Raw genomic sequence first — 53,424 nt, forward strand, 5'->3', positions numbered from 1 at the left:
GGAGCGGCCGGGCACGTTCGAGGTGTCGGCGGTGCTCGCATGATCAAGGTGGTGCTGGCCGACGACGAGCGCCTGACCAGACAGGCCGTGGCCGCCCTGTTGGGACTGGAGCCCGACCTGACCGTGGTCGCGGACGTCGCCGACGGCGTGGAGGCACTCCGCGCTGTGGTCGAGCACCGGCCGGACGTCGTGGTCCTGGATGTGGAGATGCCGGGCATGGACGGCCTCGCGGTGCTGGCGAAACTCGCGGCCGACGGCCATCCGGCCCGCTCGGTGATGCTGACCAGGCACGCCCGCCCCGGTGTCCTGCGCCGCGCGTTGTCACTCGGCGCGAAGGGCTTCCTGGCGAAGACGGCCCCGGCGGCACTGCTGGCCGAGGTGGTGCGACGAGTGCACGCTGGCCTGCGCTACGTGGACCCGGACTTCGCGGCGGCCGCGCTCGCCGAGCCGGACTGCCCGCTCACCGATCGGGAGCTGGAGATCCTCCGCCACGTGGACGACACCACCACGGCCGCGGACATCGCGCGCACGCTGAACCTGTCCGCCGGCACGGTCCGCAACTACGTCTCGTCGGCCATGGCCAAGCTCGCGGCCCGCAGCCGCACCGAAGCGGTCCGCATAGCCCGTGACCAGGGCTGGATCTAGCGGCACCACCTGATCGTGTAACGCCCGATCGGGACGGTGCCGCGTTGGTGGAGCTGAACTGTGGAGCGGCTGACCTCGGCCTCAACGAAGATCGGTCCTGTGCTCGTCGCGCGGGAACATCGCGGCCCTGGGCTGCGTTGGAGCATTGGTCGACCCCGGTTTTGCCCCGCTTCGGGGTGCCAGGTATCTTTGGTACTCGCGCCCGGCCTATGTCGGGTCGATCCGCGTGCCTGTGCGCGGAGTTCGCGCAAGCGGACACCTCGCAGTAACCGCGGAGTTCCTTCCGAGCCTCGTAGGGATGATTCAATCCTGCCCGGGCGTTATGGGGAAGGGCGACACGCCCGACCTCGTGATACGGCGGGGGCGCAAAACAAAACTAGAGCAACACGCAGTACACCAGGAGAAAGCCGGTCCATGCCCACGATCCAGCAGCTGGTCCGTAAGGGCCGCCAGGACAAGGTCGCCAAGCAGAAGACTGCGGCCCTCAAGGGGAGTCCGCAGCGGCGTGGCGTGTGCACCCGCGTGTACACCACCACCCCCAAGAAGCCGAACTCCGCGCTGCGCAAGGTCGCGCGCGTCAAGTTGACCAGTGGCATCGAGGTCACGGCCTACATCCCGGGTGAGGGCCACAACCTGCAGGAGCACTCGATGGTGCTCGTGCGTGGCGGCCGTGTGAAGGACCTGCCAGGTGTGCGCTACAAGATCATCCGCGGCTCGCTGGACACCCAGGGCGTGAAGAACCGCAAGCAGGCCCGCAGCCGCTACGGTGCGAAGAAGGAGAAGGCCTGATGCCTCGCAAGGGACCCGCAGCCAAGCGGCCACTGATCACCGACCCGGTCTACAGCTCCCCGCTGGTCACGCAGCTGATCAACAAGGTGCTCCGGGACGGCAAGCGCTCGGTCGCGGAGAAGATCGTGTACCAGGCCCTCGAAGGCGCCCGTGAGAAGACCGGCACCGACCCGGTGGTCACGCTCAAGCGTGCGCTGGACAACGTGAAGCCGACCATCGAGGTGAAGAGCCGCCGTGTCGGTGGCGCCACCTACCAGGTGCCGATCGAGGTCAAGCCGGGCCGCTCCACGACGTTGGCGCTGCGCTGGCTGGTCACCTTCTCTCGCGCGCGGCGCGAGAAGACCATGACCGAGCGGCTGATGAACGAGCTGCTCGACGCGAGCAACGGCCTCGGGGCGAGCGTGAAGCGCCGCGAGGACACGCACAAGATGGCGGAGTCCAACAAGGCCTTCGCCCACTACCGCTGGTGACGACCGGCAGCCGAACAGACCGCTCAAGGTCGTACCACCGCATTTGAGATAGACAGGGGAAGAGACCCGTGGCACAGGACGTGCTTACCGACTTGGCCAAGGTGCGCAACATCGGCATCATGGCCCACATCGACGCGGGCAAGACCACCACGACCGAGCGGATCCTGTTCTACACCGGGATCAACTACAAGATCGGCGAGGTGCACGACGGCGCCGCGACGATGGACTGGATGGAGCAGGAGCAGGAGCGCGGCATCACGATCACGTCGGCCGCGACGACCTGCTTCTGGAAGGACCACCAGATCAACCTGATCGACACCCCCGGGCACGTCGACTTCACCGTCGAGGTGGAGCGCAACCTGCGGGTGCTCGACGGCGCGGTCGCGGTGTTCGACGGCAAGGAAGGTGTCGAGCCGCAGTCCGAGCAGGTCTGGCGGCAGGCGACCAAGTACGACGTCCCGCGAATCTGCTTCGTCAACAAGATGGACAAGCTGGGTGCGGACTTCTACTTCACCATCCGGACCATCTCCGAGCGTCTCGGCGCCAAGCCTCTGCCCCTCCAGTTGCCGATCGGCGCGGAGAGCGACTTCATCGGTGTCATCGACCTGGTGAACATGCGTGCGCTCACGTGGCGTGGTGAGGTCCAGAAGGGCGAGGACTACGCGGTCGAGGAGATCCCGGCCGACCTCGTCGAGCGGGCGAACGAGTACCGCGAGCAGCTGCTCGAGGCGGTCGCGGAGACCGACGACGAGCTCACGGAGATCTTCCTGGAGACCGGTGAGCTGTCCGTCGACCAGATCAAGCACGGCCTCCGCAAGATCGTGCGTGAGGGCACGGCCTACCCGGTGCTGTGTGGCTCGGCGTTCAAGAACAAGGGCGTCCAGCCCATGCTCGACGCGGTGATCGACTACCTGCCCGCGCCGACGGACCTCCCGCCGGTCGAGGGCACGCTGCAGGACGGCGAGACGCCGGCCTTCCGCAAGCCGAGCACCGACGAGCCGTTCGCGGCGCTGGCCTTCAAGATCGCCGTGCACCCGTTCTTCGGCAAGCTGACCTACATCCGGGTCTACTCCGGCAAGGTGGCCAGCGGCGCCCAGGTCATCAACTCGACCAAGGACCGCAAGGAGCGCATCGGGAAGATCTTCCAGATGCACGCCAACAAGGAGAACCCGGTCGGCGAGGCCATGGCGGGTCACATCTACGCGGTGATCGGTCTGAAGGACACCACCACCGGTGAGACCTTGTCCGACCCGGCGAACCCGGTCGTCCTCGAGTCGATGACGTTCCCGGAGCCGGTCATCCAGGTGGCGATCGAGCCGAAGACCAAGGCCGACCAGGAGAAGCTGTCGACCGCGATCCAGAAGCTCGCCGAGGAGGACCCGACCTTCCGGGTCAACCAGGACGAGGAGACGGGTCAGACGATCATCGCCGGCATGGGCGAGCTCCACCTGGACATCCTGGTGGACCGCATGCGCCGCGAGTTCAAGGTCGAGGCCAACATCGGCAAGCCGCAGGTGGCCTACCGCGAGACGATCCGCAAGACCGTCGAGAAGTACGACTACACCCACAAGAAGCAGACGGGTGGGTCCGGCCAGTTCGCGAAGGTCATCATCAAGATCGAGCCGATGTCGACCGCGGACGGCGCGATGTACGAGTTCGACAACAAGGTCACCGGTGGCCGCGTGCCGAGGGAGTACATCCCGTCGGTCGACGCGGGCGCGCAGGACGCCATGCAGGACGGCGTGCTGGCGGGCTACCCGCTGGTGGGCATCAAGATGACCCTGCTCGACGGCGCGTACCACGAGGTCGACTCCTCGGAGATGGCCTTCAAGATCGCGGGCCGGATGGCGCTCAAGGAGGCCGCTCGCCAGGCGAGCCCGGCGCTCCTCGAGCCGATGATGGCTGTCGAGGTGACCACGCCGGAGACGTACATGGGTGACGTCATCGGCGACCTGAACTCCCGCCGTGGCCAGATCCAGGCCATGGAGGAGCGGGCGGGCTCCCGCGTCGTCAAGGCGCTGGTGCCGCTGTCGGAGATGTTCGGCTATGTCGGTGACCTCCGGTCGAAGACCCAGGGCCGGGCGAACTACTCCATGCAGTTCGACTCCTACGCCGAGGTTCCGACGAACGTCGCGAAGGAGATCATCGCCAAGGCAACCGGCGAGTAACTGAATCCGGTGCGGGCTGCTCGGGTAGGTCCCTCTATGGTTCCGCACAACTGACCCCAAGAACTGCCGTCGCTGAAAGTCAGACGGCGGAGAGAACAAGTCCAGGAGGACGAGAGAAGTGGCGAAGGCGAAGTTCGAGCGGACCAAGCCGCACGTCAACATCGGGACCATCGGTCACATCGACCATGGGAAGACCACGCTGACCGCGGCCATCTCCAAGGTTCTGCACGACAAGTACCCCGAGCTGAACCCCTTCACGCCGTTCGACGAGATCGACAAGGCGCCGGAGGAGAAGCAGCGCGGCATTACGATCTCGATCGCGCACATCGAGTACCAGACCGAGAAGCGGCACTACGCGCACGTGGACTGCCCCGGTCACGCGGACTACATCAAGAACATGATCACCGGTGCCGCCCAGATGGACGGCGCGATCCTGGTGGTCGCCGCGACCGACGGCCCCATGCCGCAGACCAAGGAGCACGTGCTCCTGGCCCGCCAGGTCGGTGTGCCCTACATCGTGGTCGCCCTGAACAAGGCCGACATGGTCGACGACGAGGAGATCCTGGAGCTCGTCGAGCTCGAGGTTCGCGAGCTGCTGACCGAGTACGAGTTCCCGGGCGACGACCTGCCGGTGGTCCGCGTCTCCGCGCTGAAGGCGCTGGAGGGTGACGCCGAGTGGGGCAGCAAGCTGCTCGAGCTGCTCGACGCGGTCGACGAGAGCATCCCGGAGCCGGAGCGCGAGATCGCGAAGCCGTTCCTGATGCCGGTCGAGGACGTGTTCACGATCTCCGGTCGTGGCACCGTGGTCACCGGTCGTGTCGAGCGTGGCCTCCTCAAGCCGATGGAGGAGGTCGAGATCGTCGGTATCCGCGAGAAGGCCCAGAAGACCACCGTCACCGCGATCGAGATGTTCCGCAAGACGCTCGAGGACGCGCGCGCCGGTGAGAACGTGGGTCTGCTGCTCCGCGGTATCAAGCGCGAGGACGTCGAGCGCGGCCAGGTCGTCGTGAAGCCCGGCACCACCACGCCGCACACCGAGTTCGAGGCCCAGGTCGTCATCCTGAGCAAGGACGAGGGCGGCCGGCACACGCCGTTCTTCAACAACTACCGTCCGCAGTTCTACTTCCGCACCACCGACGTGACCGGTGTGGTGACCCTCCCCGAGGGCACCGAGATGGTCATGCCGGGCGACAACACGGGCATGCTGGTCAAGCTGATCCAGCCGATCGCCATGGACGAGGGTCTGCGGTTCGCCATCCGTGAGGGTGGCCGGACGGTCGGCGCGGGTCGCGTCACCAAGATCATCAAGTAGCTAGGCCGACGGGGCCCCAGGTCATCTACCTGGGGCCCCCCGGTTTGGGTGCCGCAAAACGCGTGTGGCATCCTTGACAGGTTGCTCGTCGTGGACGGTCATGCGATCGGCCATGCACGGGCTGGCTCGCGGATCCTGTGTTTGAGACAAGCGCAGGCCGCTGGGCCACTTATGACCACTCCCGAAGGACAAATGTCCAAGGGGCCGGTCTGTGCATAGGGCGCGACACACCCGACCGCGTGGACCGGAGCGGCACGAGTCTTAAAGACAAGGACGGCAAGCCACCATGGCGGGACAGAAGATCCGCATCCGGCTCAAGGCCTACGACCACGAGGCGATCGACGCTTCGGCGCGCAAGATCGTGGAGACGGTTACCCGCACGGGCGCTCGGGTCGTCGGGCCGGTGCCGCTGCCCACCGAGAAGAACGTGTACTGCGTCATCCGCTCGCCGCACAAGTACAAGGACTCGCGCGAGCACTTCGAGATGCGCACGCACAAGCGTCTGATCGACATCCTCGACCCGACGCCGAAGACCGTCGACGCCCTCATGCGCATCGACCTTCCGGCCAGCGTCGACGTCAACATTCAGTGAGGCCTGAGCACTAATGTCTTCCCGGCAGATGAAAGGGATCCTGGGCACGAAGCTCGGGATGACCCAGGTCTTCGACGAGAACAACCGGATCGTCCCGGTGACCGTCGTCAAGGCCGGACCGAACGTGGTCACCCAGATCCGTACCCAGGACAACGACGGGTACGTCGCGGTGCAGCTGGCGTTCGGCGAGATCAAGCCCCGCAAGGTGAACAAGCCCGAGAAGGGCCACTTCGCCAAGGCCGGCGTCACGCCGCGCCGGTACCTCGCCGAGCTGCGCACCACCGACGCCGACAGCTACGAGCTGGGCCAGGAGATCACCGCAGAGGTGTTCGAGGCCGGCGCCGTGATCGACGTGACCGGCACCAGCAAGGGCAAGGGCACCGCGGGTGTCATGAAGCGCCACGGCTTCAAGGGCCTCGGCGCCTCCCACGGCACCCAGCGCAAGCACCGCTCGCCCGGCTCCATCGGTGGCTGCGCCACCCCGGGCCGCGTGTTCAAGGGGCTGCGCATGGCGGGCCGTATGGGCCACGTGAAGGTCACCACCCAGAACCTCACCGTCCACCGCGTGGACGCCGAGGACGGGCTGATCCTCCTCAAGGGCGCGGTCCCCGGTCCCAAGGGCGGCGTGGTGTTCCTCAAGACCGCCGCGAAGGGTGATGCGTAGTGACCACCTTGGAGATCAAGACCCCCGAGGGCAAGACCGACGGCTCGGTCGAGCTGCCCGCGGAGATCTTCGACGTGCAGGCCAACATCGCGCTGATGCACCAGGTGGTCGTCGCGCAGCAGGCCGCCGCCCGCCAGGGCACGCACTCGACGAAGACCCGCGGCGAGGTCAGCGGTGGCGGCAAGAAGCCGTACCGCCAGAAGGGCACCGGTCGCGCCCGCCAGGGTTCGACCCGTGCGCCGCAGTTCGCCGGCGGTGGCGTCGTGCACGGCCCCCAGCCGCGTGACTACACGCAGCGGGTGCCGAAGAAGATGAAGGCCGCCGCTCTGCGTGGCGCCCTCTCCGACCGCGCCCGCTCCGGCCAGGTGCACGTGGTGAGCACCCTGGTGGACGGCGAGAAGCCGTCGACCAAGGCCGCCCGCAAGGTGCTCGAGTCGGTCAGCGAGGCCAGGAACCTGCTGGTCGTGCTGACGCGCGACGAGGAGATCAACTGGCTGTCGGTGCGCAACCTGGAGAACGTCCACGTGATCGCGCCGGACCAGCTGAACACCTACGACGTGCTCGTCAACGACGACGTGGTGTTCACCAAGACCGCGCTGCAGGCGTTCCTCGAGGGCCCGATCCAGGGCCGCTCGGCCAAGGCCACCGCGCGCTCCAGCGAGGTCGCCGAGGAGGAGGCCAAGTGATCCCCGACCCCCGAGACGTGCTGCTCGCGCCGGTGATCTCCGAGAAGTCCTACGGGCTGCTCGAGGAGAACAAGTACACGTTCGTCGTGGCACCGCACGCGAACAAGACCGAGATCAAGATCGCGGTCGAGAAGGTGTTCGGCGTGCAGGTCGTGAGCGTGAACACGCTCAACCGGCAGGGCAAGCGCAAGCGCACCCGCACCGGGTACGGCAAGCGCAAGGACACCAAGCGAGCGATCGTGACCCTCTCCGCGGAGAGCAAGCCGATCGAGATCTTCGGCGGACCGGCCTGATCCGGCGAGTAGAGACCCAAGGGACTGCGTAAGAGATGGGCATTCGCAAGTACAAGCCGACGACGCCAGGGCGTCGTGGCGCGAGCGTCTCCGACTTCGCCGAGATCACCCGATCGACACCGGAGAAGTCGCTGATCCGTCCCCTGCACGGCAGGGGCGGGCGCAACGTGCACGGCAAGATCACGACCCGGCACAAGGGCGGCGGACACAAGCGGGCATACCGCCTGATCGACTTCCGTCGGCACGACAAGGACGGTGTGCCGGCCAAGGTCGCGCACATCGAGTACGACCCCAACCGGACCGCACGCATCGCGCTGCTGCACTACGCCGACGGCGAGAAGCGGTACATCATCGCGCCGGACAAGCTGCGTCAGGGCGACCGGATCGAGAACGGACCGAGCGCGGACATCAAGCCGGGCAACGCCCTGCCGCTGCGCAACATCCCGGTCGGCACGGTGATCCACGCGATCGAGCTGCGGCCAGGTGGCGGCGCCAAGATCGCCCGTTCCGCGGGCGCCCGGGTACAGCTCGTCGCCAAGGAAGGTGCGTACGCCCAGCTGCGTATGCCCTCGGGCGAGATCCGCAACGTGGACGTGCGCTGCCGCGCCACGGTCGGCGAGGTCGGCAACTCCGAGCACGCGAACATCAACTGGGGCAAGGCCGGCCGTATGCGGTGGAAGGGTAAGCGCCCGACCGTCCGCGGTGTCGCCATGAACCCGGTGGACCACCCGCACGGTGGTGGTGAGGGCAAGACGTCCGGTGGTCGCCACCCGGTGAACCCGGCCGGTAAGCCAGAGGGTCGTACCCGCCGCAAGGGCAAGCCGAGCGACCGGATGATCGTCCGTCGTCGCCGGACCGGCAAGAAGCGCTAAGAGCAGGAGGGAGTGACAGATGCCTAGGAGTTTGAAGAAGGGCCCGTTCGTCGACGACCACCTGCTCAAGAAGGTGGACGCGCTCAACGAGTCCGGCAAGAAGACAGTGATCAAGACCTGGTCGCGTCGATCAACGATCATCCCCGACATGCTGGGGCACACGATCGCGGTGCACGACGGTCGCAAGCACGTGCCGGTGTTCGTCTCGGAGTCCATGGTGGGGCACAAGTTGGGCGAGTTCGCCCCGACGCGCACCTTCAAGGGCCACGTGAAGGACGACCGCAAGGCGCGCAGGCGCTAGAAGGACATAGGGAGTAAGCGATGAGTGACGAGACCGCGGTGGAAGAGCTTCCGCGCGCGATTGCTCGGGCTCGCTACGTCCGCGCCACGCCGATGAAGGTGCGCCGCGTTGTCGAGCTCATCAAGGGCCGAAGTGCCGAGGAGGCGCTGGCCGTGCTCAGGTTCGCGCCGCAGTCCGCGAGCGAGCCGGTGGCCAAGGTGCTCGCGAGCGCTGTGGCCAACGCCGAGAACAACCTGGACCTGGACCCGGAGACCCTCTGGATCAGCCAGATCTACGTGGACGAGGGCCCGACCCTGAAGCGGTTCCGGCCGCGTGCCCAGGGCCGTGCGTACCGGATCCGCAAGCGGACCAGCCACATCACCGTCGAGGTGGAGTCGCGGCCGAAGGCGGAGCCGAAGAAGGCGGCCGCGAAGGGCCGTAAGTCCAGTGCGAAGAGGAGTGCCAGCTAGTGGGTCAGAAGATCAACCCGCACGGCTTCCGGCTCGGGATCACCACTGACTGGAAGTCCCGCTGGTATGCCGACAAGCAGTACGCGGAGTACGTCGCGGAGGATGTGAAGATCCGCAAGCTCCTGTCCAAGGGCATGGAGCGCGCGGGGATCTCCAAAGTGGAGATCGAGCGCACCCGCGACCGGGTCCGTGTGGACATCCACACCGCCCGCCCGGGCATCGTCATCGGCCGCCGTGGCGCCGAGGCGGACCGCATCCGCGGCGAGCTCGAGAAGCTGTCCGGCAAGCAGGTGCAGCTGAACATCCTCGAGGTCAAGAACCCCGAGGCCGACGCCCAGCTGGTCGCGCAGGTGACCGCGGAGCAGCTGTCCAACCGTGTGTCCTTCCGGCGCGCGATGCGCAAGGCCATCCAGTCGGCCATGCGCAGCCCGCAGGTCAAGGGCATCCGCGTGCAGTGCGGTGGCCGCCTCGGCGGCGCCGAGATGTCCCGCTCCGAGCACTACCGCGAGGGTCGGGTGCCGCTGCACACGCTGCGTGCCGACATCGACTACGGCTTCTTCGAGGCCCGCACGACCTTCGGCCGTATCGGCGTGAAGGTGTGGATCTACAAGGGTGACGTCGTCGGCGGCCGCCGCGAGGTCGAGTCGCGCAGCCAGGCCCCGTCCGAGCGTGCGCCCCGGCGTGAGCGGCCCACCAGGGCTCGCCGCTCCGGCGCCGCCGGCACGACGGCGACGAGCACCGAGGTCGGCCGCGCGGCCGCGGAGTCGCCAGCAGAACCGGTCGAGCCGCAGACCCCGTCGGTGAACGGGACCGGCGAGACCCCGACGACCAACGGGGAGGGCTGAGCAGTGCTCATCCCACGCAAGGTCAGGCACCGCAAGCAGCACCACCCCAAGCGGGGCGGCGCTGCCAAGGGCGGCACCCGGGTCACCTTCGGTGAGTTCGGGATCCAGGCCCTGACGTCGGCCTACGTGACCAACCGGCAGATCGAGTCCGCTCGTATCGCCATCAACCGGCACATCCGTCGTGGCGTCAAGGTGTGGATCAACATCTTCCCTGACCGTCCGCTGACCAAGAAGCCCGCCGAGACCCGCATGGGTTCCGGTAAGGGTTCGCCGGAGTACTGGATCGCGAACGTCAAGCCGGGTCGGGTCATGTTCGAGCTGAGCTTCCCGAACGAGTCGGTCGCGCGCGAGGCACTCACGAGGGCGATTCACAAGCTCCCGATGAAGTGCCGCATCGTCACGCGTGAAGGTGGTGACTTCTGATGGCCGCTGGTACGCAGGCGACCGAGTTGCGCGAGCTGAACGACGAGGAGCTGGTCCTGCGCCTCAAGGAGGCGAAGGAGGAGCTGTTCAACCTTCGGTTCCAGATGGCGACGGGGCAGATGGACAACAACCGCCGGCTCCGGACGGTCCGGCACGACATCGCCCGGATCTACACGGTCATGCGTGAGCGTGAGCTGGGTCTGTCGGTGTCCCCCGACGAGGTTCCGAGTGGTGAGGGTGCCGCATGAGTGAGACGACTGAGACTGGCACGACCGGTGCGGCCGACAAGTCGCGCGGCCGCCGCAAGGTCCGCGAAGGCCTGGTCGTGTCCGACAAGATGGACAAGACGATCGTGGTCTCCCTCGAGGACCGCAAGAAGCACCCGCGTTACAGCAAGGTGCTGCGGTCCACGACCAAGGTGAAGGCGCACGACGAGGAGAACACCGCCGGCGTCGGCGACCGCGTGTTGCTGATGGAGACCCGCCCGCTGTCGGCCACCAAGCGCTGGCGGCTCGTGGAGATCGTGGAGAAGGCAAAGTGATCCAGCAGGAATCGCGGCTGCGCGTCGCCGACAACACGGGTGCGAAGGAGATCCTCTGCATCCGTGTGCTGGGCGGCTCCGCGCGTCGCTACGCGGGCATCGGCGACATCATCGTCGCGACGGTCAAGGACGCGATCCCGGGCGCGGGTGTGAAGAAGGGCGATGTCGTCAAGGCGGTCATCGTCCGGACCACCAAGGAGAAGCGCCGCCCGGACGGCAGCTACATCCGTTTCGACGAGAACGCCGCCGTGCTGATCAAGCCGGACAACGAGCCGCGCGGGACCCGTATCTTCGGACCGGTCGGTCGCGAGCTGCGCGACAAGAAGTTCATGAAGATCATCTCGCTGGCTCCGGAGGTGCTCTGACATGAAGATCAAGAAGGGTGACACGGTCGTCGTCATCGCCGGCAAGGACAAGGGCGCGAAGGGCAAGGTCATCCAGGCCTACCCGGACCGCAACAAGGTCCTGGTCGAGGGCGTCAACCGGATCAAGAAGCACACCCGGATCACGCAGACGCAGCGCGGCGCCCAGTCGGGCGGGATCGTCACCCAGGAGGCGGCGATCGACGTGAGCAACGTGATGATCGTCGGCGACGACGGCAAGCCCACCCGGGTCGGCTACAAGTTCGACGAGAACGGCCGCAAGGTCCGGATCTCGCGCCGCACCGGGAAGGAGATCTGATGACCACCGCGGAGAAGATCACTCCTCGGCTGAAGACCCGGTACCGCGACGAGATCGTGGCCGGGCTCAAAGAGGACTTCACCTACGACAACGCGATGCAGGTGCCGCGCGTGGTCAAGGTCGTGGTGAACATGGGCGTCGGTGACGCGGCGCGCGACGGCAAGCTCATCGAGGGCGCGCTTCGCGACCTGTCACTGATCACCGGTCAGAAGCCGCAGGTCCGGCGGGCCACCAAGTCCATCGCGCAGTTCAAGCTGCGTGAGGGCATGCCGATCGGCGCCAAGGTCACCCTGCGCGGCGACCGCATGTGGGAGTTCCTCGACCGGCTGCTCACCATCGCGCTGCCCCGTATCCGGGACTTCCGTGGCCTGTCGCCGAAGCAGTTCGACGGCAACGGCAACTACACGTTCGGTCTCAACGAGCAGTCGATGTTCCACGAGATCAACCCGGACTCCATCGACCGGCAGCGGGGGATGGACATCACCGTCGTCACCACCGCGACCAACAACGAGGAGGGGCGGGCGCTGCTGCGGCGTCTTGGCTTCCCGTTCAAGGAGAACTGAGCCCATGGCGAAGAAGGCCCTGGTTCACAAGGCGGCGCAGAAGCCGAAGTTCAAGGTGCGGGGTTACACCCGCTGCCAGAGGTGCGGCCGGCCGCGCTCGGTTTTCCGCAAGTTCGGCCTCTGCCGTGTCTGCCTGCGGGAGATGGCCCACCGCGGCGAGCTCCCCGGCGTGAACAAGTCCAGCTGGTAACACAGAAACATCCATCCCGCCACAGGCCCTGTGTCGATCACGACGAGGGGAACCATGGCGAGAAAGGTTGACAGGTCACCATGACGATGACCGACCCGATCGCAGACTTCTTGACCCGTCTGCGTAACGCCAACTCGGCGTACCACGACGAGGTCGTGCTGCCGCACTCGAAGCTCAAGGCCAACATCGCGGAGATCCTCAAGCGCGAGGGCTACATCATGGGCTACCGCGACGAGGACGGCGAGAAGGGCAAGAACCTTGTCGTCGAGCTCAAGTACGGCCCGAACCGGGAGCGCAGCATCGCCGGTCTGCGCCGGGTGTCCAAGCCCGGTCTCCGGGTGTACGCGAAGTCAACCAGCCTGCCGAAGGTGCTCGGCGGCCTCGGCGTGGCGATCATCTCCACGTCCGCCGGCCTGCTGACGGACCGGCAGGCCAGCAAGCAGAAGATGGGCGGGGAAGTCCTCGCCTACGTCTGGTAGGGGAAGGGGAAGACAGATGTCGCGCATCGGAAAGCTGCCGATCCCCGTCCCGACAGGCGTGGACGTGACGATCGACGGCCAGCAGGTCAGCGTGAAGGGCCCCAAGGGCACGCTCGCGCACACGGTCGCCGAGCCGATCACGGTCGAGCGCGAGGACGGCGTCCTGCAGATCAAGCGTCCCGACGACGAGCGGCGCAACCGCGCGCTGCACGGGTTGACCCGGTCGCTCGTGAACAACCTGGTCGTGGGCGTCACCGAGGGTTACGAGAAGAAGCTCGAGATCCACGGTGTCGGTTACCGCGTCCAGCTCAAGGGCTCGGACCTGGAGTTCTCGCTGGGCTACAGCCACCCGGTCAAGGTCACGCCGCCGGAGGGCATCACCTTCGCGGTGGAGACGCCGACCAGGTTCTCCGTCAGCGGGATCGACAAGCAGCGGGTCGGCGAGGTCGCCGCGAACATCCGCAAGCTGCGCAAGCCGGACCCGTACAAGGGCAAGGGCGTGCGGTACGCGGGCGAGAAGATCCGCCGCAAGGTCGGAAAGACGGGTAAGTGATCATGAGCGAAGCGACTGTTACGAAGCGCCGCAAGCCACTCGGCAAGGACGTCTCGACGCGCCGCCGGGTCGCCAAGGCCCGTCGTCACTTCCGGGTCCGCCGGAAGGTCCAGGGCACCGCCGAGCGTCCGCGCCTGTCGGTCACCCGGTCCTCGCGCCACATCGTGGCCCAGCTGGTGGACGACCTCGCCGGCCGCACGCTGGCGTCGGCGACGAGCCTCGAGGCGGACGTCCGGGCAGTGGACGGCGACAAGAAGGCCCGTTCGACCAAGGTCGGCCAGCTGCTCGCCGACCGGGCCAAGAACGCGGGCATCACGAAAGTCGTGTTCGACCGAGGTGGTCACGACTACCACGGCCGGATCGCGGCGCTCGCCGACGCGGCTCGGGAAGCCGGGCTGGAGTTCTAGACATGACCATGAACATGGGAAGGATCGCCTGATGCCGGGACGTTCACGGCAATTCGGCGGCGGCCAGCAGGGCGGCCAGGGCGGTGACAACCGCGGTGACCGCGGTGACCGCCGGGACCGCAGGGACCGTCGCGATGGGGGCCGTGGCGGGGCGGCCCAGGACAAGACCCCGCACATCGAGCGCGTCGTCGCGATCAACCGCGTCGCCAAGGTCGTGAAGGGTGGTCGCCGGTTCAGCTTCACCGCGCTGGTTGTGGTGGGCGACGGTGACGGCATGGTCGGTGTCGGCTACGGCAAGGCGAAGGAGGTGCCGGCCGCGATCGCCAAGGGCGTCGAGGAGGCGAAGAAGAACTTCTTCAAGGTCCCGAGGATCGCCGGCACCATCCCGCACCCGATCCAGGGTGAGCGTGCCGCCGGTGTCGTGCTCCTGCGTCCGGCCTCCGCCGGTACCGGCGTCATCGCCGGTGGCCCGGTGCGTGCCGTGCTGGAGTGCGCCGGTGTCCACGACGTGCTGTCGAAGTCGCTCGGTAGCGACAACGCGATCAACATCGTGCACGCCACGGTGGCCGCGCTGAAGGGTCTGCAGCGTCCGGAGGAGGTCGCGGCTCGCCGTGGCCTGCCGCTGGAGGACGTGGCCCCGGCCGGCATGCTGCGGGCGCGTGCGCAGGCTGGAGCGTGAGGACATGGCACAGCTCAAGGTGACCCAGGTCCGTAGCGTCATCGGGACCAAGCGCAACCACCGGGAGTCGCTGCGCACGCTGGGCCTGCGGAAGATCCGCCAGTCCACCGTGCGTGAGGACACCCCCGAGGTTCGCGGCCTGATCCACGCCGTCCGTCACCTGGTGACGGTCGAGGAGGTCGACAACTGATGGCCATCAAGATCCACCACCTTCGTCCCGCGCCTGGCGCCAAGACGGAGAAGCAGCGGGTCGGCCGTGGTGAGGGCGGCAAGGGCGGCAAGACCGCCGGCCGCGGTACCAAGGGCACGAAGGCACGCAAGAACGTGCCGGCGCGCTTCGAGGGCGGCCAGATGCCGATCCACATGCGGCTGCCGAAGCTGCGTGGCTTCAAGAACCGGTTCCGTACCGAGTACCAGCCGGTGAACCTGGGCGACATCGCCCGCGTGTTCGCCGACGGCGGCCAGGTCGGCGTCGAGGACCTCGTGAAGGCGGGCCTGGTCCGCAAGAATGAGCTGGTGAAGGTCCTCGGTGACGGCGACGTGTCCGTCAAGCTCGACGTGACCGCTCACGCGTTCTCGAAGAGCGCGGCGGAGAAGCTGTCGGCGGCGGGCGGAAGCGCCACGAAGCTGTAGTTTTCACGGTTGGCAAACGGCCGGTGGGGTTCGCGTGACTCCACCGGCCGTTCGCGTCCGATCGTGACATCCTCGTGCTATGGCGAGGACGTGCGATGCGTGACGCTCCAGGAATGACTTCGGGGGAGCACGCAGCCATGCCGATCTATCCGGCGGCCATGACCACGGTGGCCCAGCCGTTGATGCCCCCCGGCCACTGGCACCCGGCCCGCGTCACGGCGGCGGTGCTGTGCTTCGTCGGCCTCGTGCTGGTGATCTCCAGTTCGTTCCTGCCGCTGTACTCGGGTGAGCTGGACGCCGGCTTCGACCGCATCGAGGTGACCATCACCCCGTGGGCGGCGGAGCTGGAGGAACAGGTGGCCGACGGCCTGGGCGACGTCCCGAGGGTCGGCTACCCGATGGTGTTCTCGGCGGTCTTCCTGGCCTGCGCGGCCGCGGCGTGCTGGTACGCGGCCAGCCCGGCGGCACGGGCGGCGGCGGGGCGCGTGGCTGGTCTGGTCACGTCGGTCGGCACCGCCTTCCTGATCGGCACGGCCTGGACGACGGCCCTGCTGGTCAGCAACGGCGTGGACGTCGTCCTTCTGCTGGGCGTGCTGAACGAGGACCTGGACACGAACGCCAGCTACCTCGCCGGTTACTGGCTGCTACTGACGGCGTGCCTGCTGGCCTTCGCCGCGTCGGTGCTGTCACTGCTCCCGACCCGCCAGCCGGCGGCGGCCTGGCAACCACCCGTTGCGGTGAACCCGTTCATGGCGACCCCGCCCTTCGGCATCGCCCTGCCTGTGCAGGCCCCGCTGACGGGCCAGCCGACGCTGCTCGACCCGCTGACGGGTCAACCGGTCGGCCAGGGCCCGTTCGTCGGCCAGTCGAGCCCTCAGGCACCTCCTGGCGCCGTCGACCCGCTGACCGGCCAGCCGTTGGGGCCCGAAGCCGCCGCGAGCCCGCCTGGTGGCGTGCCGGTCGTCTACCCGCTTCCCCAGGCGCCGGCCTCCGCCTACCCACTGGCCGGGCAGCAGCTCCAGCCTCAGGCTCCTGTCGACCCGCTCACCGGGCAGCCACGTCCGCTGGATTCACCCATTGGTGGCCCGCAGGTCGAGCAGCCAGTCCAGGTCCCGGTCGCCGTCGACCCGCTCACCGGGCAACCGCTGTCACCCAGCCAGGTCATTCCCGTGAGCCCGCCCACCGGCATCCCGGCCTCACCGCCGGTGCCGTTCACCGCGGACCCCGTCGTCCTCGCGAACGGCACACCGCCGCCCGCGGTGGCAGAGCCGGCGCCGATCGTGCTCCCGGACGCGCCGCCGCTCCCCGAACGCCTGCCTGGCCCGGCGATCCCGGCCACCGAGGACCCGCTCGCGGAGCCTCCGCGCGCCTAGTGCAGGAAACCCGTACGCCAAATGGCGGCACCGAATCCCGTACAGGCCGGGGGGTGCATGAGCCCCCAGCGCTCCTGTTAAAGTCGGATGCACGCTTCGGGTGGAGTGTCCCCCGGAGCGTTCTGGCTTGCCAGCTGTTCTGACGGCCAGGAGTGTGTCCCGGCCGGTAACCAACCCGGCGAAGCCGATCGTCGGCGAAGATCGTCGGCGACGCCTAGGAGGTCCTTGCGTGCTCAGCGCCTTCCGCTCGGCTATCAAGACGCCGGACCTGCGCCGCAAGATCCTTTTCACCCTGATGATCATTGCGATCTATCGGGTCGGCGCGATGCTGCCTTCGCCTGGTGTGTCGTACCCCAACGTGCAGAAGTGCATCGCGGACGTCGACGACCAGAGCATCTACCAGCTGCTGAACCTGTTCAGTGGCGGCGCGTTGCTGCAGCTGTCGGTGTTCGCGCTCGGGATCATGCCCTACATCACCGCGAGCATCATCATCCAGCTGCTCACCGTGGTCATCCCGCGGTTCGAGCAGCTGCGCAAGGAAGGCCAGTCCGGCCAGGGCAAGCTCACGCAGTACACGCGCTACCTGACGATCGGGCTCGCGATCCTGCAGGCCACCGGCATCATCGCCATGGCCAACCAGGGCGGCCTCTTCGGTAACTGCGACGAGCCGATCATCCCGAACAACGGGATCTGGGAACTGGCCATCATCGTCGTGACGATGACCGCCGGCACCGCGGTCATCATGTGGTTCGGCGAGCTCATCACCGAGCGCGGCGTCGGCAACGGCATGTCGCTGCTGATGTTCGTCAACATCGCGGCCCGCATCCCGGCCGAGGGTGGCAACATCCTCCAGAACAACGGCCCGCTGGTCTTCACGATCGTGTGCGTCTTCGGTCTCGCGATCATCGTCGGCGTGGTGTTCCTCGAGCAGGGCCAGCGCCGCATCCCGGTGCAGTACGCCAAGCGCATGGTCGGCCGCCGCATGTACGGCGGCACCTCGACCTACCTGCCGATGAAGGTCAACCAGGCCGGCGTCATCCCGATCATCTTCGCGTCGTCGCTGCTGTACCTGCCCGACCTGATCACCAGGCTCACCGGTAGCACGAACAACTGGTGGACGAGGTTCGTCAACGACCACCTCGTGCGGCAGTCGGACTGGGTGCACATCTCGGTCTACTTCGCGATGATCATCTTCTTCACGTACTTCTACATCAGCATCCAGTTCAACCCGCAGGAGCGGGCTGAGGACATGAAGAAGTACGGCGGCTTCATCCCGGGCATTCGGCCGGGCCGGCCGACCGCCGAGTACCTGCAGTTCGTACTGAGCCGCATCACCCTGCCGGGTTCTATCTACCTGGGCATCATCGCGGTCCTGCCCAACTTCTTCCTGGACATCACCGGCGAGGGTCAGAACCAGAACTTCCCCTTTGGTGGCACTGCTGTTCTGATCATGGTTGGCGTTGGTCTTGACACCGTCAAGCAGATCGAAAGCCAGCTCATGCAGCGCAACTACGAAGGGTTCCTGAAGTGACACGACTCGTTCTCGTGGGTCCGCCAGGTGCGGGCAAGGGCACCCAGGCGACCGCGCTGAGCGAGAAGTTGGGCATCCCGCACATCTCCACCGGCGACCTGTTCCGCAAGCACATCGCGGAAGAGACCGAGCTCGGCCAGAAGGTCAAGCACATTCTCGACAGCGGTGGGCTGGTGCCCGACGAGATCACCAACCAGATGCTGGTCGACCGGCTCGAGCAGCCGGACACGGCGGACGGTTTCCTGCTCGACGGCTTCCCGCGCAACATCGGGCAGGCCGAGGTGCTGGCCAAGGAGCTCGCGGACTCGGACCAGAAGCTGGACGCGGTCGTGCAGCTGCAGGTCAGCGAGGACGTGCTGGTGCAGCGCCTGCTCGCGCGCGGCCGCTCGGACGACAACGAGGACGTCATCCGGCACCGCTTACACGTGTACCAGTCGGAGACGGCGCCGCTGCTCGACTACTACCGGGACCTGCTGGTGACCGTCGACGGTGTCGGCGAGGTCGGTGAGGTCACCAACCGGGTGCTCACCGCGTTGCGCGATCGGACGTGACCCGTGCGCTGGTCAACACGCTGCGGCAGTGGCGTGGCCGTTCCATGATCGAGCTGAAGAGCCCGACCGAGCTGGAAGCCATGCGCGCGGCCGGCCTGGTGGTGGCGAAGGCCCTGGCCGACGTCGTGGCCGCCATCCGCCCCGGGGTGAGCACCGGTGAGCTGGACGAGCTGGCTGAGCAGACGATCCGGGACGCGGGCGCGGTCCCGTCGTTCCTCGGCTACCACGGTTACCCCGCCACGATCTGCGCCTCGGTGAACGAGCAGATCGTCCACGGCATCCCGTCCCGTGAGCAGGTACTCGCGGAGGGCGACCTGATCTCCGTCGACTGCGGCGCCATCCTGGACGGCTGGCACGGCGACTCGGCGGTCACGGTCCCGGTGGGCACGGTGACCGACGCCGACCTCGCCCTGTCCGACGCCACCAGAGCAGCGATGGAGGCCGGTATCAAGGCCGTCGTCGCGGGTGCTCGCCTGACGGACGTCTCGCACGCCATCGAGGAGTCCGTCCACGCGACGGAACGCGCCACCGGCACCGCGTACGGCATCGTCCGCGAGTACGGCGGCCACGGCATCGGCACGTCCATGCACATGGAGCCGTTCCTGCCGAACTACGGCAAGCCGGGCAAGGGCCCGCGCCTGCGGGTCGGCATGGCCATCGCGATCGAGCCGATGCTCACCCTGGGCGGTGAACAGACGGAGGAGCTGTCCGACGGCTGGACGGTGGTCACGGCCGACGGCTCCCGCGCCGCGCACTGGGAACACACCGTCGCGGTCACCGACGACGGCCCCTGGGTCCTGACCGCGCCCTAGCTCCCGCACGTCACGCGCAGCGGTCCGGCCGTCACGCCGGTCGTCCCCTGGTCGCCGTCGACGTTGACCAGCAGGGCGTTGGTGTCGAACGCGACGGTGCCGGCCTTGACCCACTGACCCCGGTTGGCCTTCTGGTCGACGGTGAACCCACCCACCCGATAGTCGACGTTCTCGAACCGATCGGCGATTCCGTACCAGATCCGTCCGGATGCGAGCGGTGAGTTGGGCACGAACACCTCGACGCGGCAGGTCCGCGCCACGGGTGCGTCGAACGTGAACAGCCACTGCAGGTAGTTCGGGTCGTCGGGCGGGGAGTAGAGAAACCGGTCGCCGCAGCTGTCACCGGTCCAGCTGTCGCCGGGCACGACCTGCCAGCCGGCGGAGATGCGGGTGCGCTGGACGGCGTCCACGGGACAGGCGGGCCCGGCCACCGCCGTGAAGGACGAGCCCTTCGGCGGTGCCGACGAGGACGAGGAACCGCGGGGTGCCGAGGACGTGGGTGGAGAGGGCATGGGTTGGGCCGACGGGCGTTCCGATGACGTCGGAGAGCTGGTCGGCGTGGTCGTCGCGGCCGAGGTGGTGGCGGTGGCCGAGCTGGTGGCCGGCGGGTTACCGCTGGGCACCACCGGATCGGGTGCGGCGGCCACTGGCACGGACGCCGGCCCCTGCGTCAGAGCCGGTATCGCAAGCAGAAGTGCTCCCAGGAGAGCCCCCAGCAGGACCAGGTTCGTTCCTCGACGCCCCATCCTCGCCCCTCTCGTCACGGGTCGTTCGGAGAGGAACGGGTCTTTGTTTGGTCGGCCCGGATTGTCGTGGCCGGAGAAACTGACGAACGGGCCGGAATTCACCCGGAAATACCAACCGGTCGTGGCCGACGGAGTCTTTTCGATCATCGTCGTCGCTGACCGCTGCCGCCGACCCGGACGCCGCCACCGATCGGTGGTCGGTCGGTGATCGCTCGGAGTCGGTTGGTGGCGCAGAGCGGTTGTGGCCGTTGTCACGTGCCTACGTGAACCGTCCACCGCCGGGCGCGCGAACCGCCTCGGGAACCGTCCCTGCGGGCGCCGGTGTGCGCCCGCAGGACGCACGCCTGCTCGATGCGCTAAAATCGCTGGTCGAAGCTATGAAATAGCGGCCGGTGCCGGTGCTTCTCACCCCACGGGGTGGCGCGTCCGCGTGGCAGGGGGCCGATTTTTCCTGTTCAACACGCGCGCGTACACTGGACCGGTGGCGCAGCCTTTGCGCCGGTTCCGTCATGCGTTTCGCTCTAGCGTAGACGCACGGCGGTCTGCGTAGACAGAGACGAAACGCGGAGGACATGGGCAAGAAGGACGGGGCTATCGAGGTCGAAGGCCGTGTGGTGGAGCCGCTCCCCAACGCGATGTTCCGTGTCGAGTTGGAGAACGGACACAAGGTCCTGGCGCACATCAGCGGGAAGATGCGGCAGCACTACATCCGCATCCTGCCGGAGGACCGAGTAGTCGTGGAGCTTTCGCCCTACGACCTGTCCCGCGGCCGAATCGTCTACCGCTACAAGTAGAGCCACCAGTAGAGAGACAGGGACGTGAAGGTCCAGCCGAGCGTCAAGAAGATCTGCGACAAGTGCAAGGTGATCCGCCGTCACGGCCGGGTCATGGTGATCTGCGAGAACCTGCGCCACAAGCAGCGCCAGGGCTGATCACAGCACGCGTAGCGGACACACAAAAGAGGACCTCTCCACACCTGCCGAGCCACACGGGCTCGGTTCACCCCCGGACCAGGCCGGGGCCCGCCACGGTGCGGGACGGTTGGGGAGAAGACCTGGAAACTACCTTCAAGAGGAGATATGGCACGCGTTGCTGGCGTCGACCTCCCCCGCGAGAAGCGGATGGAGATCGCGCTGACCTACATCTACGGCATCGGCCGTACCCGCTCCAAGGAACTGCTCACGGCGACCGGGATCAGCCCGGACCTGCGCGCGAAGGACCTGTCCGACGAGGACGTGGCCAAGCTGCGTGAGCACATCGAGACCAACTACAAGGTCGAAGGTGACCTCCGCCGCGAGGTGAACGCGGACATCCGCCGGAAGATCGAGATCGGCTGCTACGAGGGCCTGCGGTGGCGCCGCGGTCTGCCTGTCCGCGGACAGCGCACGAAGACCAACGCCCGCACTCGCAAGGGCCCCAAGAAGACGGTCGCCGGCAAGAAGAAGGCTGGTAAGAAGTGAGCCAGGTCGTATCGGTCGTCGCACAGCGACGACGCAACCGGCAGTTCGTGGCTCTTCAGGTGGCGCCCAAGAGCGCCCGGCCACAGGCACTTCGCGACCTCTACCGGGTGCCCGGCTTCAAGCACGAAGCCGCCCGCGACGGCGACGCGGAGACCACCGAGTCCGCCGCGCGTACCCAGACCTCGACTTCCTCGCGTTAACAGGAGCACTCCGCAGCAATGCCACCCAAGTCCCGCCAGGGCGCCGGCGTCAAGAAGGTCCGGCGCAAGGAAAAGAAGAACGTCTCTCATGGCCACGCGCACATCAAGAGCACGTTCAACAACACGATCGTCTCCATCACCGACCCCAACGGCAACGTGATCAGCTGGGCCTCCAGCGGCCACGTCGGCTTCAAGGGCTCCCGCAAGTCGACCCCGTTCGCGGCGCAGATGGCGGCCGAGAACGCGGCCCGCAAGGCCGCGGAACACGGCATGCGCAAGGTCGACGTCTTCGTGAAGGGCCCCGGCTCCGGCCGGGAGACCGCGATCCGCTCGCTGCAGGCGGCGGGCCTCGAGGTCGGCACCATCCAGGACGTCACGCCACAGCCGCACAACGGATGCCGCCCCCCGAAGCGGCGCCGGGTCTAGGGATCGGGGGAGTAGAGAACAATGGCTCGTTACACCGGACCCGTGACCCGCAAGTCACGGCGGTTCAAGGTTGACCTCGTCGGCGGCGACCGCGCGTTCGAGCGCCGCCCGTACCCGCCCGGCCAGCACGGCCGCGGCCGGGTCAAGGAGAGCGAGTACCTGCTTCAGCTCCAGGAGAAGCAGAAGGCCCGCTACACCTACGGCGTGCTCGAGCGGCAGTTCCGCAAGTACTACGAGCAGGCCGCGCGCACCAAGGGCAAGACCGGTGAGGCGCTGCTGCAGCTGCTCGAGTCGCGGCTGGACAACGTGGTGTACCGCGCGGGCCTCGCCCGCACCCGCCGCCAGGCGCGGCAGCTGGTCAGCCACGGCCACTTCATCGTCAACGGCAGGGCGGTCAACGTCCCGAGCTTCCAGGTGTCGAAGTTCGACATCATCGACGTGAAGCCGAAGTCGCTGAGCATGCTGCCGTTCGTCGCGGCCAAGGAGTCCTACGGCGACCGGCCGATCCCGGGCTGGCTGCAGGTCGTGCCGAACACGCTGCGTGTCCTCGTGCACCAGCTGCCGGAGCGCGCGCAGATCGACGTGCCCGTGCAGGAGCAGCTGATCGTCGAGTTCTACTCGAAGTAGTTCAAGCCGGGAGGCGGTCGACGACCGCCTCCCGGTTCATCTCCGGTGGGCGTCAAATAGCGGGCGTCCCTGAGGTAAAGGAAAAGAAAGTGCTGATTTCTCAGCGGCCCTCGCTCGGCGAGGAGCCGGTCAACGAGACGCGCTCCCGGTTCACCATCGAGCCGCTGGAGCCGGGCTTCGGCTACACGCTCGGCAACTCGCTGCGCCGGACGCTGCTGTCGTCGATCCCGGGCGCGTCCGTCACGAGCATCCGCATCGACGGTGTGCTGCACGAGTTCACCACCGTGCCGGGCGTGAAGGAAGACGTCACCGACATCATCCTCAACCTCAAGGAGCTGGTCGTCAGCTCCGAGGAGGACGAGCCGGTCACCATGTACCTGCGCAAGCAGGGCCCCGGTGAGGTCACCGCCGGCGACATCGTGCCGCCGGCCGGTGTCACCGTGCACAACCCCGACCTGCACATCGCAACGCTGAACGGCAAGGGCAAGCTGGAGATCGAGCTCGTGGTCGAGCGCGGTCGCGGCTACGTGCCGGCCGTGCAGAACAAGCAGGCGGGCGCCGAGATCGGCCGCATCCCGGTCGACTCGATCTACTCGCCGGTGCTGCGGGTCACCTACAAGGTCGAGGCGACGCGTGTCGAGCAGCGCACCGACTTCGACCGGCTGATCCTCGACGTCGAGACGAAGCCCTCGATCACCCCGCGGGACGCCGTCGCGTCGGCCGGTAAGACGCTGGTCGAGCTGTTCGGGCTCGCCCGCGAGCTGAACGTGGACGCCGAGGGGATCGAGATCGGTCCGTCGCCGCAGGAGGCGGACACCATCGCCGCCTACGCGATGCCGATCGAGGACCTCGACCTCACCGTGCGTTCGTACAACTGCCTCAAGCGCGAGGGCATCCACACGGTGGGTGAGCTGGTCTCGCGCAGCGAGGCGGACCTGCTGGACATCCGCAACTTCGGTGCGAAGTCGATCGACGAGGTCAAGATGAAGCTCGTCGGCCTCGGTCTCGCGCTGAAGGACAGCCCGCCCGGGTTCGACCCGACGACCGCCGCTTCCGACTACACCAGCGAGAGCTGGTCGTCCGACAGCGGGCTCGGCGATGCCAGCCACGATGACGGCCAGGACTACGCGGAGACGGAGCAGCTGTAATGCCCACCCCAACCAAGGGCGCCCGCCTGGGCGGCTCGCCGGCCCACGAGCGGCTGATGCTGGCAAACCTCGCCACATCGCTGTTCGAGCACGGCCGGATTCACACCACCCAGGCCAAGGCCAAGAAGCTGCGGCCGTACGCGGAGCGCCTGATCACCAAGGCGAAGAAGGGCGACCTGCACAACCGTCGCCAGATCATGCAGGTCATCCGGGACAAGTCGGTCGTGCACCGCCTCGTCACGGAGATCGGCCCGTTCTTCGCCGACCGCGAAGGTGGCTACACCCGCATCCTGAAGACGCTCCCGCGCAAGGGCGACAACGCCCCCATGGCGATCATCGAGCTCGTGCAGGAGAAGACGGTCACCGCCGAGGCCGAGGCCGCGCGCAAGACCCGGTTCGCCAAGGACGAGAAGGCCAAGACCGAGGCCGCCGAGACCGAGACCGAGGAGACCGCGGCGGACACCGCGGCCGACGAGGCGGTCGAGGCAGCGGACGTCGAGGTCGAGGAGAGCGCGTCGGACGACGAGCACCCCTACGGCGCCGGCAGCCGTGCCGCGCTGGAGGACGGCTCGCAGCCCGAGGGCTTCCCGATCAAGGGCAACGCCGACTCGATGCTCTACCACGAGCCGGACACCCAGTACTACGACCAGACCGAGGCCGAGGTGTGGTTCGCCACCACCGAGGACGCGGAGCAGGCGGGCTTCAACAAGCCCCCGTCACAGGACGACGAGTCCTGACTGGTCAACTGTCACCGAACGAGCCCGTCGTCCACCCGATTGGTCCGATCCTGCTCGCCGCTGTGCGGCTTCGCGGGATCGGGTGGTGGGGATGATGGGGGGCGCTGCCCCCCACGCCCCCCGGGTGGACGGCGGGCTCGTCCGGTTCATGCTGGACATCGCCTACGACGGCACGGACTTCTCGGGCTGGGCGCGTCAACCGGGCCGTCGCACGGTGTGCGGGGTCATCGAGGACACCATGTCGATGGTCCTGCGGCACGACGTGCGCCTGACGGTCGCGGGCCGCACGGACGCCGGTGTGCACGCGTCCGGCCAGGTCGCGCACACCGACCTGCCGGCGGCCCCTGACCTGGCCCGGCTGACAAGGGCACTACCCGCGGACGTTCGTATCCGTGCGATACGCGAGGCCCCACCCGGCTTCGACGCCCGCTTCTCCGCCGTCCGCCGGCACTACGTCTACCGGGTGTGCGACCAGCCGTGGCTGGCCGACCCCCTGCGCCGGCACGACACGGTGGCGTGGCCCCGAACGGTGGACGTGGACCGCATGAACGAGGCGTCGGCACTGCTGGTGGGCCTCAACGACTTCGTCGCGTTCTGCCGCCGCCGCGAGGGCGCCACGACGATCCGCGATCTGCAACGCCTGCACTGGACCCGCACCGGCGAGTACGTGTCGGCACAGGTCTCGGCGGACGCGTTCTGCCACTCCATGGTCCGCAGCCTGGTGGGCGCACTGCTGGCGGTGGGCGAGGGCCGCAAACCACCCGAGTGGCCGGCATCCCTACTGAAGGCGGAAGCCCGCCCCAGCACCATCACGGTCGCCCCGGCCCACGGCCTGACCCTGGTAGGCGTGGACTACCCACCCCCGGACCAACTGGCCACCCGCGCGGAACAAACCCGCAACCTCCGCACCCACCCATAACCCGGCGCGGTAACCCCCAGTGGCCTCCGGCCCCCGGTTCCACGCTACGGCACAGCACCGACAAAACCGGCCGCCCCAACCCGCCCCCTGTGGACAACCGCGTGTCCAACACTCCAGACCCGCGAGTCGCGCTTTCGGCCCCCGCGAGTCGCGCCTTCAGCCCCTGCGAGTCGCGCTTTCGTGTACGCGTGGGTCAGAGGTTGCCGAAGTAGCGGAGTGCCGCCGCGACGCCGCCGCCCTTGCCGAGGGCGACCATCAGGGCCATTCGGGCCTTTTCCGGGGGCAGGCCCGCCGCGCTGATCGCGCCCATGCGTTCCACCAGCCCGATCTCCGTCGTGTGTGCGCGGGATGCGACGACCACGGGGATGTCCATCTGGGTCAGGCTCATGACCGTGCCGAACAGCTCCACCGGGACGTTGCCGTCGCCCGTGCCTTCGAGTACCACGCCCTGCGCGCCGAGGTCGGTCACCATCGTCAGCAGCGAGGACGGCATGGTCGGGTAGGTCTTGAGCAGCGCCACGTCCGTTTCCGGCTCCCCGCCGACGACGGGTGGCCGTGGCGGTGGTGTGGACGTGAGCCGGACCTTGCCCTCGACGACCCGGCCCAGCATCGGGTGCGGTGTCGACGTGAAGCCGTCCCGCAGGCGTGCCCAGCGTGCCGCGTGTAGTTCGTCGCCGAGGCACACCACCGCGCCGACGCCACGCAGCGCCGGGTCGGCCGCGGCGACGAGTGCGGTGGCGAGGTTCGCGGGACCGTCGGGGTTGGCTGCCGACAGCGGCCGAAGCCCGCCGGTGAACACGATGCCGCCGCGGGCTGAGCCGGCGAGCAGGTCCGCGAGAAACGCGGTCTCCTCCAGGCTGTCCACGCCGTGCGTGACCACGACCCCGGTGAACTCGTCCTCTGCGATGGCCTTGTGTACCCGGCGAGCCAGCGCGAGCTGGGTCGACACCGACGTGTCCCAGGACGGCTCGGCCATCACGTCCTCGACGACCACCCGCATCGGCGGCGGGCCGGCGAGCTCCAACAGGTCCCGGCCGGAGGCGACGCTCGCGGCACGGTGGGCCATCGTGTCGCCGGTGGCGACGAGCAGCAGGGACACCCCGTCAACCTAACCGAGAAACACGGGCATGGACCGGCGCTCCCCGCTCAGCGAACAAGCGAGGAGCGCCGGAAAGAACCCAGGTCAGAGGTCCAGGGTCCAGGTGTCGATGCGGCCGGTGTCGATGGACGCCGCGTCCTGGACCCGCAGGTTCCAGGTGCCGTTCGCGGTCTCCGTCGACAGGTTGACGGTGTAGGTCTGGTTCAGGTTGTCGGTGCTGCCACCCTCACGGTTGTGCAGGGTGTAGACGCTCCCGTCCGGTGCGACCAGGCTGACGACCAGGTCACCGATGTAGGTGTGGACGATCGACACGGCCACGGTGGAGCCGGTGCTGGCGGTGCCGGTGCAGCCGGAGATCGTGATCGGGCTGTTCACCGTGGAGTTGTCGTTGATCGCGAAGTCGGTGCCGTTGCTCGCCGCGGCGCAGGCGCCGTTCGACGGCGGCGGCTCGGCGCCACCCGTGCCCGTGTACAGCAGGACGTTCGGCGAACCGGTGCCCGGGCTGGTGATCTTGCCGGTGGTGCCGTTCGCGACCAGTGCCGCTGCCACCTCGGCCGGTGCCGCGGCTGGATGGTCCGCCAGGTACAGCGCCGCACCGCCAGCCACGTGTGGGGTGGCCATCGAGGTGCCGCTGATCGTGTTCGTGCCGTTGGCCAGCCACGACGACGTGATGTTCTGGCCCGGCGCGAAGATGTCGGTGCAGTTGCCGAAGTTCGAGAACGAGGCCCGTGCGTCGGTGTTGGTCGACGCGTTCACGGTGATCGCGGTCGGCACACGCGCCGGCGAGAAGGTGCAGGCGTTGGCGTTCGAGTTGCCGGACGCGATCGCGTACGTGACACCCGAGGCGATCGAGTCCGCCACGGCCGAGTCGAGGGCGGAGTCGGCCCCGCCGCCGAGGCTCATGTTCGCCACGGCCGGCTTGATCGCGTTCTGGGTCACCCAGTTGATGCCGGCGACGACCTGCGCCGTCGTGCCCGAGCCCGAGTTGTTCAGCACGCGGACGGCGACCAGCTGCACGCCCTTGGCCACGCCGAACGTCGTGCCACCCACAGTGCCGGCGACGTGCGTGCCGTGGCCGTGACCGTCCTCCGCCGTGCCGCCGTCGATGGCGTCGAAGCCGCTGGTGGACCGGCCGGTGTAGGCCGAGTGGTCCAGGTCCATGCCCGTGTCGATGATGTACGCGTGCACGTTGCTGGCGGTCGTCGTGTACGAGTAGTTGCTGTTCAGCGGCAGGCTCCGCTGGTCGATGCGGTCCAGGCCCCAGGACGGCGGGTTCGGCTGGTCCGTGGTGATGCTCAGCGTCTGGTTCTGCTGCACGAACGCGACATCCGGGTCGGCGGCGAGCTCCTTGGCCTGCTGCTCGCTCATCGAGGCGGCGAAGCCGCCGTTCAGCACCGCTGAGTACTTGTGGGTGACCTTCGAACCGAGGGACGCCGCCGTGCTCGCGGCTTCCGCGGCGGCGCCGTCCTTGTAGGCGACGATGTAGCTGCCGTCGACCGCGTTGGCCGAGTCGGCGCCGAGGATCTGGCCCTCCGGCGCGGCCGAGGCCGGCGCGGCGGTCACGACCGCGAGACCGACGGCGGCCGCCGTGGTCGCGCCGGCCGCTAGCAGCCGTCTCACTGAGACAGCACGAGACCTGCCCATACCCGTTCTCCTTGTCGCAGGGCGCACGAGACCTCAAGCCCTCGATGAGGCCTCGTGCGTAGGGGGAGATGACGTCGTTCGCGAGCGAACTATCTCCACACTGCGTTGAGAACGGGGGTGACGCAAGAGAGCCACCCGTGTTCGAGGAGCTACTTATGAACACTTGCTCATCACGTGTGAACAAGTTCGACCGATCAGCCGCCGAAATTGGGCCGGTTGCCGCGTCCCATAGAGCGGTTCAGTCGCCTCGGCGGACCGGGCCGAGGATCTGCTGCTCCTTGGTGTTGGTGATGAGCCGCATCCGCTTCCACAGCATGTGCCCGAGAGCGACCACCTCGTCGTCGGCGAGCGTGGTCAGCTCGTGCACCATCGGCGGCGGCAGCCGCCACACCCGGGCCGCCAGCTGTGCCTGACCGACCGGCAGGCGCTGCAACAGCACCAGGTCGGCGGCGTTGGCGGTGGCCCCGGCCTGCGGGTGCATGTAGGGCAGCACGTACACGGTGGTCTGCCACGGCGAGCGCGGCGGGAACAGCTCCTGCGGGGTGGGGCCGCCGTCGTGCACGACCAGCAGTGGGCCGTCCTCGGACGGGCGGGGCAGCTCCACCGGGCTCAGGCGCCGGATCTGCACGAGCGGCGCCGGCCGCCCGTCCGGTCCGGTGCCGGCGGCCTTCTGCAGCACCTGCCACGACGCGGGCCGTCCGGTCGCGACGACCACCCAGGCGCCGACCGCCATGGCCCGCAGCGCCACCTGCCGTGCCATGTACAGCCCGCCGACCAGCACGAGCCTGGTCGGTGCCGGCCGCAGCGCGGAGATCGTCATCGGCTCGCCCTGCGGCGTCGAGCCGAGCATCATGCCGCCCCGGTCACCGGTCGGGCTGATCGCGTCGAGGATCTCGGGCGACACCAGGAACTCCTCGGTCAGCCCGTTACCGGTCTGGAGATCGAGAAGCCTGGACGACTCACTCATGACTGTTCCGCCTCCCCGGAATTGAATGTGTTGGTCACGTGGGGGACGGATGGTTCTGTTTGGTCACGTACTTGTGGCTGGCTTGCGTCACGTTCCCCTGAGGTGCGGCTGCGTTGCACTCGGCCGGATCTCGATCCCGAGGCTGACACAGGGCTACTCATGCCCGTCCTCCCAGCGGGAGCGTGGCGGCGAGCCCGGCGACCTGGAGCCCGCGCAGCGGGGTGAGGGTGATGCCGAGCCGGTCGGACATGGTGGACAGCCGCTCGTCGGCGTACTCCAGCTCACCGGGGGTGCGGGCGCTGACCCGCACGAGCCCGCGCAGGCCGACCTGGTTCTCCTCGGCGCCCGGGGAGATCGACACGGCCACCGTCGACGACAGCGCGCGCACGCCGGTCAGTGCGTTGAGGCTGGTGGCCGGCTTGCCCCGGGACCAGCCGGTGATCGCGTAGCTGGCGTGCCCGATGCCGGCGACCGTGACGCCCGACCAGCGCTCGGTGAGCCGTGCTCGCGGGGTCTGCGGCGGGGCCTGGGCGCCGCCGCCGTTCGGCGGTGGCACGTGCAGCGCGCCGGTCAGCTCGGCGGCCGAGATCCCGGCCTTGAGCAGCTCGTCCGGGTCGAGCGGCCGGGTCGGCACCCCACGCGACTCGAGCGCGTTGCGGACCCGGGACAGCGCGCCGATCAGCGCGCGGTGCGCGCCGATCACACCGCCGCCACGCTCGCGGACCGCGGCGGGGCAGCGGCGCGGGTCGAGCCGGACGGCGACCCAGGTGGTGCGGCGCGCGGCCGCGGGCAGCGGGCCGAGCAGCTCCATGTACGAGGCGAGCGCCGGCGAGCTCGGCGGCAGGGCCGCGCTGCCGGGGTAGCAGTGCCAGATGACCTGGATGGTGTCGAGCACCACACCGCGGTCCTCCAGGCAGGGCGCGAGCGCGCCCAGCGGCAGGTTCGGGGCGCCGCCGAGCTGGGTGACCAGGCCGGGGGCCGGGTCGACCAGCAGTACGGCGGTCCACGTGCCGTCGTGCCAGGACAGGCCGAGGGGGCGCCGCTCGTGGTCGGTGCCGTGCGCGACGACCAGGTCCGGCACGGCGAGCCGGAGCAGTGCGACCCTCGGGTCGTCCGGACCGGTCACGGGGGTGACGTCGGAGTCGGCGATGCCCTCGATGCTCACGGGTTTGGTCGGCCTGGACAGCCGCGCGTGCGAGCGGAAGGCGTAGCGCAGGGTGAGGCCGATCCACTGGGTGAACCAGCGGCCGTTCCAGCGGATGAGCGCGACCAGCAGGCCGACGACGGTGATGCCGATCGCCACGTAGACGAGGTCGATGTTGATCGCGAGCAGGATCAGCCCGATCGCGAACGCGACCTCCAGGGCGACCAGGTTGGAGACCGGCAGGGTGCCCAGGCTCGATCCCCGCGTGCGGCGCCGGGCCGACATGGGCGGCCGCGGCGGGGCGGGTGGCGTCGGCGGACCAGAGGGACCGCCTGACCCGCCGGGACCGTTACCGCCAGGCCCGCCGGGCCCGCCAGGCCCGCCGGGACCTCCCGGTCCACCGGGCCCACCGGGACCGCCGCGGCCGTTGGGTGGGGCAGGGCTACGAACACCGCCGGGCCCGCCAGGTCCCGCGGGACGACCGGGCACACCACGTCCGCCGTTGCCGCCACGAGGTCCCCCCGGCCCCTGCGGTCTCGGCGGCTGGCCTGGCGGAGGAGTGCGGCCATTGCCATGCCGTGGAGGAGTGCTCACCGACATCCGCTCGATCTTCCCCTCATCCTGCGCTCGATCGGGTCGCTTCGCGCTTGCGCCCAGCCGCCTCCTTCCCTCGTCGCGTGCTCGTCGCTCGTTCCTCGCTCCCGAGCACGCTCCTCGGTCAGTCCGGCGGGGTGCTCCTTCGCTCCGCTCCCTGTGCTGCGCCCACCGAATTCTGTCGCCTGCTCCGAACCCACGTGCAACCGATGCCGGTAGGGCTATCCTGCGGAACCGTACCGCGAGTGGGGAGCTGCAGAGGCGGAAATGCCAAGTACACCGACCACCAAGTCTCAGGTCCAGGCGTATCGCTTCGTGCTGCGCAGGATGCAGTCGGCGCTGGTTCGCAAGGACGCCGTGATGTTGCACGACCCGATGCGCACGCACAGCCGTGCCACGGTCGTCGGCGTCTGCATCGCCGCGATCGGCCTCATCGGCTTCCTGATCTGGGGGATCCTCTCGCCGAGAGCGAAGGCGCCGTCCGACGACGGCATCGTCATCGGCAAACCGTCCGGCCAGGTGTATGTGATGATCGCCAACCCGGACCGCAGGCTCGTGCCGGTGTTCAACCTGGCGTCCGCGCGCCTGTTGCTGATGGCACAGCAGCAGAAGGACCAGCAGGGCGCGCAGGGCGCGCAGCAGGCGGCGGCAGCGGGGAACGCGAAGGTCGTCACGCCGACCGTGGTCGACGACAACGACCTTCGGGACATCCCCAAGGACCGCAAGGTCGGCATCGCGAACGGGCCGGACCTGCTGCCGAGCGCGGACCAGCGGATCGAGTCGATCTGGACGGTCTGCGACCAGTACGCACTCGACCGGACCCAGAACGACCCCGCCAGGGAGAGAAAAGTCGAGACCACGGTGATCGCCGGGGTCCCCGAGCGCGGCCCGCAGCTGGCGCAGAACCAGTCCCTGCTGGTAGAAGCGCCGGACGGGGAGACCTACCTCGTCTACCGCACGCCACCGACGGCGAACCTGCCGAACACGGACGCGGTCCGCGCGAAGGTCGACCTGGGGCGGCCGGAGGTGAAGGAAGCGCTCAAGCTCACGAACCTCACGCCGCGCGTGATCTCGACCGGCATGCTGAACGCGATCCCGGAGAAGGCAGAACTCAGGACTCCCAACATTCCCGGCCGCGGTACCGACTCCAACGTCGACCTCGGTGATCCGGACCTGGACAAGGTCGGCTCGGTGTTCCGGGTGGAGCGCGCCGGCAATGTCACCGAGTTCTACGTGCTGTTCAAGGACGGCATCCAGCAGGTCAAGGAATCCACGGCGGACCTCATCCGGTTCTACGAGGCCCAGGGTGATCCCGAGATCAAGGCGGTCAACCCGGACCAGATCACGAACGTCCAGCAGCTGGACGAGATCGACGACTCGACGTACCCGGAGACCGCCACCGAGGTGCTCAAGCCGGAGACCTTCCCGGTGGCCTGTCTTGGTTGGCGCTTCACCGGTTCCGGCGACGGCGCGGAGGAACACACGTCGGTGCACGTCGGCACGGCGCTCCCGGGCGTCCCGCTGAACTCCGACGGCTCGGCGAAGTCCGTCGCGATCTCGACGCCCAGCGCGGACGGCGTCCGCATCGACCACTTCTACATGCCACCGGGCCGCGGCGCGGTCATCCGCCAGGCAACGTCCACAGAGGACTTCAACACCGGGCAGATCACACTGGTTTCCGACCGTGGCGTGAAATTCGGCATCCCGAACGTGGCGACCGCGAACATCCTCGGGCTCGCCGACCAGAAACCGGCGCCGGAGAACATAATCCGGCTGCTACCGGACGGTGCCTCGCTCAACGTGAAGGACGTGCAGCAGAGCTACGACTCCGCGCCGATCGGCCCCGGCCAGTACCCACCGAGCAGCCAGGCCAACGGTGGCGGCTGAGTCGACGAACCGAGATGGCGTCACTTCGTATCTAGTTGCAAAAGCAGCCACGGGAACCAGGTTGGTTCCCCTATCGTCGGAATCGACTGAGCGGAGCTTGCGGAGCGAATCATCAACAATCAGGACGGCAACTCGCCCGCGGAGCGTTCCGGCACCACGGAGCGGGGGAGTGGGCGTCATGACGGAGGGTGACCTGTGACCGGGATCAAGTTGGACGCCACCTGGGTTGGTGGCTACGCGAAGCTCGCCGCGTCCAGCGCGGACACCCTTGCCGAGGGTGTCGACACCATGGCCATCTCGCCGCTGGACGACTCGTCGTTCGGCGAGCTGGGCCGCGCGCTCAACACCGCGCAGGCGTACGGGAAGGCGGCACGGCTGCTCCGTGACCAGCTGGCCCGCGCGGTGGAGACGTTGTCCACCGCGTCCGACGGGCTGGAGAAGGTCACCACCGTCTACCAGGACACCGACGAGTCCGGGATGCGCGCGATCAAGCGGGAGCTGAAGTGACCAGTCCAACGATCGACGGCCAGGACATCGAAAGCCAGGTGGCGGCGCAGCTCGACTACCTGTCGCAGCTGGCCATGCGCCTGGGCATCGCGGACCCGGTCGAGGAGTACTTCGCCCCGGTCGTCGGCCGGTGGAGCGACATGCACGCGGAGGCCGACCGCTGGCGGATGGTCGGCGAGAGCGTCGAGCAGGTCACCGAGGCCCTGAGCACGCCGCTGGGCCGGTTGGACGCGGCGTGGGACGGCGCGGCCGCGGACTCGTTCATCGCGTACATGCAGCGGGTTGGCCTGGCCGGCAACGACCTGGCCGATGCCATGGTCGCGATGGCCGAGGTGCTCGACCAGACCGCCAACGGCATCCGGGAGATCGTCCAGGAGCTGGCGTCCGTCCTGGCGGAGACGGCCGAGACCGCGTCGGAGGCCATGGCCCTGCCGGTGGAGGGCGACGCCCGCGCCCGCGAGTACGTGGACATGATGCGGCGCCCGACGAAGGAGCTTTTCGAGTCCGTCCGGCAGATCCTCGAGGCGTTCGTGCAGCTGTGTGAGGGCGCTGAGGGCGACGAGTTGTTCCGCCAGGTCACGATGAACCACATGTTCCCTGAGGAGAACTGGGCCGCCCCCTCGGCCCCGTCGCCAACACCGGGGACACCGGCGCCGAGCACCCCGCCGGAGGTGGACACGTCGACTGACCTGGCCGGCGCGACGCCCGGGATGGACCTGGCGGGCGCGGGTATCGGCGGCGGAGGCGGTGGCCTCGGGGGCGGCGGTGGCGCAGGCCTTGGCAGCGGCGCGGCCGCGGCCGGCGCGGCAGCCCCGCTCGGCCCGGGCAACTACACGGTGACCGGCGAACAGGCCCCGCGTGGCAACGCCCCGGCGGCCGCGGCGGCCGCCCCACCGTCCGGCGGCAGCCCGAAATCAGGCATGGGCGGCATGGGGATGATGCCTCCCATGATGCCGATGGGCGGCCAGGGCCAGGGCGGCGACGCGGACCACAAGAGCCGCAGCCGCGTCCAGGGCGACCCGCAGGACATCTTCGGCAAGCCGCCGAGGGCGAGCACCCCGGTCATCGGCGCCGACGACTAGCTAGCGGGCTCCGGCTGTGCCGGGGGAGATGTCGGAGCCCGTGGCGATCAGCACCGTGATCACGGTGAGCCAGATCAGGACGAACGTCATCATCCAGAAACGCGGGTTGGTGAACAGCCTGGGCACGGGAAACCTCCCTCGACAAAGGTGGACGGATCAGCTGGGAGCGCTGGACGGCGGGAATCCGCCGCCCAGCTACAACCATCGGTTCCGGCGGAAGATGCGGTAGAGGATGAGACAGACGCCGATGATCACGCCCATGATGAGCGGATAGCCGAACCGCCAGTGCGTTTCCGGCATGTAGTCGAAGTTCATGCCGTACACGCCGACCCCCATGGTCGGCACCGCGATGATCGCCGCCCATGCGGTGATCTTGCGCATGTCCGTGTTCTGCTGCAACGAGATCTTCGCGAGCGTCGCGTCCACCAGTGTGGTCAGCAGCTCGTCGTAGCTCGCCACCCGCTCGGACACCGTCGTCAGGTGGTCGTCGACGTCGCGGAAGTACGACCGCACCTGCTCCGGCACCAGCGGCGTGTACCCCTCGGCCAGCCGGCGCAACGGCACCGCGAGCGGCATGACCGCCCGCCGCAGCTCCAGGATCTCCCGCTTCATCAGGTACATCTGCTCGGCGCCGATCGGGCTGCGCGGCGCGAACACCGATGCCTCGATCACGTCGATGTCGTTCTCGAACGACTCGCTGACCGCCAGGTACGAGTCCACGATCCGGTCGGCGATCGCGTGCAGCACGGCGGCCGGCCCGATGCGCAGCCGGTCCGGCGCCGCCTCCAGCTCCTCACGCAGCTGCTGCAGGCCCGAATGCTTGCCGTGCCGCACGGTCACGATGAACTGCTTGCCGAGGAACGCCATGATCTCGCCGGTCTCGACGATCTCGTTGGCGGAGGTCGGGGACTCGTGCTCGATGTACCGGACGGTCTTGAGCACCATGAACAGCGTCTCTTCGTACCGGTCGAGCTTCGGGCGCTGGTGGGCGGTCACCGCGTCCTCGACGGCCAGCTCGTGCAGCCCGAACACCTCGGCGATGCCCTGCAGCTGCTCAAGCCCCGGCTCGTACAGCCCGATCCACACGAAACCCTCGCGGCGCCCACGCACCTCGTTGATCGCGTCCAGCGGTGACCACTGCCCGGGCAGGCGCTCGCCGTCGACGTACACGCCGCAGTCCACGACGTGCGCGAGACTCTCCTGGCCGGCCTGATGGTTCTGGTTGCGCCGGTTGTTCCGGCCTCTCAGGTTGCCGAGCGAGGGAATCGCGGGCATGGTGACCTCCCAGCTGGGAACGAACTGACGACGCGCCACGAGAAGGCGCCGGAGCGTCCGAGCGGAACCAGCGGGAGACCTGCTGCCTTAGCGGGTGACCCTTCCGGCGGGGACGCTGGTGCTACTGCGACCGGTCGAGCTGGGATGGTTATGCGGGTCGCTCACGCGTCCTCACCTCCTTGGGTCAATGCGGTGCGGGCTCACTCACACACCAGTCGTCAAGACTACCTCACCTGGCAGACTGCCCGAGTCCGGTCATGACAAGGAGGCGTGACGTGCAGTTTGGTCGGTACTACGAGGAGTTCGAGGTCGGCGCGGTCTACAAGCACTGGCCCGGCAAAACGGTCACCGAGTACGACGATCACCTCTTCTGCCTGCTGACCATGAACCACCACCCGCTCCACATGGACGCGAACTACGCCGAGAACACCACCGACTTCGGCAAGAACGTGGTGGTGGGCAACTACATCTACTCACTGCTGTTGGGCATGTCCGTACCGGACGTCTCCGGCAAGGCCATCGCGAACCTGGAGATCGAGTCGCTGCGGCACGTGAAGCCGACCTTCCACGGCGACACGATCTACGGCGAGACCGAGGTGCTGGACAAGACCCCGTCGAAGTCGAAGGACGACCGTGGCGTCGTGTACGTCGAGACCCGCGGCTACAAGCAGGACGGCACCGTCGTGTGCGTCTTCCGGCGCAAGGTGATGGTGCCGAAGCGCTCCTACGGCGATGCGCGGGGAGGCGAACAGCCCGGGCGCCCGGAGCCTCGGGCAAACTAGACATATGAGCGCCGCACTCGACGAGGTTCAACAACGGTTGCGGCGGTTCGCCTCCGACGTCAAGGAGACGTCGCCGCTCTACAGCTACCTCGCCGCGCACGCGGCGGAGGACGACGAGGTCGGGCGGCTGCTCACGGTGGCCGCCGATCCCGACCCGGAGCTGCTTCTCGCCGCCGTGCAGCGGGTGCTGCAGGCCGAGCCGTTCCACGAGTTGACCAACTACTACCCGACGCTGGGCGGCTCGTACGGCCCGGACGGCGGGCTGTGGCCGATGTTCCGGACGTTCGCGCTCGAGCGGGCCGACCGGATCCGCTCGCTCGTGGTCACCCGCGTGCCGAGGAGCAACGAGGTCGGCCGGGCCGCGTTGTTCTATCCCGCGGTGGCGTTCGCGGCGCGGCAGGCCGGCGGTGGCCCGGTCGGACTCCTGGAGGTTGGCTCCGGCGCCGCGCTGCTGCTCGGCATCGACCTGTACTCCTACCGCTACCAGTCCGAGCAGGCCGGTCAGGTCGCCGCAGGGCCGGGGCGGGCCGCGCTGGGCCTGCACTGCGCGCTGAAGCTCGCACCGGGGCAGAAGGGACCGACGATCCCGAAGCGGCTCCAGGTGGCGGCACGGGTCGGTCTGGACCACGATCCGGTAGATCTGGACGACGAGGACGAGTACGCGTGGCTCGAGGCGTGCGTGCGGCCGGACCAGCCCGACCGGCTGCGGCAGTTGGGCGCCGCGGCCACCGTACGCAGCAAGAAAGCGCCGATCCTGGTGAAGGGCGACCCGGTGACGGACCTGGCCGGCGCGGCCGACCGCATTCCGGCAGAACTACCCATAGTCGTACTCACCAGCGACGCACTGCGACCGTACTCGGCCGAACGGGTGACGGCCTTCCGGACGGCCCTCGCTGAGTTGGCGGCAGCACGGGCGACGTTCTGGGTGAGCCTGGAGGCGTACTCGGTGGGCCTGGTACCGGATCATCCCGAGCTCGACACGGGCCAGGCGGTCCTCGCGTGCACCCGCTGGATCGATGGCGAGGAGCTGACCACCGCGCTGGCACAGACCTCGTGGCACGGCGAACGCATGCACTGGCTGAACTAGACGCGGGGGAGAGCGTGCCAACCGGTCAGAGTGTCCGACAACTGCGCCACCAACATGTTCCCGTCGTCGAGGCGGGCGAACTCCGCCCTGGTCACCCATGCCGCGGCGGACGCGTCGTCGCCGGCGGCCAGCTCGCCGCCGATCACCTCGGCGGCGTAGTCGAAGATCAAGAAGGGGCCGCGCTGTACGCTTCCGATCAAGGAACCGACCCGCACCTCGAGGCCGGTCTCCTCACGGAGCTCGCGGGCGACGGCGTCAGCGTCGCTCTCGCCAGGCTCCACCCGGCCACCGGGCAGCGACCACTGCCCCCGGCCCGGTTCGTTGGCTCTGCGGACCAGCAGCAGCCGGCCAACCGAGTCGTGCACCACCGCGCCGACACACCTGATCATCGGATCGTCGAAGGCGGTCATGGACACGAAGCGTAGCCGGATCGCCGGTAGATACCCGACCTTTGCCCCAAGAGCAGTACTGGCCTCCCGTTCGGCCGCAGCGTGCGGTACAACCATTTTCAAGAACAAGTTCAGCAACCCACGGACACGGAGTGGAACCCGGTGAAAGTCAAGAAGGTTTTGATTCTGTCTGGCGCGGCGTTGTTGGTGTTCTTCCTGGTCACCCAGCCCGAAGGCGCAGCGTCGATCGTCAACAGCATCCTCGACACGTTGCAGGACGCCGCGGAAGCGTTGATCACGTTCGTACGCTCGGTGTTCAACGGCTAAGCCCGGTACCGTCACCACATGTTCGCGCCACGCGATTCAGACGAGTACCTGCTGGACACCGAACGCCGTGTCATCCGGGTGCGCAGGCACTGGGCGTATCTCGCGTGGGACATCTTCGAGACGATCGCGCTGCTCGCGGTCGCCGTGATGGTGTCCTACCTGCTGCCGCCGTCGATGTGGCTCCTGCAGAACGTGCTCTGGTACGCGGCGCTGTTCGTGCTGCTCCGCTTCAGCTACGAGGTCATGTCGTGGTGGGTGGAGCGGATCGTGGTCACCGACAAGCGCATGATGATGACGACCGGCATCATCACCACCAAGGTGCTGATGATGCCGATCGGCAAGGTGACCGACCTCACCTACGAGCGTCCGTTCATCGGCCGGATCTTCGGCTACGGCACGATGATCGTCGAGTCGGCAGGTCAGATCCAGGCGCTGAACCGCATCGAGTACCTGCCCAAGGCCGAGCAGGTGTACGACGCGATCTCCGAACTGGTGTTCGGTGACAAGGACGCGCAGGCCAAACGCTTCTCGATGATCAAGGCGCAACGCCTGGCCCGACGCAAGCCGATGGTGGGTTGATTGGCGTCTCGCGTTCAATAGGACCGTGAGGATCGATCTGCACACCCATTCGACGGCCTCGGACGGCACCGACACCCCGGCCGAACTGGTCGCCGCCGCGGCCGCCGCGGGGCTGGACGCGCTGGCCATCACCGATCACGACACCACGGCCGGCTGGGCCGAGGCGCAGGCCGCGCTGCCGGCGGGCCTGCGGCTCGTCAGGGGCGCCGAACTGTCGTGTGTGAGCCCGGACGGCCGGGGCGGCCACTGCACGGTGCACCTGCTGGCGTACCTGTTCGACCCGGACGCCGAGGCCGTGGTGCGTGAGTACGCCCGTGCCCGAGCCGAACGCCGCGGCCGCCTCGCGAAGATCGCCGACCGCATGGCTGCGGACGGCTTCCCGATCAACAGCGAGACCCTCCTGGCGTCGGTGCCCGAGGAGGCGACCGCGGGCCGCCCCCACCTGGCGATGGCGCTCATGCGGGCCGGCGTGGTGTCCTCGGTGGACGAGGCGTTCGCCAGGTTCCTCAACGACCGGGGCCGGTACTACCTGCCCAGTTCCCGCACCCCGATCGAGGCCTCGATCGAGATGATCGACGAGGCGGGCGGCGTCACGGTCCTCGCGCACGCCTTCGCGACCCACCGCGGCCCGACGGTCACCGCCGACGTGATCAAGGAACTGGCCAGCCTCGGCCTGGGCGGCGTGGAAGTCGACCACCCCGACCACGACCCGGATGCCCGCAAACGCTTGCGCACCCTGGCCGACGACCTCGACCTGATCGTCACCGGCTCGAGCGACTACCACGGCACGAACAAGGTCATCAGCCTCGGCCAGGAAACCACGGCCCCAGCCATGCTGGACGAACTGTCCCGCCGAGCCACAGGCGTAGCGGTACTAACAGGCTGACCGTCCGCGAGTCGCGCGTTCGGCCCCGCGAGTCGCGCTTTCAGCCCCCGTGAGTGCGCGTTCGACGGTGGGGACTCGCGTGTCCAACGCTGAGGACACGCGAGTTCAACGGCGGAGACTCGTGAGTTCAACGGTGGCGTTTGGCGAGTTGGGGTCGGCCCGCTTCGCGGGCGCCGGGCGCGCAGCGCCCTGCGGCCCCGCACCCACCGACCCGCGAGAGATCATCAGCGGCTCAATGCCTCCGAGGCGTGTCCAACGGCCACGACGCATGGGGCTGACGCACGAATGTCCCATTCGCTCGGACTGGCCACCGAAAGTTGTCCACAGGGCCCCGCGACCTGGGGTTTTGTCTGTGTCGGTTGGTACGATGGCCTCGGGGTGGCCCCCCGGGTATGGGTGGGGGATGCCTGCGCAACCATCTGTGTTGGCGTTGATCATGAAAACGGTCTCGGGCGATGTCGGGGCGTTGAACCCGTGTGGTGGTTTCACGGGCTGACGGCGGGAAGTGCCTGCTTCGCGGGTGGTTCGGTCGGTGGCTGTGCGAGGAAGGCGTCTTTCCTAACGCCCGACGTGAGGAAGGCCCTTCACCGCACCGCTTCGGCCAGGCCGGTTCCCGGATCCCCTGAAGGGCACCCCCGAGGGGTCGCGATCCTCTTGGGACGGTTGGTGTGTCGGGTGGCGGGGCTGCGTGGCAGGCTGGCGCGGTGCTGTTTGACGTGCGGCTTTTCGCTGAGGCGACCATCACGCTCATCGTGATCATGGATCCGCCGGGCACGGTGCCCGTGTTCCTCAGTCTGGTGGGGCGGCGGCCGCGGCCGGCGCGGGTGCGGGCCGCTCGGCAGGCCGTGTTGGTGTCGCTCGGGGTGATCAGTCTCTTCGCGGTCGGTGGGGAGGCGATCCTCGACTACCTCGGCATCGGGATTCCCGCCGTGCAGGGGGCCGGCGGGTTGCTCCTGTTGCTGATCGCGCTCGATCTGCTGACCGGGCGGGACAACACGCAGCCCAGGGAGATGGACGACGTCAACGTCGCGCTCGTGCCGCTCGGGACGCCGTTGCTCGCCGGGCCCGGTGCGATCGCGGCGACGATCGTGTTCGTGCGGCACGCCGACAGCGGCGGCAAGTATCTCGCGCTCGGTCTCGCCATCGTCGCCGTGCACCTCGTGCTCTGGTTGTGTCTGCGGTTCTCCGGGGCGCTGATCCGGGTCATCAAGGACAGCGGCATCACGCTGCTCGCCAAGATCGCCGGTCTGCTTCTCGCGGCGATCGCGGTCCAGCTGGTCGCGGACTCCGTGCAAGGGTTCGTGAGCGGCACGTGAGCGGAGCGAACCAGCGGACACAGGCGAGTCGGACGACCACTGTCGGTGGTCTCCTCTACCTTGGACCCGTGCAACTCGGGTTCGACGCCATGCCGCGCAAGCTCATCAAGGTCACTCCCTCCCGTGTCGCGGCGTGGGTGGACTGCCCGCGTCGGTTTCGCATGACCTACCTCGACCGGCCCACGCCGCCGAAGGGTGGCGCGTGGGCGCACAGCACGCTCGGCGCGGTGGTGCACAACGCCTTGCGGGCGTTCTTCGAGCTCCCGGTCCAGCGCCGTACGCCGGAGGCCGCCGCCGCGCTGGTGACGCAGCAGTGGAGTGACGAAGGTTTCGCCGGGCCCGAACAGGCGGCCGAGTACCGGTCGCGGGCCCAGGGGTGGGTGTCCGACTACGTGGCCGAGCTCGACCCCACGCTGGAGCCTGTCGGGCTGGAGCGGTGGGTGTCCGCGCCCGTCGGCACGATCGTCGCCGAGGGGCGGGTCGACCGGATCGACGAGCGGGACGGCGAGGTGGTCATCGTCGACTACAAGACCGGGCGCAGCGCGCTGACCACCGACGACGCGCGGTCCTCGCAGGCGTTGGCCCTGTACGTGCTGGCCGCGCGGCGAACGCTGCGCCGGCCCTGCACCCGGGTCGAGCTGCACCACCTGCCGTCCGGGACGGTGGCGGCCTGGGAACACACCGAGGAGTCGCTCACCCGGCACCGGACGAGGGCCGAGGAGGCCGCGGAGGAATTTCACCTCGCAACGGATACGCTGAACGCAGGTGGCGACCCAGACGTCCTCTTTCCAGCGCGGGTTGGTCGCCAGTGCTCCTGGTGTGACTTCCGGCGCAGCTGCGCGGACGGCCAGGCGGCCGGCCCGGCAGTGGAACCCTGGGCGATGCTTGTCCCGTAGGAGGCTTGGTGGACTACTCGAACGTCACCACGGTGGAGCTGCCCATGACGCCACGCGCTGAGCCGGCGCCGCGTCACCGGGGTGGCCCGTGGCGTGAGCTGTCCGGTGCGCTGGCGGTCGGCATGTCCGTCCTCGCCGTGGTCGTCATCGTCTTCCAGGTGCTGGCCTGGGGCCGTGACGTGCCGGGGCCTGGCCTGTGGACGGTGATCGGACATGTGGCCGCCGCCGCGCTCGCGGTCGTGGTCCAGCGCTTCGCGGACCGCCTCACCGGCTGGCCCGCGGCCGCGTCCGTGCTCGGTGTGGTGGCCGTGTCCGGCACCGCGCTATGGCTCTTCTGGTGGGCCTAACAGCAGGTCGACGAACGCCAGCACTGCCGCGTCGACGCCTTCCCGGTCGCCGGTCGCCAGCAGGTCCAGCAACGCGCCACGCGTGAAGGCGAGCGCCATCCTCGCGTGCGACAGCGGCAGACCCGCGAACAGCGACTCGTCCGCCAGCCACGACGTGACAATGCCGTCCAGTACCGGCGCAACCGACTCCTGACCAGCCAAGGCTGCCCCGTACAGCTCGAAGAACAGCCGCTCGTACGGGGCCAGCGACGGGTCGGCCAGCCGGTGCCAAAACTCCAACGCCATCTCTCTCGGTGTGCGGGACCGCAGTGACGCCAGCGCGACCCGCTGCCGCTCCTCCACCGCGCGCACCACCTCGACGAGCAGCGCGTCCCGCGAGCCGAAGTGGTAGATCAGCATGCGGTGACTGGTGCCCGCCCCCGCCGCGATCTGACGCAGGCTGCGATCGCCGACCCCGGCTTCCGCAAGGTAGGAGATCACGCGGTCGAGAAGGGTGACCTTCGACATGTACCAAATGGTACAGTTGCTGTCATGAGGCACGAGGTCACCATCACGGTCGACGCGCCTGCCGACCGCGTCTGGCAGGCGATCAGTGACGTGGAGAAGTGGTCCGAATGGACACCGACCGTCACCGAGGTCCGCCTGCACGGCGGCGGTGAGCTGGCCCAGGGAAGCGTCGCCACCCTTCGTCAGCCTCAGCAACCGGCACGCGAGTGGACGGTCACAGAACTCGTCGAGGGCAGGTCGTTCACGTGGACGAGCACCGGTCTCGGCCTGCGGTTCTCCGCCGAACACATCGTCACCGAACGCGACGGTACGAGTGTCACGCTGGTGTTCAGCATGGCCGGCCCGCTCGAACCGCTCGCGAAACTCGTTGCCGGTAAAGCGATCCGCCGGGCCGTCGACACCGAGGCGGCGTCGCTCAAGAAGCGGTGCGAGACGTAGGTTTCACGCGGCGAGCCACGAGCGCCACGTCGGCAGCAGCGTCGACAGCAGCTCTTCCGGGTTCTCCGTGTTCGGCGAGTGCCGGGCCGCCGGGATCACGGCGAAGTCCGCGTCGAGGCGGTCCGCCATGTCACGTTGGGTCGACACGGGCCACGCGTCGTCGAACTCGCCGCAGCACACCAGGCACGGGATGCCGGACGTGTGCAGTACGCGGGCGAGCGAGCTCACCAGGTCCGGTTCGTTGCGCAACGCTCGTGCCTTGCCAAGCAGCGCGGCCGGCCGGGACCTCAGGAACCGCTCACGCATGAAGGCCGCCAGCGCGGGCGTGTGTCCCGGCCTGGGCGGGTTCAGCGCTTCGAACTGCTCCCGCAGCTTCTGCGCGGCCGCGATGCCGTGCTGACGCATGGTCGGCTCGCCGAAGTCCAGCGCCTGTCGACGTAGACCGTCGGGCAGCTCGGACGGGCCCGAGCACATCAGCGTCAGACCGGCCACCGGGGCACCACTCAGCACGGCGGCCCGCGCGACCAAGCCGCCGAACGAGTGGCCGAGCACCACCACGGGACCGCCCTCGGCCGCCAGCTTGCCGACGAGTTCCGCGACCACGCTGCCGAGCGCTGACGGGACGTACGCGGCCTCGTCGTCCGGTCCACCGGACTCGTACTGGCCGGGCAGGTCGATCGCGATGGCGTCGAACCCGCCTGCCGCGATCGAGTCCATCAGCGGGGCGAAGTCCTCCTTGGAGCCGGTGTAGCCGGGGATCAGCAGGGCTGCCGGCCGCGGCTCCGTCGAGTTGGCGGCACGCCTGCGTAACGCGGCGACCGGACCGTACCGGCCATGGAGGTCAACCCGGTCCGCTCCGTGCGGAGTCAACTGCGACGGAATGTTCACACATCGAGTGTGCCTCACGAAGCCTTGAAACGGCGTCGAGTGCTGAGCGTCTCACGGTGCCGTGTTATGTCTGCCCGTCAGTGCAGTGCCACCAGTGTGTCGCCGCGTTGCTCGAGCACGATGGAGCCGATCTTCGACATCGTGACGAGGCCCTCGTAGTCACCTCGGTCGACGGGGATCCTGCCGACGTATTCGCCTGTCGCCGGGTCCAGTACGGCGAGGCCACCGGTCACGGGCACGAGGATCTTGCCGGCGAACGCCGTGCCCGGGCCGAGCGCGTCGTCCACGGTCCAGAGCGGCCGCAGGTCGTCCATGGACAGGGCGATCGTCTTCGAGCCGGTGAACCAGTACACCGCGCCGGTCGCCCGGTTCACCGCGACCGTGTGGTCCTTCGGCTCGTCGCGCAGGTCGTTGGCGCCGATCGAGAGCTCGAAGGTCTTGACCTGCTCGCCCTTCTCGTTCAGCACGACCAGGCGGTTCGGGTTGGGCAGGGCGACCGCGGTGCACTGCTGCACCTCGTCCGGGTTCGCCGGGTTCAGCCGGCACTGGTCGCTCATGGCCACGACCTGGGCGCCATCGCCGACCACGACGCTCGCCACGACCACGGGCTTCTCGGAGTCGTCGTTGCCGGTCGCCTTGTAGACGGTCAGCCGGTCACTCGCGTCGATCGGGCAGCGCTCGATGACCGCGATCTTGCCGGTGACCACCGACACCGTGCCGTAGGTGCAGCCGGTGCGCGGCTGCTTGTCGGGGTTCTGTATGGCCCCGATCTTGCCGTACTCCATGGTCATCACCAGGTCGGAGCGCCACGTTGTGAGCAGTTTCGAGCCGGTCGTGGTGACGTAGCTGCCGTCCGACAGCAGGCGTGTGCCGAGTTCGGCGTCCGAGTTGCGCTGCCCCTGGAACGGCTTGTCCCGCTGCTCGTCCGGCTGGGTGGGGCGGCCACGCTGGCCGGTCGCCGGCCAGAGCGCGGTCACCTCGCTGCAGCCGCCCTGTGCGCGTGGGTCGCTGTCGGGCAGGAAGTTGTCGGGCTTCGCGTAGACGGCGACCGCCAGCTGCCACGCCGAGGACACGGTGCACAGCGGCAGGTCGCGGGAGTAGCGCCAGCGGACCTCGCCGGTCAGCGGGTCCCGGCCGGCGACCTCGCCGCCGTTGCCGGTCACCACGGCCGGGCCGACGGCCACCGGTTCCGGTGTGGCGGGTGACTTCGCCCGCCACGCCTCGCCCAGCGAGGGCGGGAACACGGTCGGACGGGCCGGCGAGGTCGCCGGCCCGTCGTAGGTCTGAGAACTGGTCGCGCGGATGTCGCTGGACTGCCATAGCAGCAGTCCGCCGACCAACACGGCGACCGCGATGAGGGCGGTGACGAGGACGTCCCGCTTGCGGTGGAACTTCGTCCGCTCCCAGCGCTCGACGGGTTCAGTCCCGTCAAGCACGTCCTCGTCGCCCATCATGGTTGGCTAGTCTGCCGAACCGCCTGTTTCGCTCGTGTTCGGCGTCTCCGAGACGGGCGTGCCGCCCCGGCTACGACGACGCACGCGGTTGCGGGCCGGGCGTTCCGAGCTGGGGGCCGTGGTGGCCTCCGGTGCCGGCTGGTCGGTTTCGACGCCACCGCGGCGACGGCGACGACGACGTGGCTCGCCCGTCGACTCGGCCGTGTCGGTCTTGCGGACCGTTTCCGTCTTGGCCGGGCCGCCGCTGCGTGCGCGCTTCCTGGTGCGGCCCTTCTTGCGGCCGCCCAGGTCCTCCTCTGGCTCGGCGGACAGGCCGGCGCGGGTCCGCTTCGACAGCGGCAGGCGGCCGGTCGCGTCCTCCGGGATGCCCAGGTCGGCGAACAGGTGCGGCGACGTCGAGTACGTCTCGACCGGCTCGGGGATGTCCAGGCTGAGGGCGTCGCTGACCATCTTCCAGCGCGCCTCCTCGTCCCAGTCGACAAGCGTGACCGCGACACCCTCGCGGCCGGCACGGCCCGTGCGGCCGATCCGGTGCACGTAGGTGCCCTCGTCCTCGGGGCACTGGAAGTTGATGACGTGCGTCACGTCGTCGATGTCGATGCCGCGGGCCGCCACGTCCGTGGCGATCAGCACGTCGACCTTGCCGGACCGGAACGCCCGCAGCGCCTGCTCACGCGCGCCCTGACCCAGGTCGCCGTGCACGGCCGCGACCGCGAAGCCGCGCTCGGCCAGTTCGTCGGCCGTCTTCTGCGCGGTCCGCTTGGTACGGCTGAAGATCATCGTGAGGCCGCGGTCCGACGCCTGCAGCGCCCGCGCCACGATCTCGACCTTGTCGAGCGAGTGCGCCCGGTAGACGAACTGGCGGGTGCGCTCGTGGATGGCGCCCGCGTCGTTCTCCTCGGCACGGATGTGGGTCGGCTGGTGCAGGAACGTGCGGGCCAGCGTGATGATCGGGCCCGGCATGGTGGCCGAGAACAGCATGGTCTGCCGCTCGTCCGGCACCATGGTCAGGATCCGCTCGACGTCGGGCAGGAAGCCCAGGTCCAGCATGCGGTCGGCCTCGTCGAGCACCAGTCCGCGGACCTTGCCCAGCACCAGGTGGCGCTGCTCGGCGAGGTCAAGCAGGCGACCCGGGGTGCCGACGACGATGTCGACGCCCTTGCGCAGCGCGGCGATCTGCTGCTCGTACGGCCGGCCGCCGTACACGGACGCCACGCGGGCGCCGAGGTGCTTGCCCGCGTCGGACAGGTCGTGGCAGACCTGCAGGCACAGCTCACGGGTCGGCACGACCACCAGCACCTGGGGGGTGCCGTCACCCGGGATGGTGAGCCTGTTCAGCAGCGGCACACCGAAGCCCAGCGTCTTGCCGGTGCCGGTCCGTGCCTGGCCGATGATGTCGTCGCCGGCGAGCGCCAGCGGGAGTGTGAGTTCCTGGATCGCGAAGGTCCGCTCGATGCCGGCCTCGGTGAGGGCCTTGACGATCTCCGCCTGTACGCCGAACTCGGCGAACGTGGGGGAGTCGGAGCGAACCGGAGCGTCCGCCTTCAGCGGATGCGATGTGTCGGTGTCGGGGACGCCAGCCTCGCTGTGCTCCAGCGCGACCGCGTCCATGTCATTTGTGTTCTGTTCAGTGATGTGATCTCTCCCTTGTCCAGCGCGCTCCGCCCTGGACGGGCCGCTCGACCGCACCGTCTAACCCAGGTGCGGGAGGGCCGGCGAGGCGCGCACACCCTCTCGACGCGGCTCAAGTGTGAGCCTGCATCGGTGCCAGTCTACCTGCGACATTGGCCCGATACGCTCTGGGCTCATGAGCGGAGCCTGCGGAGCGAACAAATCGGCACAGGGCGACCGCGAGCGGCCGCTCGGAGCCTGCGAGGACCGGTCGTGAGCGTGTCTGGTAACGATGGCGAAAAGGCCGGCATCGATGCCGGGGTGACCGACCTGCTCGGCGTACTCGCGTACGGCGAGCTGTCGGCCTTCGACCGGCTCGCCGAGGACGCGCGCACGGCACCCTCGCTGGACGGGCGGGCCGCCCTGTCGACCATGGCCGCCGCCGAGATGGGGCACTACCAGCGGATCGAGCGCTACCTCGCCGGCCACGGCATCGACGTGCAGGCGGCCATGCGGCCGTTCATCGGGCACTTCGACACCTTCCACGCCTCGACCGCACCCCGTTCGTGGCTGGAGTCGCTGGTCAAGGCGTACGTGGGCGACGGGCTGGCCGCCGACCTGTACCGCGAGATCGCGACGTGGCTCGACCCGGAGACCTCCGAGCTGGTGACCGACGTACTGGCCGACACGGGGCACTCCGCGTTCGCCGAGCGGACCGTCCGCGCCGCCATCGACGCCGACCGCACCGTGCGGGACCGGTTGACCCTGTGGGGACGGCGGTTACTGGGCGAGGCGTTGACGCAGGCGCAGTACGTGGTGGCCGAGCGGGACGGGCTCGCCGCGCTCATCGTGGCCGGTACGGGCGACCTGGCGGGAATCGCCGCGTTGTTCCGGCGGTTGCAACAGCAGCATGGCAAGCGGATGACCGCGCTCGGCCTGGGCTAGCCTTGCCGTGTCGATTCGTACTGCTTGGAGGTCAGCGTGGAGGTCAAGGTCGGAGTCGCGGACACCGCGCGAGAGCTGTTGATCAACAGCTCGCAGACTCCGGAAGAGGTCGAGGCATTGGTGGCCGACGCGTTGAAGAACTCCTCGGGCATGTTGTCACTCGTCGACGACAAGGGGCGCAAATACGTGGTGCCCTCCGCGCGGGTGGCGTACGTGGAGATCGGCTCGGCCGACTCGCGCAAGGTCGGTTTCGCCACCGCCTGAGATTTGGTGAAGGGCAGGACCTGAAGGGGTCCTGCCCTTTGTCTTTTCACCCCGCGGTGGGGTGGGCCTCCGCGAGCTTGACGACCTTGTTCAGCTCGAGCGGCTTGTTCGCGTCGATGGCGATGCCGTGGGAGCGGGTGAAGCCGTCGATGGCCGACCAGATGATCTGCGTCAGGTACTCCACGACCGCCTCACGGCTCATGGTTCTTCGGTCGAGCCACCATTCGCTGACGTTCTGGACCATGCCGACGATCCCGTGCGCCCACGGCTCAGCGGCGCCAGAGTCCAGGCTCATCGCCCGCAGGTAGTCGCCGAGCAGCGCCGACAGTGCCTGCGCGATGAGCTCCTTGTCCTCCGCCACGATGTCCTGCTCGACCGGGCGGTTCGCGAGGTTCCTGCGCAGTAGCAGCCGGTACAGGTGGGGGTGCTCCTCGACGGTCGTGAAGAACGCGTCGAGGCTCTTCCTGATGCGCGGGACCGGCGCTTCCTCGTTGTTCAGCGCCGGGATCAGGCGGTCGAAGAGGATCTCCGTGCCCCGGTGGCCGAGCGCGACGAAGAGGTCCGCCTTGTCGGCGAAGTGCCGGTACAGGACCGGCTTGGTCACACCCGCCTCGGCCGCGATGTGGTCCATGCCGACGTCCGGACCGTGCTCGGCGAGTGCGCGCATGGCGGCTTCCACGAACTCGGCCCGCCTGGCCGCCCGGTGCGACCGCCACCGATCCCGCCTGGCATCCCCAGTGCCGGTTGCTTCTGGCATTTCGCGGACGGTACTCCTAGCCGTGCTGGTGCAGCGGGAACCCGCCGCCGATGCCTTTCCAGGCCAGCGTGCTAATCAGGCCGACGGCTTCCTCTTTGGTCATCGATCTGTTGTTGGCCAGCCAGCTGCGGGCCGCGACCTGGCTGATGCCGACCAGACCGACCGCCAGCAGTCGGGCCTGCTCCTCCTCGAGGCCCGCGTCGGCGGTGATGGTCCGGGTGATGGCCTGCACACACGCGTCCGTGCCCCGGTCGATGGCGGCCTGGACCACCGGCTCGCCACGCAGGTCGGACTCGAACACCAGCCGGTAGGCCTGGCTCTCGCCGTCCACGAACTCGAAGTACGCGGTGACCGCGTTGGCGACGCGCTTCTTGTTGTCGGAGGTCGACTCCATCGCGTCGGTCACCCGCGCGATGAGCTCGTCGACGTGGATCTCCAGCAGCGCCAGGTACAGCTCGAGCTTCCCGGGGAAGTGCTGGTAGAGCACCGGCTTGGACACCCCGGCCCGCTCGGCGATCTCGTCCATGGCCGCCGCGTGGTAGCCGTTGGCCGCGAACACATCCTGGGCGGCGGCGAGCAGTTGGGCCCTGCGAGCGGTGCGCGGTAGCCGCGCCGCCCGGTTCGCCTGCCCTGCCATGCCGTGCTGAATCGTTTCCGACATACGCCCTCCAGATCCCTCGCGAATCGGGGTCACCGACCCGTGGTCCGACCTTACTCGTCGGTAATGCCAAACCGGGAGAGTCATGGCGGGTTGTGCGGACTCCCGGGGTCGGCTAGAGGGGGTCGCGTGGCGACCGCCACGTCGGCGGTGTCCCGTTCTGCTCGTCGAGCATGGAAACTGGATGGATGAGTACCGGCACCGAACCCCGCCAACCAGTCACGTTCGTCCCCATGTCCGATGCCGTGCTCCCGGCCGCCGACATGACGATCCCGCCGTGGCCCGGCGAGGAGATGACGTCGGGCGGGATCCGGCTGCACGTGCGCGTCACGCCTGGTCCTGAGGGCGGCCCGACCGCCGTGTACGTGCACGGGCTCGGCGGGTCGGCCACGAACTGGACGGACCTATCGGACCAGCTGTCCGACTTCGTGCCTGGCCTGGCACTCGACCTGCCGGGGTTCGGGCGCTCGGAGCCGCCACGTGACTTCGACTACTCCATCCCCGCGCACGCGGACGCGGTCGCCCGGTTCATCCGCGGCCTGGGGGTCGGCCCGGTCCACCTGTTCGGCAACTCGATGGGTGGCGCGATCTCGATGTACGTCGCGGCCGACCACCCCGACCTGGTGCGGACGCTCACGCTCGTGTCCCCGGCCGTGCCCGACCTGCGGCCGTTCACCTCCCGCATGTCAGATCCCCGCCTTGCCATCGCCTACCTGCCGCTGATCGGCGCGTCGGTCCGCCGCCGCATCGTGTCCGAGCCCCTCGACGTGCGGGTCATGCGGCTGCTGCGGCTGTGCTTCGCCGAGATCGACCGGGTGCCGCTGTCCCGCAAGGAGGAGGCCGCCGCCGAGCTGGCGTACCGGGAGCGGCTCGTGTGGGCCAACCCGGCGCTGGCCCGCAGCACGTTCGGCCTGTTCCGGACATGGCTGGTGCCGAAGTCGAAGTCCATGTGGTCGCTCGCGCCCCGCATCAAGGCGCCAACGCTCGTCGTGTGGGGCGCCGAGGACAAGCTGGTCACCGTGCGCAAGGCGCCGAGGACGGCACAACTGATCCCGCGTGCGCGACTGCTGGTGCTGCCGAAAACCGGGCATGTCGCCCAGATGGAGCGACCCGGTACGGTCGCGCGTGCGGTGCTGGGGATGTGGGAGCAGGTCGACGCTGGTAACTGGTGAGTGGAGCGGGCTCGTAACCGCTGTGGCACTCTTGTTGTCGTGACGAGACCTGTCCGTGACCGGCAGCGTGCCCGCGAGCGCCGCGTGTCCGGTGAGCCACTCGCCGCGTCCTGGCGTCCCACGGACAACCCTGGGACGGGCAGACACGTTCGCCAGAACAAGAAGGGCTTCTTCGCCACCTACGGCTGGCGCGTCTACGCCGTGCCGATCATGCTCGCGGTCACCGCGCTGGTCGTGATCCAGACCGCCGGCGACAAGGGGTCGGGCGCCTCGGCCACCGAGCAGCAGGGCGGCGCGGCGATCGACGCCGCGGCAGGCGGTGACGTGGCCACGGAGCCGCCCATCACCGAGAAGCCGGCGAAACCGGCCGACCCGAACATCCCGACCGCCGACCTGCCGCCCGGCCCGGAGTACCTGCAGGGCGGCAACGGCAAGTACGCCGTCGTCCCCGGCACGACCCCACGGGTCGGCGGCGGCGGGAAGCTGTACACGTACACGATCGAGATCGAAGAGGGCATCGACCTCACCCCCTACGGGGGCATCGACTCGTTCGGCCGGCTCGTCGACTCGACGCTCGCCGACCCGCGTGGCTGGGCCGCCACCGGCCAGGTCTCGGTGCAGCGGGTGGATGGCAACGCCGATCCGGACATCCGGTTCACCCTGGCCACGCCGGACACCGTGCACCGGCCGGACTACTGCGGCTTCTCGATCAAGTACGAGTCGTCGTGCTGGCGGCGCGGCGAGAAGCGCGTGATGATCAACCTGGCGCGCTGGGTGCGCGGGGCGCTGGCGTTCGGCGGCGACATCGGCTCGTACCGCGAGTACGCCATCAACCATGAGATCGGCCACGCGTTCGGGCAGGGCCACGTCGGCTGTGCCGAGCAGGGCGGGCTGGCGCCGGTGATGATGCAGCAGACGTTCGGCACGGCAAACGACTACGTCGCGCTGCTCAACGGCCAGGCCGGCAACCGCGACCCGGTGCAGGCGGACGGCAAGACGTGCCGCTTCAACCAGTGGCCCAACCCACAGGCCCAGCCTCCCACCTGATTCCCGCGTCCCGGCATGTGGGAGCCGGGGAAGCCCGAGTGGGATGTTCGCGTTGCAGACGTGGAGACTTGTTTTACGAAGTCACGCGTCGAGGAGGAACCCATGGCAAGCGGTTTGCCACCGCTGGTGGAGCCGGCCGCCGAGCTGACCAAGGACGAGGTCGCCCGCTACAGCCGTCACCTGATCATCCCGGATGTCGGGGTCGACGGCCAGAAGCGCCTGAAGAACGCGAAGGTCCTGGTGGTCGGCGCCGGTGGGCTGGGCAGCCCCGCGCTGCTGTACCTGGCCGCGGCCGGGGTCGGCACGCTGGGCGTCGTGGACTTCGACGTGGTCGACGAGTCCAACCTGCAGCGGCAGGTCATCCACGGCGTCTCCGATGTCGGCAAGCCCAAGGCCGTGTCGGCCAAGGAGTCGGTCGCCGAGATCAACCCGTTCGTCACGGTCAACCTCCACCAGGAGCAGTTGACCTCGGACAACGCGCTGGACATCTTCCGCGGCTATGACCTGATCCTGGACGGCACGGACAACTTCGCCACCCGCTACCTGGTGAACGACGCCGCGGTGCTGCTGGGCAAGCCGTACGTCTGGGGCTCGATCTTCCGGTTCGAGGGCCAGGTCAGCGTGTTCTGGGAGGACGCGCCGAACGGCCAGGGCCTGAACTACCGCGACCTCTACCCCGAGCCTCCGCCGCCCGGCATGGTGCCGTCGTGCGCCGAGGGTGGCGTGCTGGGCGTGCTGTGCGCGTCGATCGGCTCGATCATGGTCACCGAGGCCATCAAGCTGCTCACCGGCATCGGTGAGACGCTGCTCGGCCGGCTGATGGTGTACGACGCGCTCGAGATGTCGTACCGGACGATCCGGATCCGCAAGGACCCGGAGTCGAAGCCGATCGAGGGCCTCATCGACTACGAGGCCTTCTGCGGCATCGTGTCCGACGACGCGCAGCAGGCCGCCGCCGGCAACACGATCACGCCACGTGAGCTCAAGGAGAAGTTCGACCGGGGCGAGGACTTCGCGCTGATCGACGTCCGCGAGCCGCACGAGTACGAGATCGTGAAGATCCCCGGCTCGATCCTGATCCCGAAGGACGAGATCCTGTCCGGTGCCGCG

General features: G+C 68.6%; 71 protein-coding genes (2 of these 71 running past the window's edge). 57 read left to right on the plus strand and 14 right to left on the minus strand.

The window, feature by feature from the left end:
- From VF106_RS13245 to map, 31 genes are all read left to right on the plus strand, one after another.
- Positions 1-43 carry the end of a sensor histidine kinase gene (locus VF106_RS13245; RefSeq protein ID WP_330839962.1) on the plus strand. Its footprint begins 1,091 nt before the window's first position, so only the last 43 of its 1,134 coding nucleotides appear in the window; the start codon falls outside the window, past its left edge; the stop codon is at positions 41-43.
- Complete coding sequence (locus VF106_RS13250) at positions 40-645, plus strand: response regulator transcription factor (RefSeq protein WP_330839963.1); 606 nt, start codon at positions 40-42, stop codon at positions 643-645. The genes VF106_RS13245 and VF106_RS13250 overlap by 4 nt, the downstream gene beginning before the upstream one ends.
- Before the next feature lie 414 nt (positions 646-1,059).
- Positions 1,060-1,434 (plus strand): 30S ribosomal protein S12, encoded by a 375-nt coding sequence (gene rpsL / locus VF106_RS13255; protein WP_133906284.1) that lies wholly within the window; start codon positions 1,060-1,062, stop codon positions 1,432-1,434.
- On the plus strand, positions 1,434-1,904 hold the full coding sequence (gene rpsG / locus VF106_RS13260; protein ID WP_330839964.1) for a 30S ribosomal protein S7: 471 nt from the start codon (positions 1,434-1,436) through the stop codon (positions 1,902-1,904). The genes rpsL and rpsG overlap by 1 nt, the downstream gene beginning before the upstream one ends.
- Before the next feature lie 68 nt (positions 1,905-1,972).
- A complete protein-coding gene (gene fusA, locus VF106_RS13265; RefSeq protein WP_330839965.1) occupies positions 1,973-4,072 on the plus strand; it encodes an elongation factor G in 2,100 nt (699 codons plus the stop codon).
- A gap of 118 nt (positions 4,073-4,190) precedes the next feature.
- Positions 4,191-5,384 carry an elongation factor Tu gene (tuf, locus tag VF106_RS13270; RefSeq protein WP_330839966.1) on the plus strand — a complete coding sequence of 398 codons (1,194 nt, stop codon included), beginning with the start codon at positions 4,191-4,193 and terminating at the stop codon, positions 5,382-5,384.
- A gap of 286 nt (positions 5,385-5,670) precedes the next feature.
- Entirely contained in the window at positions 5,671-5,976 is a 306-nt protein-coding gene (gene rpsJ, locus VF106_RS13275) for a 30S ribosomal protein S10 (RefSeq protein WP_003938093.1), read from the plus strand.
- Between the two features lie 13 nt (positions 5,977-5,989).
- A complete protein-coding gene (gene rplC / locus VF106_RS13280) occupies positions 5,990-6,640 on the plus strand; it encodes a 50S ribosomal protein L3 (protein ID WP_330839967.1) in 651 nt (216 codons plus the stop codon).
- Positions 6,640-7,326 carry a 50S ribosomal protein L4 gene (rplD, locus tag VF106_RS13285; RefSeq protein ID WP_330839968.1) on the plus strand — a complete coding sequence of 229 codons (687 nt, stop codon included), beginning with the start codon at positions 6,640-6,642 and terminating at the stop codon, positions 7,324-7,326. The genes rplC and rplD overlap by 1 nt, the downstream gene beginning before the upstream one ends.
- Positions 7,323-7,619, plus strand: coding sequence for a 50S ribosomal protein L23 (gene rplW / locus VF106_RS13290; protein WP_330839969.1), 297 nt, complete (start codon positions 7,323-7,325; stop codon positions 7,617-7,619). Before rplD ends, rplW begins: the two co-directional genes overlap by 4 nt.
- A gap of 35 nt (positions 7,620-7,654) precedes the next feature.
- The gene (gene rplB / locus VF106_RS13295; RefSeq protein ID WP_330839970.1) at positions 7,655-8,491 is read left to right on the plus strand and encodes a 50S ribosomal protein L2; all 837 of its coding nucleotides are present in this window, start codon (positions 7,655-7,657) and stop codon (positions 8,489-8,491) included.
- A 19-nt stretch (positions 8,492-8,510) separates the two neighbouring features.
- Positions 8,511-8,792: a 30S ribosomal protein S19 gene (gene rpsS, locus VF106_RS13300; protein ID WP_330839971.1), complete on the plus strand. Its 282-nt coding sequence runs from the start codon at positions 8,511-8,513 to the stop codon at positions 8,790-8,792.
- A gap of 20 nt (positions 8,793-8,812) precedes the next feature.
- Positions 8,813-9,241, plus strand: coding sequence for a 50S ribosomal protein L22 (gene rplV / locus VF106_RS13305; RefSeq protein WP_330839972.1), 429 nt, complete (start codon positions 8,813-8,815; stop codon positions 9,239-9,241).
- Positions 9,241-10,086, plus strand: a complete 846-nt coding sequence (gene rpsC, locus VF106_RS13310; protein WP_330839973.1) for a 30S ribosomal protein S3 — start codon at positions 9,241-9,243, stop codon at positions 10,084-10,086. Before rplV ends, rpsC begins: the two co-directional genes overlap by 1 nt.
- A gap of 3 nt (positions 10,087-10,089) precedes the next feature.
- The gene (gene rplP, locus VF106_RS13315) at positions 10,090-10,509 is read left to right on the plus strand and encodes a 50S ribosomal protein L16 (protein ID WP_330839974.1); all 420 of its coding nucleotides are present in this window, start codon (positions 10,090-10,092) and stop codon (positions 10,507-10,509) included.
- Positions 10,509-10,757: a 50S ribosomal protein L29 gene (rpmC, locus tag VF106_RS13320; protein ID WP_330839975.1), complete on the plus strand. Its 249-nt coding sequence runs from the start codon at positions 10,509-10,511 to the stop codon at positions 10,755-10,757. Before rplP ends, rpmC begins: the two co-directional genes overlap by 1 nt.
- Complete coding sequence (rpsQ, locus tag VF106_RS13325) at positions 10,754-11,050, plus strand: 30S ribosomal protein S17 (protein WP_330839976.1); 297 nt, start codon at positions 10,754-10,756, stop codon at positions 11,048-11,050. Before rpmC ends, rpsQ begins: the two co-directional genes overlap by 4 nt.
- The gene (rplN, locus tag VF106_RS13330) at positions 11,047-11,415 is read left to right on the plus strand and encodes a 50S ribosomal protein L14 (protein ID WP_324920871.1); all 369 of its coding nucleotides are present in this window, start codon (positions 11,047-11,049) and stop codon (positions 11,413-11,415) included. The genes rpsQ and rplN overlap by 4 nt, the downstream gene beginning before the upstream one ends.
- Before the next feature lies 1 nt (position 11,416).
- A complete protein-coding gene (gene rplX, locus VF106_RS13335) occupies positions 11,417-11,731 on the plus strand; it encodes a 50S ribosomal protein L24 (RefSeq protein WP_330839977.1) in 315 nt (104 codons plus the stop codon).
- Positions 11,731-12,294, plus strand: coding sequence for a 50S ribosomal protein L5 (rplE, locus tag VF106_RS13340; protein WP_330839978.1), 564 nt, complete (start codon positions 11,731-11,733; stop codon positions 12,292-12,294). The genes rplX and rplE overlap by 1 nt, the downstream gene beginning before the upstream one ends.
- Before the next feature lie 4 nt (positions 12,295-12,298).
- Positions 12,299-12,484 (plus strand): type Z 30S ribosomal protein S14, encoded by a 186-nt coding sequence (locus VF106_RS13345; RefSeq protein WP_330839979.1) that lies wholly within the window; start codon positions 12,299-12,301, stop codon positions 12,482-12,484.
- Between the two features lie 80 nt (positions 12,485-12,564).
- The gene (gene rpsH / locus VF106_RS13350; RefSeq protein WP_330839980.1) at positions 12,565-12,963 is read left to right on the plus strand and encodes a 30S ribosomal protein S8; all 399 of its coding nucleotides are present in this window, start codon (positions 12,565-12,567) and stop codon (positions 12,961-12,963) included.
- Positions 12,964-12,979: 16 nt separating this feature from the next.
- Positions 12,980-13,516: a 50S ribosomal protein L6 gene (gene rplF / locus VF106_RS13355; RefSeq protein WP_330839981.1), complete on the plus strand. Its 537-nt coding sequence runs from the start codon at positions 12,980-12,982 to the stop codon at positions 13,514-13,516.
- 2 nt (positions 13,517-13,518) lie between these two features.
- On the plus strand, positions 13,519-13,923 hold the full coding sequence (gene rplR / locus VF106_RS13360) for a 50S ribosomal protein L18 (protein ID WP_330839982.1): 405 nt from the start codon (positions 13,519-13,521) through the stop codon (positions 13,921-13,923).
- Between the two features lie 31 nt (positions 13,924-13,954).
- Positions 13,955-14,602 (plus strand): 30S ribosomal protein S5, encoded by a 648-nt coding sequence (rpsE, locus tag VF106_RS13365; protein ID WP_330839983.1) that lies wholly within the window; start codon positions 13,955-13,957, stop codon positions 14,600-14,602.
- A gap of 4 nt (positions 14,603-14,606) precedes the next feature.
- Positions 14,607-14,792 carry a 50S ribosomal protein L30 gene (rpmD, locus tag VF106_RS13370; RefSeq protein ID WP_330840037.1) on the plus strand — a complete coding sequence of 62 codons (186 nt, stop codon included), beginning with the start codon at positions 14,607-14,609 and terminating at the stop codon, positions 14,790-14,792.
- A complete protein-coding gene (gene rplO / locus VF106_RS13375) occupies positions 14,789-15,235 on the plus strand; it encodes a 50S ribosomal protein L15 (protein ID WP_330840038.1) in 447 nt (148 codons plus the stop codon). The genes rpmD and rplO overlap by 4 nt, the downstream gene beginning before the upstream one ends.
- A 137-nt stretch (positions 15,236-15,372) precedes the next feature.
- Positions 15,373-16,608 (plus strand): hypothetical protein, encoded by a 1,236-nt coding sequence (locus tag VF106_RS13380; RefSeq protein ID WP_330839984.1) that lies wholly within the window; start codon positions 15,373-15,375, stop codon positions 16,606-16,608.
- Between the two features lie 229 nt (positions 16,609-16,837).
- Entirely contained in the window at positions 16,838-18,139 is a 1,302-nt protein-coding gene (gene secY / locus VF106_RS13385) for a preprotein translocase subunit SecY (RefSeq protein WP_330839985.1), read from the plus strand.
- Positions 18,136-18,690, plus strand: coding sequence for an adenylate kinase (locus VF106_RS13390; RefSeq protein ID WP_330839986.1), 555 nt, complete (start codon positions 18,136-18,138; stop codon positions 18,688-18,690). The genes secY and VF106_RS13390 overlap by 4 nt, the downstream gene beginning before the upstream one ends.
- 44 nt (positions 18,691-18,734) lie before the next feature.
- The gene (map, locus tag VF106_RS13395; RefSeq protein ID WP_330840039.1) at positions 18,735-19,502 is read left to right on the plus strand and encodes a type I methionyl aminopeptidase; all 768 of its coding nucleotides are present in this window, start codon (positions 18,735-18,737) and stop codon (positions 19,500-19,502) included.
- Here map and VF106_RS13400 read toward each other — a convergent pair.
- Positions 19,499-20,248: a hypothetical protein gene (locus tag VF106_RS13400; protein ID WP_330839987.1), complete on the minus strand. Its 750-nt coding sequence runs from the start codon at positions 20,246-20,248 to the stop codon at positions 19,499-19,501. The genes map and VF106_RS13400 overlap by 4 nt on opposite strands.
- A 572-nt stretch (positions 20,249-20,820) precedes the next feature.
- Here VF106_RS13400 and infA point away from each other — a divergent pair.
- The 9 genes from infA (at position 20,821) to truA (ending at position 25,765) form a co-directional block, all read left to right on the plus strand.
- Positions 20,821-21,042: a translation initiation factor IF-1 gene (infA, locus tag VF106_RS13405; RefSeq protein ID WP_005166804.1), complete on the plus strand. Its 222-nt coding sequence runs from the start codon at positions 20,821-20,823 to the stop codon at positions 21,040-21,042.
- A gap of 24 nt (positions 21,043-21,066) precedes the next feature.
- Positions 21,067-21,180 (plus strand): 50S ribosomal protein L36, encoded by a 114-nt coding sequence (gene rpmJ / locus VF106_RS13410; protein ID WP_010148647.1) that lies wholly within the window; start codon positions 21,067-21,069, stop codon positions 21,178-21,180.
- A 147-nt stretch (positions 21,181-21,327) separates the two neighbouring features.
- Positions 21,328-21,708 carry a 30S ribosomal protein S13 gene (rpsM, locus tag VF106_RS13415; RefSeq protein WP_330839988.1) on the plus strand — a complete coding sequence of 127 codons (381 nt, stop codon included), beginning with the start codon at positions 21,328-21,330 and terminating at the stop codon, positions 21,706-21,708.
- Positions 21,705-21,908 carry a hypothetical protein gene (locus VF106_RS13420; protein WP_330839989.1) on the plus strand — a complete coding sequence of 68 codons (204 nt, stop codon included), beginning with the start codon at positions 21,705-21,707 and terminating at the stop codon, positions 21,906-21,908. The genes rpsM and VF106_RS13420 overlap by 4 nt, the downstream gene beginning before the upstream one ends.
- Before the next feature lie 18 nt (positions 21,909-21,926).
- Complete coding sequence (gene rpsK, locus VF106_RS13425) at positions 21,927-22,334, plus strand: 30S ribosomal protein S11 (protein WP_075126556.1); 408 nt, start codon at positions 21,927-21,929, stop codon at positions 22,332-22,334.
- A gap of 21 nt (positions 22,335-22,355) precedes the next feature.
- Complete coding sequence (rpsD, locus tag VF106_RS13430; RefSeq protein ID WP_330839990.1) at positions 22,356-22,961, plus strand: 30S ribosomal protein S4; 606 nt, start codon at positions 22,356-22,358, stop codon at positions 22,959-22,961.
- A gap of 89 nt (positions 22,962-23,050) precedes the next feature.
- Positions 23,051-24,109: a DNA-directed RNA polymerase subunit alpha gene (locus VF106_RS13435; RefSeq protein WP_330839991.1), complete on the plus strand. Its 1,059-nt coding sequence runs from the start codon at positions 23,051-23,053 to the stop codon at positions 24,107-24,109.
- On the plus strand, positions 24,109-24,846 hold the full coding sequence (rplQ, locus tag VF106_RS13440; RefSeq protein ID WP_524535853.1) for a 50S ribosomal protein L17, sunset domain variant: 738 nt from the start codon (positions 24,109-24,111) through the stop codon (positions 24,844-24,846). The genes VF106_RS13435 and rplQ overlap by 1 nt, the downstream gene beginning before the upstream one ends.
- Positions 24,847-24,937: 91 nt before the next feature.
- A complete protein-coding gene (gene truA / locus VF106_RS13445) occupies positions 24,938-25,765 on the plus strand; it encodes a tRNA pseudouridine(38-40) synthase TruA (RefSeq protein ID WP_414638955.1) in 828 nt (275 codons plus the stop codon).
- 193 nt (positions 25,766-25,958) lie between these two features.
- On the opposite strand, the gene VF106_RS13450 is transcribed toward truA, so the two are convergent.
- The 4 genes from VF106_RS13450 to eccE all read right to left on the minus strand — a co-directional run bounded on the left by VF106_RS13450 (position 25,959) and on the right by eccE (position 30,904).
- The gene (locus VF106_RS13450) at positions 25,959-26,864 is read right to left on the minus strand and encodes an asparaginase (protein WP_330839993.1); all 906 of its coding nucleotides are present in this window, start codon (positions 26,862-26,864) and stop codon (positions 25,959-25,961) included.
- Between the two features lie 84 nt (positions 26,865-26,948).
- Complete coding sequence (locus VF106_RS13455) at positions 26,949-28,508, minus strand: S8 family peptidase (protein WP_414638956.1); 1,560 nt, start codon at positions 28,506-28,508, stop codon at positions 26,949-26,951.
- 238 nt (positions 28,509-28,746) lie between these two features.
- A complete protein-coding gene (locus VF106_RS13460; protein WP_330839995.1) occupies positions 28,747-29,475 on the minus strand; it encodes a hypothetical protein in 729 nt (242 codons plus the stop codon).
- 157 nt (positions 29,476-29,632) lie between these two features.
- Positions 29,633-30,904, minus strand: coding sequence for a type VII secretion protein EccE (gene eccE / locus VF106_RS13465; protein WP_330839996.1), 1,272 nt, complete (start codon positions 30,902-30,904; stop codon positions 29,633-29,635).
- Positions 30,905-31,480: 576 nt separating this feature from the next.
- On the opposite strand from eccE, the gene eccB reads away from it, so the two are divergent.
- The 3 genes from eccB (at position 31,481) to VF106_RS13480 (ending at position 34,689) form a co-directional block, all read left to right on the plus strand.
- Positions 31,481-33,100 carry a type VII secretion protein EccB gene (gene eccB / locus VF106_RS13470; RefSeq protein ID WP_330839997.1) on the plus strand — a complete coding sequence of 540 codons (1,620 nt, stop codon included), beginning with the start codon at positions 31,481-31,483 and terminating at the stop codon, positions 33,098-33,100.
- Positions 33,101-33,295: 195 nt separating this feature from the next.
- On the plus strand, positions 33,296-33,607 hold the full coding sequence (locus VF106_RS13475) for a hypothetical protein (protein ID WP_330839998.1): 312 nt from the start codon (positions 33,296-33,298) through the stop codon (positions 33,605-33,607).
- Entirely contained in the window at positions 33,604-34,689 is a 1,086-nt protein-coding gene (locus VF106_RS13480) for a WXG100 family type VII secretion target (RefSeq protein ID WP_330839999.1), read from the plus strand. Before VF106_RS13475 ends, VF106_RS13480 begins: the two co-directional genes overlap by 4 nt.
- On the opposite strand, the gene VF106_RS13485 is transcribed toward VF106_RS13480, so the two are convergent.
- Both VF106_RS13485 and corA read right to left on the minus strand, forming a co-directional pair.
- On the minus strand, positions 34,690-34,815 hold the full coding sequence (locus tag VF106_RS13485; protein ID WP_330840000.1) for a hypothetical protein: 126 nt from the start codon (positions 34,813-34,815) through the stop codon (positions 34,690-34,692).
- Between the two features lie 69 nt (positions 34,816-34,884).
- Positions 34,885-35,964, minus strand: a complete 1,080-nt coding sequence (gene corA / locus VF106_RS13490) for a magnesium/cobalt transporter CorA (protein WP_330840001.1) — start codon at positions 35,962-35,964, stop codon at positions 34,885-34,887.
- 257 nt (positions 35,965-36,221) lie between these two features.
- Here corA and VF106_RS13495 point away from each other — a divergent pair, with 257 nt between their 5' ends.
- Positions 36,222-36,746, plus strand: coding sequence for a MaoC family dehydratase (locus VF106_RS13495; RefSeq protein ID WP_330840002.1), 525 nt, complete (start codon positions 36,222-36,224; stop codon positions 36,744-36,746).
- A 4-nt stretch (positions 36,747-36,750) separates the two neighbouring features.
- Positions 36,751-37,833, plus strand: a complete 1,083-nt coding sequence (locus tag VF106_RS13500; RefSeq protein ID WP_330840003.1) for a DUF2332 domain-containing protein — start codon at positions 36,751-36,753, stop codon at positions 37,831-37,833.
- Here VF106_RS13500 and VF106_RS13505 read toward each other — a convergent pair.
- Positions 37,830-38,243, minus strand: coding sequence for an NUDIX domain-containing protein (locus tag VF106_RS13505; protein ID WP_330840004.1), 414 nt, complete (start codon positions 38,241-38,243; stop codon positions 37,830-37,832). The genes VF106_RS13500 and VF106_RS13505 overlap by 4 nt on opposite strands.
- 141 nt (positions 38,244-38,384) lie before the next feature.
- On the opposite strand from VF106_RS13505, the gene VF106_RS13510 reads away from it, so the two are divergent.
- The 6 genes from VF106_RS13510 (at position 38,385) to VF106_RS13535 (ending at position 42,573) form a co-directional block, all read left to right on the plus strand.
- A complete protein-coding gene (locus VF106_RS13510) occupies positions 38,385-38,549 on the plus strand; it encodes a hypothetical protein (RefSeq protein ID WP_330840005.1) in 165 nt (54 codons plus the stop codon).
- A gap of 18 nt (positions 38,550-38,567) precedes the next feature.
- Positions 38,568-39,128 carry a PH domain-containing protein gene (locus VF106_RS13515; protein WP_330840006.1) on the plus strand — a complete coding sequence of 187 codons (561 nt, stop codon included), beginning with the start codon at positions 38,568-38,570 and terminating at the stop codon, positions 39,126-39,128.
- A 25-nt stretch (positions 39,129-39,153) separates the two neighbouring features.
- Positions 39,154-40,014 (plus strand): PHP domain-containing protein, encoded by an 861-nt coding sequence (locus VF106_RS13520; protein WP_330840007.1) that lies wholly within the window; start codon positions 39,154-39,156, stop codon positions 40,012-40,014.
- A 704-nt stretch (positions 40,015-40,718) separates the two neighbouring features.
- The gene (locus tag VF106_RS13525; RefSeq protein ID WP_330840008.1) at positions 40,719-41,330 is read left to right on the plus strand and encodes a MarC family protein; all 612 of its coding nucleotides are present in this window, start codon (positions 40,719-40,721) and stop codon (positions 41,328-41,330) included.
- An 89-nt stretch (positions 41,331-41,419) separates the two neighbouring features.
- Positions 41,420-42,226: a RecB family exonuclease gene (locus VF106_RS13530; RefSeq protein WP_330840040.1), complete on the plus strand. Its 807-nt coding sequence runs from the start codon at positions 41,420-41,422 to the stop codon at positions 42,224-42,226.
- A gap of 8 nt (positions 42,227-42,234) precedes the next feature.
- Positions 42,235-42,573: a hypothetical protein gene (locus tag VF106_RS13535; protein ID WP_330840009.1), complete on the plus strand. Its 339-nt coding sequence runs from the start codon at positions 42,235-42,237 to the stop codon at positions 42,571-42,573.
- Here the strand turns inward: VF106_RS13535 and VF106_RS13540 are convergent.
- The gene (locus VF106_RS13540; protein WP_330840010.1) at positions 42,550-43,080 is read right to left on the minus strand and encodes a TetR family transcriptional regulator; all 531 of its coding nucleotides are present in this window, start codon (positions 43,078-43,080) and stop codon (positions 42,550-42,552) included. The genes VF106_RS13535 and VF106_RS13540 overlap by 24 nt on opposite strands.
- 24 nt (positions 43,081-43,104) lie before the next feature.
- Here VF106_RS13540 and VF106_RS13545 point away from each other — a divergent pair, with 24 nt between their 5' ends.
- Positions 43,105-43,518, plus strand: a complete 414-nt coding sequence (locus tag VF106_RS13545) for an SRPBCC family protein (RefSeq protein WP_330840011.1) — start codon at positions 43,105-43,107, stop codon at positions 43,516-43,518.
- 3 nt (positions 43,519-43,521) lie between these two features.
- Here VF106_RS13545 and VF106_RS13550 read toward each other — a convergent pair whose 3' ends face one another.
- The 3 genes from VF106_RS13550 to VF106_RS13560 all read right to left on the minus strand — a co-directional run bounded on the left by VF106_RS13550 (position 43,522) and on the right by VF106_RS13560 (position 47,471).
- Positions 43,522-44,406 carry an alpha/beta fold hydrolase gene (locus VF106_RS13550; protein ID WP_330840012.1) on the minus strand — a complete coding sequence of 295 codons (885 nt, stop codon included), beginning with the start codon at positions 44,404-44,406 and terminating at the stop codon, positions 43,522-43,524.
- Positions 44,407-44,483: 77 nt separating this feature from the next.
- Positions 44,484-45,860: an Rv3212 family protein gene (locus tag VF106_RS13555; RefSeq protein ID WP_330840013.1), complete on the minus strand. Its 1,377-nt coding sequence runs from the start codon at positions 45,858-45,860 to the stop codon at positions 44,484-44,486.
- Between the two features lie 6 nt (positions 45,861-45,866).
- Positions 45,867-47,471: a DEAD/DEAH box helicase gene (locus tag VF106_RS13560; protein WP_330840014.1), complete on the minus strand. Its 1,605-nt coding sequence runs from the start codon at positions 47,469-47,471 to the stop codon at positions 45,867-45,869.
- 273 nt (positions 47,472-47,744) lie between these two features.
- Here VF106_RS13560 and VF106_RS13565 point away from each other — a divergent pair, with 273 nt between their 5' ends.
- Positions 47,745-48,416 carry a ferritin-like fold-containing protein gene (locus tag VF106_RS13565; RefSeq protein ID WP_330840015.1) on the plus strand — a complete coding sequence of 224 codons (672 nt, stop codon included), beginning with the start codon at positions 47,745-47,747 and terminating at the stop codon, positions 48,414-48,416.
- Between the two features lie 36 nt (positions 48,417-48,452).
- The gene (locus VF106_RS13570) at positions 48,453-48,680 is read left to right on the plus strand and encodes a DUF3107 domain-containing protein (protein WP_330840016.1); all 228 of its coding nucleotides are present in this window, start codon (positions 48,453-48,455) and stop codon (positions 48,678-48,680) included.
- Between the two features lie 46 nt (positions 48,681-48,726).
- On the opposite strand, the gene VF106_RS13575 is transcribed toward VF106_RS13570, so the two are convergent.
- Positions 48,727-49,437, minus strand: coding sequence for a TetR/AcrR family transcriptional regulator (locus VF106_RS13575; RefSeq protein ID WP_330840017.1), 711 nt, complete (start codon positions 49,435-49,437; stop codon positions 48,727-48,729).
- Positions 49,438-49,453: 16 nt separating this feature from the next.
- Positions 49,454-50,098 (minus strand): TetR/AcrR family transcriptional regulator, encoded by a 645-nt coding sequence (locus VF106_RS13580; protein ID WP_330840018.1) that lies wholly within the window; start codon positions 50,096-50,098, stop codon positions 49,454-49,456.
- Between the two features lie 185 nt (positions 50,099-50,283).
- On the opposite strand from VF106_RS13580, the gene VF106_RS13585 reads away from it, so the two are divergent.
- The 3 genes from VF106_RS13585 to moeZ form a co-directional block, all read left to right on the plus strand.
- A complete protein-coding gene (locus tag VF106_RS13585) occupies positions 50,284-51,267 on the plus strand; it encodes an alpha/beta fold hydrolase (protein ID WP_330840019.1) in 984 nt (327 codons plus the stop codon).
- A 39-nt stretch (positions 51,268-51,306) separates the two neighbouring features.
- Positions 51,307-52,314 carry a DUF3152 domain-containing protein gene (locus VF106_RS13590; RefSeq protein WP_330840020.1) on the plus strand — a complete coding sequence of 336 codons (1,008 nt, stop codon included), beginning with the start codon at positions 51,307-51,309 and terminating at the stop codon, positions 52,312-52,314.
- A gap of 102 nt (positions 52,315-52,416) precedes the next feature.
- Positions 52,417-53,424, plus strand: partial view of an adenylyltransferase/sulfurtransferase MoeZ gene (gene moeZ, locus VF106_RS13595; RefSeq protein WP_330840021.1) — the 5' portion only. Its footprint extends 171 nt past the window's final position; only the first 1,008 of its 1,179 coding nucleotides appear in the window; the start codon lies at positions 52,417-52,419; its stop codon lies beyond the right edge, outside the window.

Origin of the sequence: Actinophytocola sp., from assembly GCF_036378875.1 — a bacterium.
GTDB lineage: Bacteria > Actinomycetota > Actinomycetes > Mycobacteriales > Pseudonocardiaceae > Actinophytocola.

Excerpts from the sequence above, each read along its gene's own strand:
- VF106_RS13250 (WP_330839963.1), top strand. The coding sequence starts at position 40 with ATGATCAAGGTGGTGCTGGCCGACGACGAGCGCCTGACCAGACAGGCC.
- rpsL (WP_133906284.1), top strand. The coding sequence starts at position 1,060 with ATGCCCACGATCCAGCAGCTGGTCCGTAAGGGCCGCCAGGACAAGGTC.
- rpsG (WP_330839964.1), top strand. The coding sequence starts at position 1,434 with ATGCCTCGCAAGGGACCCGCAGCCAAGCGGCCACTGATCACCGACCCG.
- rpsJ (WP_003938093.1), top strand. The coding sequence starts at position 5,671 with ATGGCGGGACAGAAGATCCGCATCCGGCTCAAGGCCTACGACCACGAG.
- rplC (WP_330839967.1), top strand. The coding sequence starts at position 5,990 with ATGTCTTCCCGGCAGATGAAAGGGATCCTGGGCACGAAGCTCGGGATG.
- rplB (WP_330839970.1), top strand. The coding sequence starts at position 7,655 with ATGGGCATTCGCAAGTACAAGCCGACGACGCCAGGGCGTCGTGGCGCG.
- rpsS (WP_330839971.1), top strand. The coding sequence starts at position 8,511 with ATGCCTAGGAGTTTGAAGAAGGGCCCGTTCGTCGACGACCACCTGCTC.
- rplV (WP_330839972.1), top strand. The coding sequence starts at position 8,813 with ATGAGTGACGAGACCGCGGTGGAAGAGCTTCCGCGCGCGATTGCTCGG.
- rpmC (WP_330839975.1), top strand. The coding sequence starts at position 10,509 with ATGGCCGCTGGTACGCAGGCGACCGAGTTGCGCGAGCTGAACGACGAG.
- rpsQ (WP_330839976.1), top strand. The coding sequence starts at position 10,754 with ATGAGTGAGACGACTGAGACTGGCACGACCGGTGCGGCCGACAAGTCG.
- rplX (WP_330839977.1), top strand. The coding sequence starts at position 11,417 with ATGAAGATCAAGAAGGGTGACACGGTCGTCGTCATCGCCGGCAAGGAC.
- rplE (WP_330839978.1), top strand. The coding sequence starts at position 11,731 with ATGACCACCGCGGAGAAGATCACTCCTCGGCTGAAGACCCGGTACCGC.
- VF106_RS13345 (WP_330839979.1), top strand. The coding sequence starts at position 12,299 with ATGGCGAAGAAGGCCCTGGTTCACAAGGCGGCGCAGAAGCCGAAGTTC.
- rpsH (WP_330839980.1), top strand. The coding sequence starts at position 12,565 with ATGACGATGACCGACCCGATCGCAGACTTCTTGACCCGTCTGCGTAAC.
- rplF (WP_330839981.1), top strand. The coding sequence starts at position 12,980 with ATGTCGCGCATCGGAAAGCTGCCGATCCCCGTCCCGACAGGCGTGGAC.
- rplR (WP_330839982.1), top strand. The coding sequence starts at position 13,519 with ATGAGCGAAGCGACTGTTACGAAGCGCCGCAAGCCACTCGGCAAGGAC.
- rpsE (WP_330839983.1), top strand. The coding sequence starts at position 13,955 with ATGCCGGGACGTTCACGGCAATTCGGCGGCGGCCAGCAGGGCGGCCAG.
- rpmD (WP_330840037.1), top strand. The coding sequence starts at position 14,607 with ATGGCACAGCTCAAGGTGACCCAGGTCCGTAGCGTCATCGGGACCAAG.
- VF106_RS13380 (WP_330839984.1), top strand. The coding sequence starts at position 15,373 with ATGCCGATCTATCCGGCGGCCATGACCACGGTGGCCCAGCCGTTGATG.
- map (WP_330840039.1), top strand. The coding sequence starts at position 18,735 with ATGATCGAGCTGAAGAGCCCGACCGAGCTGGAAGCCATGCGCGCGGCC.
- VF106_RS13400 (WP_330839987.1), bottom strand. The coding sequence starts at position 20,248 with ATGGGGCGTCGAGGAACGAACCTGGTCCTGCTGGGGGCTCTCCTGGGA.
- infA (WP_005166804.1), top strand. The coding sequence starts at position 20,821 with ATGGGCAAGAAGGACGGGGCTATCGAGGTCGAAGGCCGTGTGGTGGAG.
- rpsM (WP_330839988.1), top strand. The coding sequence starts at position 21,328 with ATGGCACGCGTTGCTGGCGTCGACCTCCCCCGCGAGAAGCGGATGGAG.
- rpsK (WP_075126556.1), top strand. The coding sequence starts at position 21,927 with ATGCCACCCAAGTCCCGCCAGGGCGCCGGCGTCAAGAAGGTCCGGCGC.
- rpsD (WP_330839990.1), top strand. The coding sequence starts at position 22,356 with ATGGCTCGTTACACCGGACCCGTGACCCGCAAGTCACGGCGGTTCAAG.
- rplQ (WP_524535853.1), top strand. The coding sequence starts at position 24,109 with ATGCCCACCCCAACCAAGGGCGCCCGCCTGGGCGGCTCGCCGGCCCAC.
- truA (WP_414638955.1), top strand. The coding sequence starts at position 24,938 with ATGATGGGGGGCGCTGCCCCCCACGCCCCCCGGGTGGACGGCGGGCTC.
- VF106_RS13455 (WP_414638956.1), bottom strand. The coding sequence starts at position 28,508 with ATGGGCAGGTCTCGTGCTGTCTCAGTGAGACGGCTGCTAGCGGCCGGC.
- VF106_RS13460 (WP_330839995.1), bottom strand. The coding sequence starts at position 29,475 with ATGAGTGAGTCGTCCAGGCTTCTCGATCTCCAGACCGGTAACGGGCTG.
- eccE (WP_330839996.1), bottom strand. The coding sequence starts at position 30,904 with ATGTCGGCCCGGCGCCGCACGCGGGGATCGAGCCTGGGCACCCTGCCG.
- eccB (WP_330839997.1), top strand. The coding sequence starts at position 31,481 with ATGCCAAGTACACCGACCACCAAGTCTCAGGTCCAGGCGTATCGCTTC.
- corA (WP_330840001.1), bottom strand. The coding sequence starts at position 35,964 with ATGCCCGCGATTCCCTCGCTCGGCAACCTGAGAGGCCGGAACAACCGG.
- VF106_RS13495 (WP_330840002.1), top strand. The coding sequence starts at position 36,222 with ATGACAAGGAGGCGTGACGTGCAGTTTGGTCGGTACTACGAGGAGTTC.
- VF106_RS13500 (WP_330840003.1), top strand. The coding sequence starts at position 36,751 with ATGAGCGCCGCACTCGACGAGGTTCAACAACGGTTGCGGCGGTTCGCC.
- VF106_RS13505 (WP_330840004.1), bottom strand. The coding sequence starts at position 38,243 with ATGACCGCCTTCGACGATCCGATGATCAGGTGTGTCGGCGCGGTGGTG.
- VF106_RS13515 (WP_330840006.1), top strand. The coding sequence starts at position 38,568 with ATGTTCGCGCCACGCGATTCAGACGAGTACCTGCTGGACACCGAACGC.
- VF106_RS13530 (WP_330840040.1), top strand. The coding sequence starts at position 41,420 with ATGCCGCGCAAGCTCATCAAGGTCACTCCCTCCCGTGTCGCGGCGTGG.
- VF106_RS13540 (WP_330840010.1), bottom strand. The coding sequence starts at position 43,080 with ATGTCGAAGGTCACCCTTCTCGACCGCGTGATCTCCTACCTTGCGGAA.
- VF106_RS13545 (WP_330840011.1), top strand. The coding sequence starts at position 43,105 with ATGAGGCACGAGGTCACCATCACGGTCGACGCGCCTGCCGACCGCGTC.
- VF106_RS13555 (WP_330840013.1), bottom strand. The coding sequence starts at position 45,860 with ATGATGGGCGACGAGGACGTGCTTGACGGGACTGAACCCGTCGAGCGC.
- VF106_RS13560 (WP_330840014.1), bottom strand. The coding sequence starts at position 47,471 with ATGGACGCGGTCGCGCTGGAGCACAGCGAGGCTGGCGTCCCCGACACC.
- VF106_RS13575 (WP_330840017.1), bottom strand. The coding sequence starts at position 49,437 with ATGCCAGAAGCAACCGGCACTGGGGATGCCAGGCGGGATCGGTGGCGG.
- VF106_RS13580 (WP_330840018.1), bottom strand. The coding sequence starts at position 50,098 with ATGTCGGAAACGATTCAGCACGGCATGGCAGGGCAGGCGAACCGGGCG.
- VF106_RS13585 (WP_330840019.1), top strand. The coding sequence starts at position 50,284 with ATGAGTACCGGCACCGAACCCCGCCAACCAGTCACGTTCGTCCCCATG.